Here is a 56,412-nt window from a genome sequence, read left to right on the forward strand (position 1 = left end):
TGTCGGTGTGATTGACCGGACGGAGATTGCAGAAGCGGTGATTGCAAACCACTACGCTTGAGCAGACCTCATCTCGGTTGCAAGCTTCAAGGGCTGCGCTGGTATTCAGCGCGGCCTTTTTTGTTCGTTGATGCTCCTCATTTCCAAATTCTGCTGTTAAACAAGGAAGCTAAGCAATAATGCGTGGTGCGCACTGTAAGGTCCTGCTGGGAGGTGGGCGGTTCGCACCTGAAGCTTCTTGGGAGGATATCATGACACTGGCATCGCTGCAGGTCCCGGTTGAACGCAACACAGACGGCATTGAAGCCGTGCTGCCACAGCTCAAGGAGCAGTTTGGCACCCGCTATCAGTCGTCGCATTCCATGCGCGAGCAGCATGGGCATACCACCACCTGGTTGCCAAACCAGTTGCCGGATGCAGTCATTTTTGCCCATTCCACGGAGGAAGTGTCGGCAATTGTGAAGCTATGTGCCGCGCATCGGGTGCCGATCATTCCCTTTGGTACCGGGTCCTCTCTGGAGGGGCATGTGAATGCGCCCGGTGGTGGCATCAGCATTGACCTTTCGCAGATGAACCAGGTTGTGGCGGTGCATCAGGAGGATCTTGATTGCGTGGTTCAAGCAGGTGTCACGCGCAAGCAGCTTAATGAATTCATTCGCGATACAGGCCTGTTCTTCCCCATCGATCCGGGGGCAGATGCCAGCCTCGGCGGCATGGCGGCAACCCGCGCCTCTGGCACCAACGCGGTGCGTTATGGCACCATGAAGGACATGGTGCTTGGTCTGACGGTGGTCATGCCAGATGGCACAATCGTCAAAACCGGCGGCCGCGCCAAGAAGTCCTCTGCCGGGTATGACCTGACCCGCTTGATGGTGGGTTCAGAAGGGACTTTGGGCATCATCACGGAGCTGACATTGCGCCTGTTTGGTGTGCCGGAGGCTGTGTCTGCTGCGATTTGCCATTACCCAGATGTGGAATCGGCCTGCAACACGGTAATCAGCGCGATCCAATGCGGCATTCCAGTCGCCCGCATCGAGTTGCTCGACACGCTGCAAGTGAAGGCCGTCAATGGCTACTCCAAGCTCTCGTTGAAGGAAGCGCCAACACTGCTGGTGGAGTTTCACGGCTCTGAGGAGGGCGTGAAGGAGCAGGTCGAGCTTTTTGGTTCGATCTCCGAAGAGTTTGGTGGGGGAGATTTTGAATGGGCGACGCGCCCGGAAGACCGCAGCAAGCTGTGGGCCGCCCGCCACGATGCCTATTGGGCAGGCCTTTCCTTGCGCCCGGGGGCACGGGGTCTTTCAACGGATGTGTGTGTTCCCATTTCGAAGCTGGCCGAGTGCGTGACTGCCACACAAGAGGACATTGAGGCCTGCGGGTTTACCGCGCCAATCGTCGGCCATGTGGGGGACGGGAACTTCCACGTTCTGGTGCTTGCTGATGACCAAAACCCAGAGGAAATCGCCAGTGTTGAAGCCTTCATTGAACGGTTGAACTACCGCGCCATCGACATGGGCGGCACCTGCACCGGAGAGCATGGTGTGGGACAAGGCAAGATGAAATACCTCGCTTATGAGCACGGTGCTGGCGTTGATGTGATGGGCAGCATCAAGCGCGCGCTTGATCCGTTCAACATCATGAACCCGGGGAAAATCGTGGCGATTGAGCCATAACCTAAACGTGATGGGGGAGAGGCGGCCAATTTCGGAGCCTCCCCCATTGCCAAGCCCCGTTGCCGGATGCACCATACTGCTGTAATCCACTCGTAATGCTTAGGATTTGGGCGGTCATCGCAAATGCCCGCGCTGATGTGTTGCGAAGCTAAGGAGCTGTACGTTGAACTCGGCCTTTATCACGATCGGCACAGCCTTAATCATTGCGCTCGTTGCTGCTCTGGTCGCGCCCATGTTTATTGACTGGTCGGCCTATCGCACGACTTTCGAAAGATATGGCGAGACCATCTTGGGCCATAACGTAGCGGTTTTGGGTGACGCAGACGTGAGTTTGCTCCCAACGCCGTCCATTGCCTTCACCGACGTTCGGGTGGGTGAGGTGGAAGATCCGCTGCTGGTGATCTCCCGTTTCTCGGGCAAGATCGAGCTGCCCGCGCTGTTGCGCGGTGAGATCCGTGTCCTGGACATGAAGCTTGAGGAGCCAAATTTGCGCGTTGCTCTCGACGAGCAGGGCAAGCTGGATCTGCTCAACGCAACGCCGCATGATTCTGTCATGGAGTTCATGGAACCGAGTTCCGTTGTGTTTGACAGCATCGAGATCGTAAACGGCTCCATTAGCCTTGTTGATGCCCGGTCCGGGGAAAGCTTCAGCGGTGTGAATGGCAACTTTCTTGCCAGCGCGCGCAGTCTGGAAGGTCCGTTCAAGCTGGACGGCGCAATCACGCTGGAAGGTGTGCCTTACACGGTCCGCATCGGAACCGGTCGCCGCGATGCAAGCAAGCACACCCGCGTAAAAGCCCAGATTTCCCCTGCGTCCTTTCCGGCGCAGTTCACGCTTGATGGCGAGGTCTGGCAGGAAGACGGGCGTCCGTTTTATGCAGGTACTGCGCTTGCACGCTCCATCCTGCCTGAAGACAGCGAGCGGATGGAATGGCAGTTTGAGGGGGACTATCAGTTCGACCCCAGCGCCTTGATCATTCCCGCCTACACATTGCGGCTTGGCCCTGAGGATCGCCCGGTCACGGCAGAGGGCGCGGCACGGTTCGACTACGCTGGCGATGGTGCCTTGGATGCCAGCGCGCGGTTCAAACAGATCGATCTGGATCGCTTGTTCGGCGGCGGCCCGCAAGAGCCTGTTTCTGTTGCCAGCTTCCCGGCCCAACTGACCAGTTTTCTGGAAGACCTGCCTCTTGCGGCCACCAGCACCACATTGAAGGCCGAAATGCCGAGTGTGGTCATGGGCGGAAGCGTTCTCACCGATGTGCGGGCGGAGGTCTCTTCCGGCCCCACGGGATGGGGCGTGAAGCAGCTTTCCGCGCGTTTGCCGGGGCGTAGCTCGCTGAGGTCCTCCGGCTACCTGGAGCTGCGCACCGCGCGTGAATACCGTGGTCAGGTGGAAATTGACTCCCTGCAACCGCAAAAGCTTGCCAGTTGGTGGCATGGGACGCCAGAGGTGGCGACCGCTCGGGTAGAGCCATTTGACCTTCGTAGTGATGTTGCCGTTGGGCCGGGACTGTTTTCCATGACGGATCTGCGCCTTGATGTGGATGGCGCTCAGACGGTGGGCACAGTCTCCTACAAGTGGCCCTCGGGACAGCCTGCCGAGCTGGTCGTGGACATTGACAGTGATCGACTGGATCTGGATCAGCTTGAGACGTTCGCGGCGGCGTTGAGCGGCGGGCAGGTGCGCAGTACCGGCCTGAACATGTCCCTGCGCCTTTATGCCGATGAGTTTGTTTCCAAGGGCGTAAAAGCCAAAAGCATGATCCTGCGGGCAGGTCTTGAGGACGACACCTTGGCAATAGACGAGCTGAAAATTCGCGATTTTGCCGGAGCCTATGTGGATGCAAGCGGCCGGGTTGAGCGCGTTTCTACAACGCCTTCAGGCTCCATTGACGGCACCCTGCGGGCGACATCCCTCATTGGGGCTGTCTCTGCCCTTGAGCGCATTGCACCGGAAAACAGGTTCGTTCAGCAACTGAAAAGGGCGGCTCCCGCGCTGGCTCCTGTTTCCCTGACCAGCAAGCTGGAAGCTTCGGCTGTTGACGGGCAAACGCAGATTTCTGCCAGTCTTTATGGTGATGTTGGCGTCAGCGAGTTTGACTTCAACGGCACCTTTGCGGGCCGAATGGATGAAATCAACAGCGGTGATGTGAGGGCTGAGCTGTTTCTGGGCGGGGCGGATGGAGTCACCTTGTTGCGCCAGCTGGGCATCGAGGCGCTTCCGCTTGATAACGTTCAGCAGGCCAGTGTTCAGCTGGCCATGGAAGGTGTGCCTCGCAGCAAGATGGACTTCGTGTTCACCGGTCAGTTGGGGGATGCTGAGCTCAAGAGCGAGGGAACCTTCAACGTGAAGCCAGATGGCTCACCGCACTGGGAAGCCAGCAGCACGTTGCGTACCGCAGACATCAGCCCCACGGCCTTGGTTCTGGGCTATTTGCTACCAAACCCGGACAGTGCCTTGCCAGTCGATGTGGAGGCCACCTTGTCCGGTGAGGGGCGCAAGTTTGAAATGACTTCGCTTTCCGGTGTTGTGGCTGATGCCAACTTTCAGGGAACCTTGAGCGGGGAGCTTTCGCAAAACTCCGGCCTCAAGGCCAGTGGCGCGTTGGCGGCGTCCTCTGTGGATTTGCGGGGCCTGTCTGAGCTGGTTCTTGGGTCTGGCGCTTGGACGGCGGACCTCGAAAGCCGAGAGAGTGTTTGGCCATCCTCAGCGCTGGGCGCTTCTCTTCTGAGCGGCATTGATCTGACGCTGGACCTGCGCAGCGACCGCGCCCATTTCAGTGAGGAAATGGTTGTGGACGCGGCTTCAGGCCAACTTCGTTTGCGTGATGATCTGCTCGCTATCGATCAAGGCGTTGGCCGCTATGCGGGCGGCAGTCTGACTGGTGCCCTGCAGTTGACGCGAGTAGGGGATCAGGCCTCTCTTGAGGGGCGTTTCCGCCTTGATGATGCGGTGTTGGAAGAGCTGATCTGGGCCCGTGATGGCCGGGCGGTCGCCACCGGTACGGTGCAGGCCATTGCAGAGTTTGAAGGGCTGGGGCGCACGGTTTCGGGTTTGGTTTCCGGTCTTGCGGGCGGGGGTACCTTTACCATCAAGTCCGGTGAGATCCGCGGTTTGAACCCGGATGCTTTTGACCTTGTGATCGAGGCGGCGGATAGGGGCCTTGAGCTGGACGAGACCAAGGTTCGGGATGTGTTTGCAAGCCATCTGGATCTTGGCAGTAGTCAGTTCGATCAGATCGATGGCACGCTTGCATTGTCTTCAGGCCGATTGCGGGCGCGCAACATCAGCGTGGATACTGCCGCTGCGACCATGTTCGGCTCGGCGCAGATCGACTTGCAAAAGTGGCAGGCGGAAGGGGATGTTTCCATCAAGGTAGCCGGTGACCAGTATGAGGTCAGTGGTGCTGATCCTCAGGTGGCAATTGTGTTTGAAGGTGACGTTGCCTCTCCATCCCGTCGCATCGATGTGACGCCGTTCCTGTCCTATCTTAACATTCGCGCCATTGAGCAAAACGTGCTGCGGATCGAGAAGGAGCAGGAGGCGATTGCCGAGCAGGAGCGGATGCTGCGTGAGCTGAAGCGCCAGCAGGAAGAAGCCGAGGTCCGCAAGCGTCAGGAAGCCGAGCAGGCGGCGCAACGCGCGGCCGAGGAAGAGGCACGCCGCGCTGCTGAACGGGAAGCACGCCGGGCCGCGCAGGAACAGGCTGCTCGAGAACGCGCCTACCGGGAGCGGTTGGAGCGCCAACGGCAGGAACGTGAGCAGGCTGAGCGCGAGCAAAGGGAGCGGGAAGATCGTATTCGTCGCCTCCTTCAGGAAAACAGCGCGCCAGCACCATCCTCACCCAGTGCGCAAGACCGCACAAATCAGCAGGGAGCGGACGCGGATTTTTTGAGCACAGTTCGCTCTGCCCTGTCACGAGGCCAGTCTGATACGCAAGACGGCGGTGTGAACAGCGATCAGGGTCTGCCAGCGCTTGCGCCGCCGAAGTTCATTGGCGGTGTCAACGAAGCGGCGGTCCCCGGTTCTGGCGTAACTGAGGGGCAAATTCTCGTGGCTCCAGGCAGCGACTTCTCCGTAGACGGGGCGGGTACCACGTTTGATGCCAGTGTGCCGCCGCCGCAGCCAAAGCGGGATAACCTTCCGCGGTTCCGTGAGCTGCCGGGCGGGCGTCTGATCGAGATCAACTAGCGGTTTTTAGAGCTTTGTAGTGGCGTAGCACAGCCAGCCTGACACAGCTGGAAAGCCCCGCGTCGGGATCGCGTGTGTCGTCGATTTCTGCCACAACGGCGGCGATCGATTTACCGCTGAGCGAGGCGAGTTCCTCAAGCCCTTCCCAGAAGTCTTCTTCAAGGGCAATGCTTGTGCGGTGCCCATGCAAGGTGATTGAGCGCTTGATCAAAGCCAAGGCTCACTCCTGATCTTCGTGTTTGTGGGAGGTGGGCTCGCGTTCAGCACCATCAAGAGCCTTGCGAAGGCGCGTGGCTTCGAACTGTGCGACAGTCTTCTCAGCCTTGCTGCGGCCAAAGAGCCGGCGATTTTCTTCTGCCTGCTTTTCCTTGGCCGCGCGTTTCTGGTGCTTGCGCGCTTGTCTCAGATTAACGATGTCTGCGCTCATGGTGCCTTACATCCCAAATCTTAGAGGAGCGCGCTGGCGCAATCAGGTCTTCTTGCGAAACGCATCCAGCGATACGACGGTGTTTCCTGCTTCTGCAGGTTTGTCGTCCTTGTCCGCTTCTGAGTTGCCTACTTCCGCAGTGTCCTGATCCTGCTCGGCTTCTGGCTGAGTAAACTTGCTGGAGTTCTCAAGGCGTTCGGCCCGCTCCAACTCGTTGTGCAGTTCTTCAACAGCGGCCAGATCTGCCTCGGCAATGCGGAATTCCTCAGGCAGTTCCTCAGCGGTCTTGCCGGGTTCGAACTCAAGCGCGAACTGGACAGACGGGTCAAAGAAGCCCTTGATTGCAGCGAACGGCACATACAGGCGCTCAGGCACGCCGCCAAATGACAGACCAACCTCGAACGCATGTTCTGTTACCTGAAGGTCCCAGAACTGATGTTGAAGGACAATGGTCATTTCCTTCGGGTAGCGTTCTTTGAGCCGCGTGGAAATCTTCACGCCAGGTGCCGTGGTCTCAAAGGCGATGTAGAAATGGTGCTCGCCGGGCAAACCTGCGCGATTCACTTCTGTCAGGATCTTGCGCACCGCGCCCCGAAGTGCGTCCTGAATGATTATGTCGTAGCGGATCAAGTCTTCTGCCATGTGTGGCACCGCTTACCCTTTGCGTTCTTATTCGGCCCAACTATAACGTAGAGGCAAAGAAAAGGCCTGTGGTTTTTTCCGCCCCGCGCTCATTTGCGCTGGATGTAACACACAGGCTCCAAAAATCCCAGTGGAGGCTTCTGTTGCCAGGTGCCCCCGAACCCCGCCTAGAGAGCTAAACCCCCAGGACTTAGCGGACTACCGGTACTGCATTACGCAGCAACAGCGTTGTCCATAGCGTAGTTGTCGTTTGCAACTATCAATATGGCCCGATATCGGTGGTACCATGCCGAGCAAAAGCACAGCCTTTACGCCCTCGTCGATCCTATTTCGCCCCCGCCGAAACCCGCAGATCGTCTGCGGGCTTGGGTGGAGGCGCCGGGTACCGCCCCCGGGTCCGATAGGTTTATTGCGCTGACCATTTATTGCCGTAGCCAGTAAACTGGCATGCGGAATATAGGAGCTAAGTGGGCTAAATGGAAGGGGAACCCTCAAGGATATGTCAAGCTGTTGACAATCGATGGGAATCGGCGCGCCTTCCTTTATAGTCTGGCAAAAGACAATTGGCGGGCCTGTGCGGTTTATAAAGCAGAGGCACATCCTGCCGACAAAAGGCCGCAGAAAGAAAGGGACGACCACGTGCAGCAATATCTGGATCTGATGCAAAGAATTCTGGCGGAGGGCGTCGACAAGGGGGACCGTACGGGCACAGGCACGCGGTCCATCTTCGGTCACCAGATGCGGTTTGACCTTTCCGAAGGCTTTCCGGTGGTCACAACCAAGAAGCTGCACCTGAAGTCCATTATCCATGAGCTGCTCTGGTTCCTGGCCGGCGACACCAACATCAAGTACCTCAAGGAAAACGGGGTGCGGATCTGGGATGATTGGGCGGACGAAAACGGCGACCTTGGGCCGGTATATGGCTACCAGTGGCGCTCGTGGCCTGCGCCGGACGGGCGCTCCATTGACCAGATCAACAGTCTTGTGGAGCAGATCAAGACCAATCCGGACAGCCGTCGCCACATTGTTTCAGCGTGGAACCCAGCGCTGGTGGACGACATGGCGCTGCCTCCGTGCCATACCATGTTCCAGTTTTACGTGGCGGAGGGGAAGTTGTCCTGCCAGCTCTATCAGCGCTCTGCCGACGTGTTTCTGGGTGTGCCGTTCAACATCGCGTCCTATGCGCTCTTGACCATGATGATGGCGCAGGTCTGCGATCTGGAGCCGGGCGACTTTGTGCATTCGTTCGGGGATGCCCATCTTTACTCCAATCATTTCGAGCAGGCCCAGCTGCAGCTTTCCCGCCAGCCGCGCCCCTTGCCGAAAATGGTCATCAACCCGGAAGTGAAGGACTTGTTTGCGTTCAAGTACGAGGACTTCAAGCTGGAGGGCTATGACCCTCATCCGCATATCAAGGCAACGGTTGCTGTTTGATCCTTGATCGCTCGCAAAGGTAGATTGTTACATGAAAGCCCTCATTACCGTTCCGGCGCGTATTGGCTCCACCCGGTTTCCGAAAAAGCCGCTCCACCTGATCAATGGCAAGAGCCTTTTGGAGCGTGTTGTGCAGATTGCTGCTGTTGCTGCCAAGCAGACCGGCGCCCAGTATGTGGTTGCCGTTGATCATGAAGAGGTTGCACGGCACTGTGATGATATTGGTGCGCCTTGGGTGATGACGGATCCCGACTTGCCATCCGGGACAGACCGCGCTTTGGCTGCGGCGACCGCCCATGGAGGTGACTGGGACTTCGTTTTGAACCTGCAGGGCGATGCACCGTTCACCCCGCCAGAGCATGTGGCGCTTTTGATTGAAGCGGCCAAGGTCAAGGCAGAGGCGGAGCTTTTCACACCCGTCATTCGTCTGGATTGGGAGGCGCTCGATCAGCTGCGCGAACATAAGAAGGACCACCCGTTCTCTGGTACCACGTGCCTCAGAAATGATGAGGGCCGGGCCTTTTGGTTCTCAAAGAACATCCTTCCCGCCATTCGGGGAGAGGAAAAGCTGCGCGCTGCAGATCGTTTTTCACCTGTGTTCCGCCATATCGGGCTTTATGGCTATCGCATTGATGCGCTTAGAAAGTTCTGCGCAGCTCCCGTAGGCACCTATGAAAAGTTAGAGGGCCTTGAGCAGTTGCGGTTCTTGGAAAACGGCATGCACGTTCATGCCGCTGAAGTTGCTGTACCCAAGCTCTCCATGTCTGGTGTGGATACGCCAGCTGATGCGGAGCTTGCAGAAAAGCTGATCGCACAACACGGTGATCCCTACGCCGAACTGGAGGCCCGTCTATGACCCGTATTTATGTGACCCGTCATGGCAATACCTTTGACAAGGGCGATGTGATTACCCGCGTTGGGGGGCGGACAGATTTGCCCCTTAGCACCTCCGGCCTGGCGCAGGCCGAGGCGTTGCGCGATCATTTCGAGCAGGATGGCATCAAATTTGACCGGGCGTTTTGTTCTCCGCTGAAACGCACCAAGAAAACTGCCGAAATCGCGCTTGCCAGCCAGTCTGCTGAGGTGGAGCTGAAAGTGCTGCCGTTTCTGGTGGAGATTGACTACGGGCCAGACGAGAACAAGCCTGAAGAAGAGGTCGTTGCGCGCATCGGCGAAGCGGCCTTGAAGGCGTGGGAGGAGGACGCAATCCCCCCGCAGGGCTGGCACGTTGAGCCCACGGCAGTCATCGGCCGCTGGGAAGAGTTTTTTGCCAACGCGAACAAGAAATACAAGGACGAAACCATTCTGCTGGTCACCAGCAATGGTATTGCCCGGTTTGCATTGAGCGCCGTTGATGGTGGAAAAGGCGATCACGCGCTCAAGCTGAAGACCGGTGCCTATGGCATTCTGGATGTGGCAGACGACGGCAAGGTTACTGTTGTGTCGTGGAACGTGCGTCCATGATGTGACCTCAAACCCGAAGCCAGGTAAGAGCCGCAGTAACAATAACGAGGAGGAGGTGTGCTCATGACCGCAATTGCCATGATATCTGCTGTTGCCGAAAACGGTGTTATCGGCGCAGACAATGATATGCCTTGGTCGATTTCGACTGACCTGAAGTTCTTTCGCAAGACCACCATGGGAAAGCCCGTGATCATGGGCCGACGGACTTTGCTTTCCATTGGCAAGCCGCTTCCGGGCCGAACCAACATCGTCGTTACCCGCGACGAAGGTTTTGCGTATGAAGGCGTCACCATTGCCCGCTCCGTGGACGAAGCCATCGATCTCGGCCTTCAGGTGGCACGCGAAAAGACCCTTGATGAAATCATGATTATTGGGGGTGGCCAGATCTATCTGGCAGCTATGCCGCAAGCAACGCGTCTTTACATAACCCGCGTTCATGCCAAGCCGGAGGGGGATACCCACTTTCCAGAGATTGCCGAGGATATGTGGGCGCTTAAAGAGCGGACGCCGTTTGAACGCGGTGAAAAAGATACCGCAAGCACCTCTCTTGAAATCTACGAGCGCCACGCGTCCTGACGCGGTGCCACTTCCTCCGTTTTTTCTTGCGGAACCGGACTTCTCATGTTTTCAAAATCAGAGTTTGCCGAAATTGATCTGAATTGGGCGCATTTTGACGCCTTGTCTGCAAGGGACGTTTACGACGCCCTTAAACTTCGGTGCCTTGTCTTCATCGTGGAGCAAGAGTGCCCCTATCCAGATATCGATGGTGAGGACCTTGCTGCCGTCCACCTGTTGGCTCGGCGCAAAAGCGACGGCAAGTTGGTTGCCTATCTTCGGGTCTTTGAACCAACACAAGTTGCGTCCTACTGGAAAATTGGCCGTGTTGTGGTCGATCCGTCGGCTCGGGGAAGTGGGCTTGCACGTCAGATCATGAGTTCTGCAATGGCTTACTGCAAAGATCACGGTGCAGGAAACGAGATACACTTACAGGCGCAAGTTTATCTGAGCGCTTTCTATGAGAGTTTTGGGTTTAGACCTGTGAGTTCTGAGTATCTCGAGGACGGTATTCCACATATCGATATGAAAAAATCATCGCTTGGTTAATTAACACAAGGCTGGGCCGTGGTTAGACCGACGCGCTGATAAACGCGCTCTCGAAAGATCATGAAAATACAACGGAACTTGGGGCCTTCGCACTTGTCTGGAGCTGCATTTGCACCTATCTGACAACATAAATGGAAGGCGCGATTGGGCACATCTTCCGATTGCTACCTTCTTTCAAGCTTTTTTGAGGAAAATGAGCGCACGGACCTGCTGTTTTTGCTTTGGGGAAACACATGAAAGTGTCGCTATCACGCCCCAAAATACAATTACAACCATAGCGAATGGTGAGACTATCAAAAAGACTATAAGGTGGTCTTAGAGGCGTGTGGTTTCATTGAAAGGGCGGCGTAAGTCCCCTATAAATCAATGAAAGTCATAGCAAGCGCAGCACATTAGGTTAATCGGCCGGATCTCCGGCTAAGTATGTACAAAAGGAACTCTAAATGCCTTGGAGCAATCAAACTGGCGGAGGCTGGAAGGGCGGCGGTAACAACGGCGGCCCATGGGGTAATTCCGGCGGCGGCGGTGGCGGCGGCGGCCCTTGGGGCGGCGGTCCACAGCGCGGCGGCGGCGGTGGGGGTGGAAATCCACCTGATTTCGAGGAAATCCTCAAGCGCGGCCAGGATCACCTGAAAAACGTCCTGCCAGGAAATGGCGGTGGAATGGGCTTCAAGGGCATTTTGCTGGCCATTATTGCTGCGCTGGTTATCTGGTTGGCGACCGGCATTTACCGCGTAAACACTGGCGAAGTGGGTGTTGAGCTCGTTTTTGGTCAGGTGGTTGGTCAAACCGCGCCAGGCTTGAACTATAACTGGCCATATCCAGTTGGCGAAGTTTACAAGCCGGATGTTCTGCGCGTTCGCGAAACCACTGTGGGTATGGAAGAGCTGGTGCGCGGCACCACGATCTCCAACCGTGACGTCGCTGAGGAAAGCTTGATGCTGACTGGCGATGAAAACATCGTCGATGTCGACTTCAAGATTCAGTGGGTCATCCAGAATACGCCGACGGGTGTATCTGACTTCCTGTTCAACATTCAGGACCCAGAAGCTACCGTGAAAGCCGTTGCTGAATCTGCAATGCGTGAAGTTGTGGGTAGTTCCCGTATTGACTCGATCCTTACCGAAAACCGCGCCCCTATTCAGCAGGGCGTGCAGGACTTGATGCAAGCCACCCTAGACAATTACGGGGCTGGTATTCAGGTTCGTGACGTTCAGATGCAGAAGGTCGACCCTCCTGCGCAGGTAATTGAGGCTTTCCGTGACGTTCAGGCTGCGCGCGCCGATCAGGAGCGTATCCAGAACGAGGCGCAGGCCTACGCAAACCGCATTGTTCCAGAAGCACGTGGTGAAGCGGCTCGTATTACTGAAGCTGCTCAAGCTTACCGTGATCAGACCATCGCTCAGGCAGAAGGTCAGGCACAGCGGTTTACCAAGGTTTACGAAGAGTACACCAAGGCACCAGACGTGACCCGTCAGCGTCTCTATCTGGAGACCATGGAAGAGGTCCTGAGCAAGAACCAGAAGATCATCATCGACGGTGAAGGTTCTTCAAGCGGTGTGTTGCCATACTTGCCGCTGGATCAGTTGAACCGTCGTACTGGCGCAACCGGAGGTAATAACTAATGAAAAGCGGTATTCTTGGTATCGTAATAGCCGTTGTCGCGCTGGTCCTCTATTGGTCCGTGTACATCGTGAATCCAGCCCAGCAGGCTCTGGTTCTGCAGTTTGGTGAGGTTCGCGGTCAGGCGACTGAACCAGGTCTCAAGTTCAAATGGCCATGGGAAAACGTTGTTTACATCGATAAGCGTATTCTTGACCTGAACATGCCGGTTCTTGAAGCGATTGCTTCTGACAAGAAGCGTCTTCTGGTCGATGCGTTTGCGCGCTATCGCATCAGTGATCCGATCAAGTTCTACCAGTCGGTGAATAACGTGGAAGAAGGTTCCCGTCGTCTGGCGACATTCCTTCAGTCTTCACTGCGTCAGGAACTCGCGAAAGCAAGCTTGAACCAGATCGTTCGCGATGAGCGTGCCGAACTGATGGAAAAGACCCGTCAGGACGTGGACCTTCGCGCGGATAACATCGGTATCGATGTGGTGGATGTGAAGATCCGTCGCGCGGATCTGCCGGAAGCCAACTCTCAGGCAATCTTCCGCCGTATGCAGACGGAACGTGAGCGTGAAGCGACCGAAATCCGTGCGCAGGGTGAAGAGCAGGCACGCCGTATTCGCTCCCGCGCGGATCGCGATGCGACCGTCATCGTGGCGAACGCACAGCGTGATGCTGACATCGTGCGTGGTGATGGTGATGCGCGCCGGAACGAGATCTTTGCTCAAGCCTACAACAAGGATCGTGACTTCTTCGAGTTTTATCGTTCCATGCAGGCTTACAGATCCTCCATGAACGGTGGCAACACCTCCCTGGTGCTGTCTCCAGACTCAGAGTTCTTCCGGTTCTTCCAGAACTCTAGCGGTTCCGCATCGGCTCCGGCAACGTCCGCCGCAGCGACAGCCACAGGTACGGCTTCCGCACAATGAGTGATCTGATTGTGGCGTTGGGTCTGGTCCTGGTGATCGAAGGGATCGTCTATGCTCTGGCCCCAACCCACATGAAGGACATCTTCCTGAAGATGCAGGAAGTTCCTGAGCAAACACTGAGGATTGGAGGGCTGGTTGCGATCGCTATCGGATTTGTTGTTGTCTGGTTTGTCCGTTCCGGCGGATAGGGAGCAACACAAGCTTTTGGGATTGGGCTGGCACTACTGGAAATTTTCATAAAAGTGATCACTTGCCCGCGCTTTGTTAACCAAGGCGCGGGCAAATTGCATTTCAGAGCGTGTAAATTAGAATGCACTGGTGCAGTTTGAGGAGTAGGCCGATGGCCCGTGTGTTTCGCCGGAGCAGTCCGGGACGATTTTTCAAAGCCCTAACCGTTGCAGCCGCACTGACCGTGGCCATGGTGACCGCGCCGGTGTCCCATGCACAGGGACCGGCCTCGGTTGCAGATCTGGCTGAAAACCTTGCAGATGCGGTGGTCAACATCTCGACCGCGCAGAATGTGAGTGGTCAACGGGCATTGCCATTGCCGCAGGTTCCGGAAGGCTCGCCCTTTCAGGAGTTTTTCGAAGAGTTTTTTAATAACCAGCAGCCAGACGCTGACCGGCCGCGCCGGGTGCAGTCCCTTGGGTCAGGTTTTGTCATTGACGGCATTGAAGGCATCATCGTTACCAACAATCACGTGATTGAAGGGGCTGACGAGATTACCGTCAACTTCAATGATGGCACGAAGCTCAGCGCTGATCTGATTGGTACAGACGAAAAGACGGACCTAGCTGTTCTGAAAGTGACGCCGCACAAGGAGCTTGATGCGGTCAACTTTGGCAGCTCTGATAATCTTCGCGTCGGCGATTGGGTGATGGCGATTGGCAACCCTTTCGGCCTTGGCGGTACGGTGACCGTAGGCATCGTTTCCGCGCGCAATCGTGACATAAACGCCGGCCCTTATGACAATTTCATTCAAACCGACGCAAGTATCAACAGAGGCAACTCAGGTGGTCCGCTGTTCAACATGGATGGTCAGGTTGTCGGCATAAATACGGCAATTTTCTCCCCGTCAGGTGGTTCTATCGGCATTGGCTTTGCCATTCCAGCGGACACGGCTACACGCGTTATTGGCCAGCTCAGAGAGTTTGGTGAGACACGTCGCGGTTGGCTTGGCGTCCGTATTCAGGAAGTAACTGATGAAATTGCTGAGGGCTTGGGCATGGACCGGGCGCGCGGGGCGTTGGTTGCTGGCGTGACTGAAGACGGACCTGCGAACCTATCTGGTATCGAGCCCGGTGATGTTATCCTCTCTTTCAATGGTCGTCCGGTTCCCGAAATGCGGGACCTACCGCGCATGGTGGCAAACACGACTATTGGAGCCACTGTGCCAGTGATCATTCTGCGCCGGGGCGAAGAAGTTGCAATGGATGTCACCCTTGGCAAACTGGAGGAAATGGCCAGCATCGCACAAGCTGAAGCAGTTGAGGATGGCGATGAGGTGCCGCAAGACAAGGCTGTGGTTCTTGGATTGACACTTGCCACCATCAATGAAGAGCTGCGGGAGCAGTTCACATTGAGCGCGGAGGTAAAGGGCGTTGTGGTCGTGAACGTGGAAGCGGGCAGCGCTGCAGAGGACAAGCGGATTCGCCCGGGCGATGTGCTGGTCGAGGTGGCGCAAGAGCCTGTGAACAGCCCGGCCGATGTTCAGGCCGAAGTGCAGAAACTGCGCGATGAAGATCGACGTTCAGCCTTGCTGTTATTATCGAACGGGGCGGGTGAACTTCGCTTTGTGGCGGTCCGTATCGACGCCAACTAGTTCCCCACAAACCTTGTGAAAAAGCCGCCCAGTGGGCGGCTTTTTTGCTAGTCGGTTACAAACTCTTCCGCCTTGTAACCCTGAATGTAGAGCAGGGCGGTCAAGTCCGAGTGGTCTATGCGCATGTCAGCTTGTGCTGCTACTGCGGGCTTTGCATAGAATGCCGCGCCGATGCCAGCGCGCTCCAGCATGGCGAGGTCGTTGGCACCATCGCCCACCGCGATCACATCATCGGGCTCGATCTTCTTCTCGCTTAGCAGCTCGTTCAGGCGGTCCAGCTTGGCCTGCTTGCCGAGGATTGGCATTTGCACTGTGCCGGTAAGCTTTCCGGCTTCCTCAAGAAGGGTGTTGGCGCGGTTTTCGTCAAAGCCAATTTTCTCGGCGATCTTGGAGGTGAAGACTGTGAACCCGCCTGAAACCAGGGCGGCATACCCAAGGTTTGCTTTCATGGTCTGGACCAGCGTCCGTCCCCCGGGCGTCAAGGTAATGCGCTCGGCTATGACCTTGTCCACGACGGAGCTGTCGAGCCCTTTGAGCAGGGCAACGCGTTCCTGCAGGGCGGGTTCAAACTCGATTTCTCCCCGCATGGCCCGTTCCGTAATAGCGGCGATCGTGTCCTTCAGGCCCAGCTCCGCAGCCAGTTCGTCAATGCACTCCTGACCGATCATGGTTGAATCCATGTCAGCAATAAGCAGGCGTTTTCGTCGGTTGGTCGCAGGCTGAACGAACAAATCCACCGGCGTTTCACCAAGGGCTGAGCGCAGTGTATCTGTTGCCTCTGAGACCGAAAGGGCTTGCGTTGTGAAGATATCCGCTGCAATACCCGGGTTGAGCCATTCATGACGCGTCTCGCCCGGCACAAGGGCGGCGAGTTTTTCAATCAGCGCGTCATCTACTGCAGGATTTGCTGGACTGGATATGAGCGTAACAACAAAGGACATAAGCAGCTCTCAAAATTTGGGGACCGACGGGAAACAGGAAAAGCCCGTAGCAGTGTTGATAGCGGGCCCCACCGCCAGCGGCAAGACGGCATTGTCCATTGACCTCGCAAAAGAACTCAACGGTTTGATCGTAAATGCAGATTCCATGCAGATTTACCGAGATCTGGAGATCTTGAGCGCGCGCCCGTCGCGGGAAGAAGTGGCGGAAGCGCCGCATCATCTATTCGGGTATGTTCCTCTAGATGAACCGTATAGCGTTATGCGCTGGCATGAGGATTTTAAAAAGGTCTTCAATGCAGCACGGGCAGAAAACCGTCCAGTGATCGTGGTGGGCGGCACTGGATTGTACTTCAAGGCATTGACTGAAGGCTTCTCTCTTATGCCCGATATCCCTGAAGACATTCGGGGAAAGTGGCGGGCTTTGGGCGAGGCGAGTGATGGCGCCGCCCTTCATGGCATCCTTCAAGAGAGGGACAGTGTGATGGCGGAGCGTTTGCGCCCTTCTGATCGCCAGCGTGTTGTGCGTGCGCTAGAGGTGCTGGAAGGAACGGGAAAGTCGCTAAGCTATTGGCAGCAAAGCAGGTCTGAGCCTTTGGTTCCTACGGGGCGGGCCATCTGTGTGGTGCTGGATCCTGATCGCGCTGCCCTGCATGAGCGCATTCATCGCCGGTTTGACATGATGGTCGAACAAGGAGCGATTGGGGAGGCCACCACAATTGCCGAAATGCAGTTGGATCCGGGGCTGACCAGTTTGAGAGCCATTGGCTTGTCGCAGTTGGCAGCGGCGTCTGAGGGGGAGCTGTCTCTTGAGGAGGCTATTGAAAAAGCCAAAACCGAAACAAGGCGATACGCTAAGCGTCAGACCACCTTCTTTCGCGGGCAGCTCAGCGGTTGGGAAAGGCTCGATCCGCTGGATGAGGACGCGGTGCGCGCGTTCCGAAATAGGACGGTTTCGGCATTTTCTTGACCGGAGAATGTGGCGATTGGGGCAGGGTTTAGAGAGTCAAGAAAAAAACTTTACGATTACTGTCAAAATTAGCGAATATTCTTGGTGACAGACGCGAATAAGTTGAGTAAATAATGCCCTCTCTTCTGAGGGTTATGTGGCCTAACCCGTTGATATTGCAGTATATTGTAAGCTTTTGAGCTAAGAGTTACAGATGCGGCGGAGCTGAAGCTCCAGATATTGGGCTGGCGTTGTTTAAGAACTGCGCCGGCCCAATTCGTTTGAGCCTGCCACGCCACCTTACCTTAAAGTAATCATAGTCTCGGCCATATTTCATCGCATTCGGAAAGTACCTCTTACGCCGTCGCCGGGGCACCTTCTGCATCCCCCCCAACGCCTCGGTGATGCACCAGTAGAGACTGCCACAGAAGCGGTCCAACTGAAGCCAAAGGAGGCATGCACATGGTGAGTATGAACAGTCTCGAAACCAAACGGTTGAGAGCTCGGACTTTCGCCAAGCAGGATCTAACTGAACTTCAGGAATTACATCGAGATCCGGAAGTTAACCGGTATCTCTTCCCTAAAGGACCATGGGATAGCGAAACTTGTAGGGTGAAGCTGTCTGAGTTCATGAATCAGCAAAAGAAATACGGTTTCGGCATCTGGCGCCTTGAGACACATGGCGGGCAGTTTGTCGGTTGGGCAGGTTTTGCGCTCTTCGAAGAAACCGCAGAAGTGGAGCTTCAATACGCCTTCAGACAGCCCCTGTGGGGCATTGGGCTTGGCACCGAGGTGACTCAGGCTCTGACAGAATGGTTTTTTGAAAACACCTATTTTACGCATCTCATTGCCCGGGTGCACCCGGACAACCTTCCGGTCAAGCTCGTCTTGATGCGCGAAGGCCTTCACTTCCGCGAGACGCGGACAGTGGCGGGAGAGCCGCAAGAAATCTATCAGGTCCTTAGTCCGGCCTGCCAGAGATTGGCGCTGTCAGCTTAACCCCCGCCTGACAGTCGAAAAAATAAAACCCCGCCGTTGGTTTGGCGGGGTTTCGTGTTTTAGCAGACTCGGAATGGTCCTTGGTTGTTGACTAGCTGGCAATGGCATCGTCGACATTGACAATACGCTGTGAGCGGATGGCCAGTTTGTTGAGGGCCGATACATAGGCACGAGCTGAGGCAACCAGTGTGTCGGTATCTGCGCCCTTGCCAGTTGCGATCTTTCCGCTGTCCTCAAGGCGCACTGACACCTCTGCCTGCGCGTCGGTACCTTCAGTCACTGCATTCACCTGATAGAGCTGCAGAGTGGCCTCGTGCGGCCAGATCGCCTTGATGGCGTTGAAGGTGGCATCTACAGGGCCATCCCCCGTGGCTTCGCGGGTTTCATGGCGCCCGTCGATGTCCATGGTCAGAATGGCCTTCTGTGGGCCTCCTGTGCCTGCAATCACCGTCAATGCAATCACCTTCACGGTCTCGCCCTGAATGGTGATTTCATCCTCGACCAACGCTTCAATGTCTTCGTCGTAGACGTTCTTCTTGCGGTCAGCCAGCTCCTTGAAGCGGCGGAACGCCTCCTGGAAGGCATTGTCGCCCAAGTCATAGCCCAGTTCCACCAGCTTGTCCTTAAAGGCATGGCGGCCAGAGTGTTTGCCCATCACCAGCGAGGTTGCGCGAACACCCACGTCTTCAGGACGCATGATTTCGTAGGTCTCTGCGTTCTTCAGCATGCCGTCCTGATGAATGCCGCTTTCGTGCGCAAAGGCGTTCTTGCCAACGATGGCTTTGTTGTACTGAACCGGGAAGGAGGAGACGGCGGAAACCAGCTTGGAAGCGCGGGTCAGATAGACAGGGTCTACCTTGCTGGCATATGGCAGAATGTCGTTTCGAGTGCGCACTGCCATGACAATTTCTTCCAGCGCCGCATTGCCTGCACGTTCACCCAGTCCGTTGATCGTACACTCGATCTGACGAGCACCGCCCGTAACACCGGCCAGCGAGTTGGCAACAGCCAGTCCCAAATCGTTGTGACAATGAACGGAGAAGACGGCTTTGTCTGAGTTCGGCACGTTGGCACGGATCTGTTCGAACATCTCCCGATATTCTTGCGGTACGGCGTAGCCCACGGTGTCTGGCAAGTTGATGGTGGTGGCACCTGCCGCAATTGCAGCTTCCACGCAGCGGCTCAGATACTCGATCGGAGTGCGTGTTGCATCCATTGCTGACCATTCCACGTCATCAATCAGGTTGCGAGCCTGCGCAACGGTGCGTTGAATGATCTCCAGCACTTCGTCTTCAGTTTTGTTCATCTGATGCTGCAAATGAATCGGCGACGTAGAGACGAAGGTGTGAATGCGGCCGCGTTCGGCATTGCGAACGGCCTCACCAGCTCGATCGATATCGGCGGAGATAGCCCGCGCCAGACCCGCAATCACAGCGTTTTTGGAGCGTCTTGCAATTTCCGATACGGCTTCAAAGTCGCCGTTGGACGCAATCGGGAAACCTGCTTCGATGATGTCGACACCCATGGTGTCCAGCAGTTCGGCGACCTGCAGCTTCTCTTCCAAGGTCATGGAAGCGCCCGGCGACTGCTCGCCATCACGCAGGGTTGTATCGAAAATTACCACTTGGTCGTTAGATGCAGCTGACATTCCGTGTGTCCTTCACTCAGCCCCTTTAAGGGTGCCCTCTGGTGGTCCTGCCTGTTTTGATTGAGTTTTGCGCGTCAGGGGACCGAAAAATTGATCTTCTTGTGGTGACATGTTCCCCTAAGTGCCCGCCCAGATACGGGGCTGCCGACGCTCAGGGGCATCTAAGTAGAAGAAGATCCATAGCTAGAAGGCCGGCGCGGAGGTTCGCGTCGTTGGTAGCAATCAGATTGTCGCGTGTTGCGATCATCTCTGGTCGTGTGCCTTCTAATTTGGTTGCGCCTTGGCGGCGCAGGTCATTACTGCCTGATGGTCTTGCCAGCTTGGTGACAACACTTAAAACAGTGGTAGCTGATCCTGCGCCCTGTGACAAGATGAAGCTTTGATGGCTTTAAAGTGAGTTTTGCTCAAGAGAACTCCCAACCAAGCTCATGGGTTGTGTTTTTTACCTAAAAGAACAGCTCACCCCGCCCGGTCAGAACCGCTTGTCCGCCAATACGTTGCGCTCTGATTTGCCCGTTCTCCACGTCGATCTCCAGGTCAATGTGAGAGGGGCGGTTCATGAAGAAACCCTGCTCGACTGTGAGTTGGTGGGTGCCATCCAACGGCTCATCGAAAGCCTGAATAACGCCGCCAAAAGCTGCGACAGCCGATCCGGTTGCCGCATCTTCCCAAACCGATGTGTCGTTGATGAACATACGCGCTTGAAAGGAAGAATCAGCTCCTTGCGTTTCGCGGCAGTAGACGTAAATCGCATTGTGGTCTGGGGAGCCGAAGGCGTCTTTCCAGAGTGCCCTGTTCGGCTTAACGGTGCTCAGCACAGCCAGATCGCGCACCGGAACGAATGCATAGTGAACACCTGCGCTCATGGTGGAGGGGCGATGGTTTTCAAATCCGATTTCGGTTGTATCTATGCCAAGGCAGCTGGCGATCAGATCTGTCTCGCCAATCGGTAAGGAAGGGGCCGGGAGCTTGGGCACATCGAACTCTGCAAAGCCAGCAGCGCCCTGTTTAAGCACGACGCCGCAGCGCAAGAGCCCGATTTCTTCTTCCAATACCACGACGGCATCCTGCTCCGGGGCGTCGGTGCCAAACCGTTCTGTCGCCAACAGAACAGCGGTTCCAACGGTCGGGTGGCCAGCAAACGGCAGTTCACCGAAGGGTGTGAAAATGCGCAGCTTGGCCGAGTGGGCGGGATTGGCCGGTGGCAGCACGAACACTGTTTCGGAGAGATTGAACTCCTTGGCAATGGCCTGCATCTGCTGATCACCAAGGTCCTCGCTGTCCAGAACAACGGCCAACTGGTTTCCCTGCAAAGGCGTGTTCGTGAAGACGTCCAGAAGTGCGTAGCGACGTTTCATGGAAATTTTCTCCAAGGACTCAAAGGTTTCGCTCAAGGCTCGGCTAACAGGTTAAGCAGGACAGGGACCTTTTTGCCAGTGCTGATTTAGTTGGAACCGTTAGAAAGCAACTTGGCAACGATGCTGACTGCGTAGGGAGGGATATCATGCGGGGCAAGGTCTGGCATTGATCGCACGATGATGACATCGTCCAGCTCTGGAAACTCAAGGGCTTTATTGTGTGCAAGGATTGCCGAGCGCATCTCTTGGGCGGACATGGGAACGAAGTATTCCTGGGCGACACACACCCGTGGTCCGTCTTCGATCAGAAACAGACGGCCTGTTTCTGCGCGGTCTGGATGTATGCCGGTTTCCTCCAGCATCTCACGCCGGATGGAACCGAGCACATCAATCGTGCCATCGGTCTTGATGTCTTGTTCATCCAAGTTGCCACCGGGAAAATACACCTGACCACCTGTGGAGGTGTGCGACGCCATTTGGCCAAGTATCACAGTGCCATCTGCGGCGCGCAGAGTGGCGCACCCAAACATGTTCTTCACGTTGATGTCCGGGTACCCCCAATCCCGCCACGCCATGAAACTGGCATACTGGCAGCGGGAGAGAACTGCAGAAAGGACACCGTTTTCCGCCTTGAGATTGACAGCCTTGAGAACTGTACCGTTCCACGATTTGGGCTTTGCGGCGATAAGTTTCTGCCAGTGCGCGGCGATCTCCGCTTTATGGGCTGCTTCAAAGCCCCATGGCTTGTCATTGAGCTTTAGATCAAGAGCTTCGAGCGCCACTACCTGCGGCGTCACTGGCCGCTCCATGAAGTGAAGCTCGCCGCCGTTTTTGAAGGCACTTTGGGCCGTGCGCGTGGTGAGGAAACCGCGGGCGGCGTAAAACCCGACTGCATTGGGGTCTGATTTCAGTTTGATTGTTTTGGCGCGTGCCATTTTGGCGTCTTCAAGGATCACCTCAAAAAGCCATGAGCCGATACCCTGTCGCTTCAAGTCCGGTTCCACGAAGAGGTGATCCAGAGTGTAGTCACCATTCTCTTCCAGTTTCCCGGTTGCAAAACCAAGGATCTGTTCGCCTCTTTTGGCGATGAACGCCCTGCCATCCGCGGTGTCTTCTATGCCGATGGCCCAGTTCGCGCGGAAAAGCGCCATGTCTTCAGTCTCATAGCCCCACGATGCTTTCGAGCGATGCATGAGCGCTGTGAGGCGATCGGTGTCTGCAGCGGTTGCTCTTTGAATATGGGGATGCATGAGACCTCAGCGTCCGATAGAATTTCTCGACATGGCTTTGACTATAATTAACGCATGGACCAGATATTAAGTGGCAGCGTTCGTCGTCCCCTGAAAAGAGCTGTGGTGAACAATATAAGGCACCTAAAACGGTCACATTTGCCCGAAAAGGAGAGGCCTTCAAGAATTACAGGGACGCAGTTTTCATGTTGGCTAACCGTGCTTCGCTAGATTGCTCAATGAGTTGGCCGCATGTTACGGTAATGTTCGATACTCCGGCAGCTACGGCTGGTTAGGCACTAGAGCCCATGCGTTTGGCTTTGAAACTCGTATCTGCAGTTTTGTTTCCCACGGCGGTGATTGCGGCTAAAGCCTCAGCTTCCGAGGCAGATGTTCCTTTGGCTGAGCCCAAGGCTTTTGAGCAGCCAGCCCCGGCGGAGTTGGGTGTAAGGCTTCAGATGCTGGGCCAAGAGCTGCAGGAGAAGACCGGGATTGCGCTGTCAGAGAACGCACGGATCTTCCGCCTGCAAAGCGAAGCGGAGGCTGGCAACGCGGAAGCGGTGTTCCAGTTGGGGCTTGCCTATGAAACAGGACGAGGTGTCGATCAGGATTACATCAAGGCCTATGCGCTCTACAAGCAGGCGCGGGATATGGGCATAACCGCAGCATTGACCAATCTCGCAGGCATTTTGAAATCCGGTCCAGCCTCCATGCAGGATCTGGAACTGGCTCATGAGCTGTTTCAAGAGGCGGCAAACCTTGGTGACTATTGGGCGCAGAACAATCTGGGCCTGATGTACCTTAACGGCGAGGGCGTGGAGAAAAATCCAGAGCTGGCCCTTCGCTGGATCACCGAAGCGCACAATGCAGGCCTTGCTCAGGCAACGGCCAATCTTGCGGGGTTTTATCGGCAGGGGCTTGGCACAAAGCCAGACCACGAGAAGGCCCGGTTTCTTTATGAGGAAGCCGCGCGGCGCGGCGCTGCAGAAGCGCATTTGCCTCTTGGTGAGATGTATGAGTTCGGTGAGGGCGGGCCTGCTGACCTGCAACAAGCCATTCAGCACTACCAAATGGCGGCAGATGCAGGGGATGCGCTAGGCTTGCACTATGTGGGCACGCTCTATGAAGAAGGAGCGGGCCTGCCGCAAAACCTGAACATGGCTGCCCGCTACTACCGCCGTGCAGCGGATCGCGGTTTGGCGCAGTCACAGTATACCCTCGGACGGCTTTACCTTAATGGCGCTGGTGTTGACCAAGACCCCGAGGAGGCAATCAAACTCTATCAGGCGGCGGCTGATCAAGGGTTCGGTCAAGCGCTCAATGATCTGGGTGTGCTTTATGAGACCGGGCAGTTCGTGCCGCAAGACACAGCACGGGCGATTGCCTACTATGAGGCTGCGAGCGAGACCTTTCCGTTCGCACTGACCAATCTCGGCCTTGCTTACATCAGCGGTGCAGGTGTGAAGCAGGATGTTGATCGGGCGCTGAGGTATTTCGAGCAAGCTGCAGAGCGTGGTGAGCCGCAAGGCGAGGTGTTCCTTGGGAAGATCTACCTAGAAGGGTTCGCCGTTCAGCAAGATGGCGAGAAGGCAATCTCCTACCTCAAGTCGGCGGCTTTGAAGGGCGATCCCGAGGCGTTTCATCTGCTTGCCTGGTGCTATGAGACCGGTACCTTCCTCAACAAAGACCTAGAAAAGGCCCTGGAGCTATACAAGCTGGCAGCGGATGCGGGTTTCCCGGCCGCCTTTGAGGCCGTTGAGCGCTTGAGCCAGTAGACCATGGCTTGGGGCCGTTTGAGCAGCTCGTCATTATGCGTTCCTTGCCCTCTGTCCCATCGCTATCAACCCGCCTTGTCCAAGGGCACTGGTGTAACCATGGGGAACCAGAAGTCGAAAGTGTCCAGCATGTCGAGCAGGGCTTTCAATGGGGCGGGGTCGCCCTGAATTTGGAGGGTTCCGTCTTCAATTGCCTTCTCGAATGTGGTTTCACCCAGAAGGACGTTGTTCAGGTCGCTTCGGTTCAGGGTGATCGTGGCTGCAGCATCTGGTGCGTGGTGGCCTTCGATGTGATTGAGAGTGGCATTCTGTAGCTCCAGCACGTAAGTCTGGTTGGTGTCTGCAAAGACCCAGTTGAGCTTGAACTCCTTGGCTCCGGCCTTCTTGTAGTTCAGCCGCATGGCCACATAGTCGAACAACAGGTCCAGATCCATGGCGCGGACGGTATCCGGACTGGCGGTGGTGGGTGCCGGGAGTTCTTTTACGCCGATTCGCAGTTCCTGTGCTCCGGTAAGGTAAAAATTGCGCCAAGGTCCGGATTCAGCCTGATAGCCCATTTGCTCCAGCGCGTCTGCCTGAAGGTTCTTGGCCTCTTGATTGTCTGGTTCTGCGAAGACCAGGTGGTTCACGACCTCCGCCACCCAGCGATAGTCACCCTCCTCATAGCTTTCGCGGGCTTTTTGGAGCAGGGCATCTGGGCCCCCCATGAACTCCACATAGCGCTTTGCCGCGTCTCTTTCGGTGTGTTTGTGCAAGCTGGCCGGGTTGCCATCAAACCAGCCCAGATAGTGCACGTATGTGGATTTTATGTTGTGATTGCTGGTTCCATAGTATCCGCGCGCGGACCAGTTGTTCCTCAGTCCGCTAGGCATCTCGATCATCTCTGCGATCTCGGTCTTGTGGAAGCCGTGATTCAAGAGGCGGAGCGGTTGGTCGTTGATGAAGCGGTACAAATTGCGTTGTCCACGCAGGTGCTCCAGGACGCGATCATTCCCTTTGAGGGGCCAGTGGTGCGGGGCAAACAGCACCTCAACCCGGTTGCCGTACTCATAAATGGTTTCATTGATGTACTTTGACCAAGCGAGAGGATCGCGGATCTTGGCACCGCGCAGGGAATAGGTGTTGTGCAGTGTATGGACGGCATCTTCTGCAGTGCAAAGCGCCCTGAGTTGGGAAATGTAGAAGAACATTTCTGAGGGCGCTTCCGAGTTTGGTGCCATAAGAAAACGGAGGGTCAGGCCATCAATCTGTCTGGTTTCACCTGTCTTGGTGATGACATCAGTCGGCGGAATAAGCGTTATGGTGCCGGTGGACGTGGTCGGGCCAAGGCCTGCGCCCACTTGACCCTGTGGGCCATACGGCAAGAGATTTCCATACATGTAACTGGCACGGCGGCTCATGGCATTTCCCGCCATGACGTTTTCGGCGATGGCGTGCTCCAGGAAACCTTCCGGGGCGTAGATCTTCACGGTGCCATTGGTCACGTCCGCTTCGTCAACAACGCCGCGCACCCCGCCATAGTGGTCCACGTGGCTGTGGGTGTAGATGACAGCGATCACCGGTTTGCGTGGCCGGTGTTCATAGTAGAAATCCAGGGCATATCTGGCCGTCTCCTGCGAAATCAGCGGATCGACAACGATAATGCCGGTGTCTCCTTCAATGAAAGTGATGTTGGAAAGGTCTGCAGCGCGGACCTGATAAATGCGGTTTGAGACTTGGAAAAGGCCGCTGATTGTAACCAGTTGAGATTGTCGCCATAAGCTTGGGTTCACGGTGTCCGGTGCGACCGACCCTTGCATGATGAAATCAAATTTTTGGAGGTCGTATACCACCTCTCCATTCGCGTTCTTCACCACGCCATTGTTAGGTAGTGGCGCTATGAAGCCTTCCCTTGCCTCCGAAAAACTTCTCGTATCGTTGAACGGCAGGGTTTGAAGCAGGCGTTCATAGTACTCACGGGTTTCTGGGGAAGGTGCGTTGGGCTGCGCGGGTGCAGTAGAGACGGAGAGTGGCAGCGCCAAGCAGAGCAACAGGGCATGAGAAAAACGGCGCATGAGGTTTGAGCCTCCATTTGTTTTTCTCGAAAGCTAGACGGCGGGGGGGAAGAGTCAATCAAGAGCTTAGTTGAAATGGCGAGTGCAGTTAATGAAAGCATAGCCGCAGACCAGGTTATCTTTCCTCATAGGCCTGTGGGGTCTTCAGGTCGAGCCGACGTTCAGGATCTGCGATGTCTTTGAAACCGAACTGACGATAGAGACCCTGGGCGTCGTCAGTGATGAGGGAGAGGCGCCTCAGATCCTTAAGGTCGGGGTGCGAAACGACGGCTTCAATCAGCTTTTTCGAAATGCCCTGGCCCCGATGCGCTGGCAGCACGAAGACATCTGCCAGATAACCAAAGGTGGCGTAGTCGGTGATCACACGAGCAAACCCTACTTGTTCGCCGCCAGATGCATAGGCTCCGAAACACAGGGAGTTTTCAATGGATCTGGCTACAATTGCCTGTGGTATGCCTTTGGCCCAGTAGGAAACCTCGGAGAGGAAGTGGTGAATGCAATAAAGGTCCAGACGGGACTTGTCCGAAGAGATCTCATACATGGATGGCTGCTCAGGGCTTGGTTGGCGAGATTTTTAACTTGTAGGCGGTGAGCATTGCTCAGTTCCATGGCAAGCTCAAGTGTTCAGATTGCCTGCAAGGGGCACTGAACCAAAAACAGCCCGGCAAAAGCCGAGCTGTTTCTGAAACTGAGAGTTTGTTGCAAAGATTAGTTCTTGGCTTTGTCCACCAGCTTGCCAGCAGAGATCCAAGGCATCATTTCGCGGAGCTTGGCGCCAACTTCTTCAATTGGGTGCTCGTCGTTCAGGCGGCGGGTTGCCTTGAACTTGGCAGCGCCTGCCTTGTATTCCTGAATCCACTGAGAGGTGAAGGTGCCGTTCTGGATTTCTTCAAGAACGCGCTTCATCTCAGCCTTGGTTTCTGACGTGATGATGCGTGGACCGGTCTGATACTCACCCCATTCTGCAGTGTTGGAGATGGAGTAGTTCATGTTGGCGATGCCGCCTTCGTAGATCAGGTCAACGATCAGCTTCACTTCATGCAGACACTCGAAATAGGCCATTTCTGGCGCGTAACCTGCTTCGGTAAGGGTCTCAAAGCCCGCACGGATCAGCTCGACCAGACCACCGCACAGAACTGCCTGCTCACCGAACAGGTCGGTTTCACACTCTTCACGGAAGGTGGTTTCGATGATGCCTGAGCGGCCGCCACCAACGCCTGAGGCGTAGGCCAGACCGAGATCCTTGGCGTTGCCAGTCGCGTCCTGATGAACAGCGATGAGGCACGGCACACCGCCGCCCTTGACGTATTCGCCGCGTACCGTGTGGCCTGGACCCTTTGGTGCAACCATCAGAACGTCAACGGAGGACTTTGGCTCGATCAGACCGAAGTGAACATTCAGGCCGTGGGCGAAGGCAATCGCTGCGCCATCGCGGATGTTGCCCGCAATTTCTTCCTTGTAGATGTCGGCCTGCAGCTCATCTGGGGTCGCCATCATCATCAAGTCGGCTTCTTTTGCGGCCTCTGCAACGGTCTTGCAGGTGAAGCCATCTGCTTCAGCCTTCAGGCGCGTGGTAGAGCCTTCGCGCAGAGCGATCACGATGCCCTGTACGCCGCTGTCCTTGAGGTTCATGGCGTGAGCACGGCCCTGAGAACCGTAGCCAATGATGGCAACTTTTTTGGCTTTGAGCAGGTTGATGTCTGCATCACGATCGTAATAGACGCGCATGGTTTTCCCCTTCTGGTTGGCAAGGCCGTTTCTGGCCTGCCGTTTATTCGGTTGAAGCTGCATAGAGCTTCATGAAGTCGTCTACAGCCTGTTTTCCGGCTGCGGCGTAGTCTTGTTCTGCTTTCTTGAGCTGGTCGCCCAGAAGCAGACGAACATGTAAATCCTTCAGCACAAGGCCGTAGAGCACATCGTAGGCACTGCCAGCATCACTCTGTTTCAGGTACCCTTGCGCCATGGCTTCTTTAAGGAGGAGGGTGGTCTGGGCGCCGATGCGTCCCCGTCCTCTCTTGAGCAGTAGTTGGCCAAGCGTGGCATCTCCGCGGCTGGCTTGCCCAATGGCCAGACGATTGAGCGCCAATGAGACGTCGCTCGAAATCACCTGAAGCAAGTTTTCTGCGAACTGATAGAGCTCGCGAATGAGTGTTTCCCGCGAAAACGGGCCGTTAAGAGCCTCCGGGGCGCGCACTTTGCTGGCTTGGCGCGCCACAATGGCTGTGAGCAATCCGTCCCGATCACCGAACCACTTGTAAAGGCTCTCCTTCGAACAACCTGCAGCGCGGGCAATGGCGGCGGTTGTCAGGGCCTTCTCACCACCTTCTACAAGCAGCTGCAAAGCACAATCCAGCACGGCCTTTTGGCGATCGGTAAACGCCTCTGGGGTCAGATTTGTATCCTGATCACTCAAAATTTCAGGTCCAGACTGTGTTGGTTCACGGGGGTGTTGACCTTGAAGCACCGAGACATGGACCAGCCAAATCGCTTTGCTCAAAATCAGTACCGTACGGTACGGTTCTTGGTATATACCCGCACCCGTTGGTGGTCAAGCGGAAACTTCATGAGGAGGTTCATCATGGTGGCCGGATCAGTGGCAGCTCCAGCAGTGTTTGAAATTTTCTCAAATCGGTTAGCGTGCTGATTTGATGGGAAATTGGTATTAATTTCAATGCACTAGTAAATCTCGGGTAAGTTGGATTTTGGTTCTATTGCCGTATGTGTGTTGAGCAATTCATGGTCTTTTCGCCAACATTTTGGAGGGACTATGTCAATATTTGAATACAAGGGCCAGGACGCGACGGCACTGGTTGGAGATGCATTGGATCTCATGAGCTATAGCTATCATGGACTCTCGGATGCTCTGGGTGTTGCCTATCAGCAAACCGGGTTCTCGCTGGCGACTGCGTGGAAGGCGCTGTTCTTGGAAGGCGAAGATGCTGGTCTCCTGACAGGAGAGAGCGAGCAAGCAGCACGAGACAAGATCGAGAGCAAGGGGTGGACGGTTCTGACCCCTGAGGCGCTTGGCTTTGATGGTGCGACGATTGACCGGAATGGCACGTTTCAGGGAGAGACGTTCAAGTTCAAGAATGCGCAGGCGGACGTTCTGGCCAAGTACGATGACGCAGGCAATGTCATTCAGGTTGGCCTGGCGTTTCGCGGGACAACGGGGACCATCGACAATATTGTGACGGATACGATTGGGGATGTGATCGATTACCTCGAGTTCCTCAAGAGTGAGCCGCATTATGTCGAAGAGGCTTTTGGTGGCCTGCTTGCCTCGCTGAAGAGCTTTATGGAAGCCAATGGTCTGGAGGCTGAGGACCTCGTTGTGACAGGACATTCGCTTGGCGGCGGTGCTGTCACCAACATGGCGGAGCAGAGCGACGGGTTTCTAGACGGTTTCTTTGTTGGAGCCAATTATCTCGGCTTTGCCTCCCACTATGCGCCGGAAGATGGCAGTTCGGTGCTTGATAGCGGCGCGGAGATTTTCAGTATTGATATAGAAAACGATCCTGTCCCCTCCGTGATTTCTGAGAGGGGTGTCGATATCACTGGCAATGATACGGACTACGAATATGACACCAGCAACATTGTGCTGTTCAACGATCTCTACGACACGCCGCTGTATTGGGATGGCGGAAACATCTTGAACCTCACCACGTGGTCGGCGCATCTGCCGTTCGCCTACGAGACGGTCGTGGAGGCTTTGCAGGCTTCTCAGTTCAGCGGAGAGATGGATCGCGACAGCCTGGTGATCATCTCTGGCCTCTCGGAGCGGCGGAAAGGCGACACGTGGGTTGAGGACATCAGTATTCCATTGGACACCACGGGGCACTATGGCGATAGCGCCTACATTCTCGGGTCGGCGACAGATGATCTTCTTAGAGGAAACAGATCGGACGACACTCTGGAAGGTTTTTCGGGTGACGACTTCCTGAAAGGTGAGGGCGGTAATGACCGCTTACTGGGCGGCGATGGGAACGACCGGCTGGAAGGCGGGAACGGCAATGACGTTCTGTTTGATGGCGCGGGCACGGATGTGCTGATCGGCGGCAATGGCGCCGATACCTTCGTTTTCGCAAAGGATGGTGCAACGGATGTGATTGAGTTCTTCAATGCGTCTGAGGACGTCATTGATCTCAGCGATGCAGGGATCACTTCTCTATCCGAGGTGGAGCTTATCCAGGGTTCTCTTTGGGATGCGGTCACCGTTCGATATGGGGCCGAGGAAATCAAGGTATCTGGAACCTTGCTGATGGCGTCGCAGTTCAGCGATGGCAACTTCCTGTTTGCATAATAGCTCAAGCCTTCTCAACGGAACCTGCGGCGCGGATGCGCCGCAGGTGTGCACCGGTTCTACTTCGGCTCGTTCATGAGGCCCTTCAACAGGGCAAAGCAGGCCAACAAGAGCAGGATGGCGAAGGGGAAGCCCGTTGAGACGGCCATGGCTTGAAGCGCCCCAAGGCCCCCACCCAACAGCAGCGTAATGGCTACCAAACCTTCAAATATGCACCAGAATACCCGCTGGGAGACGGGGGCGTTCACCTTGCCGCCTGCTGTAATGGTGTCGATGACCAGCGAGCCTGAGTCCGAAGAGGTCACGAAGAACACGATCACCAGCACGATGCCGATGAAAGATGTGATCTGAACCAGCGGCAGCTCAGCAAGCATGGTGAACAGCTTGAGTTCCAGTGGTGCGTCCTTAACTGCGAGATAGCCGTCATTCAGGATCTGAGAAAGGGCTGTGCCGCCAAATGCTGTCATCCATAGCACGCAGACCGTGGATGGGATGAGGAGCACGCAGACCACAAACTCTCGAACCGTGCGCCCCCGGCTGACGCGCGCAATGAACATGCCGACGAAAGGTGACCAGCTAATCCACCAAGCCCAGTAGAACGCAGTCCAGCCTTGGCGGAAATTGTCATCCTCTCGGCCAAAGGGGTTGGAAAGGCTCGGTAGATACTCGATGTATGCGGCCAAGTTCTTGAAGAACCCTGTCGCAAGTACCAGTGTCGGCCCGACGAAGATGACGAAGAACATGAGCAACGCTGCAAGCAACATGTTCATCTCGGAAAGGCGCTTTACGCCGCCATCAAGGCCGGCCAGGACCGAGATCAAAGCAACTGCTGTGATCGCAACGATCAAGGTGATCTTCGAGGTGTCTGTTACCGGAATGCCAAACAGGAACTCCAGTCCCGCGTTGGCTTGCTCTGCGCCAAAGCCCAACGAGGTTGCAAGTCCGAACAAAGTGGCGAAAACCGCAAGGATATCAATAATATGCCCCGGCCAACCCCAAACGCGTTCTCCCAGTAGTGGGTAGAAAATGGACCGCATGGTTAGCGGAAGCCCCTTGTTGAAGCTGAAAATTGCCAAAGACAAAGCAACGATCGCGTAGATCGCCCAAGGATGAAGGCCCCAGTGAAAAATGGTGGCCGCCATTCCAAGGCGGATCGCTTCCTCGTTTGTGACTGCAGCGCCCAGAGGGGCCCAATCTGTTCGCACACCACCTTCAACAACGGTGCCACCGATGGAGGACGCGTAGTGCGATATGGGCTCTGATACACCAAAGAACATCAACCCAATACCCATGCCGGCTGCAAACAGCATGGCAAACCAACCGGTGTAGCCGTAGTCAGGGGTTGCCTCTTTCCCTCCGATACGGACATTGCCGAGAGGCGTGATGACCAAGGCAAAACATAAAATGACGAATACGTTGGCGGCGCTCAGAAAGAACCAATCAAATGTGGAGGTCAGGTAAGTTCGCAGGTCATTGAAAAGGGGCTCTACGCTTGTTCTGAGCGTCAGTGTGATCACAACAAAGGTTGCAATGGTCATGCCAGAGATCAGGAAGACAGGGTTGTGAACATCCAAGCCCAGAGGGCCGACCTGTGCGGTAATGTTGTCCTGGCCAACCTCGTATTCCGTATCGATGATGTCTGCGGCACCTTCCGGTTCCGGAATTGCCAGCTCTTCGGGTTGTTCTGACATAGCTTGCCTCCGTATTATCTGATGACCATGACCGAGATGTTGGCTCTGGATGCGACGGTGCCGCCATGGGATGCCCAAAACCGGTCTGCGAAGGTTGGGACATGGGATGCGATGACAATCAGGTCAGCGCCCAACTTCACTGAGGCCTCCACCAATGTTTCGTTGAGGTCTGTCGCGGGGTCGTGGCTTGCGAAAGTTCTTGGCTCTGTTTCGATCCCATGCAGGTCCGCTTGCTTGGCGGCGAACGCCTCCAGTTTGTGCTGAAACTCTGCGGGGTTGTGGGCCACAGCTGTGGGTGTGGCTTCTGTCACACCAACGTAGAGCACCTTCGCGTTGTAGGTCTTTGCCAGCTTTCCTGAAACATCGAGTGCTTTGTCAAGAATTTCTTGATGTGCAAGGTCAACAGGAACCATAATTTTTTTGAACATGATACCTCCCGAGATCCAATTTATTTCAAAAAACAAGCGCAGTACTTAAAGGAGTAGTCTGTCACTGTCTGAAATTATAGCACGTATCTAGGGAATGTGATCCGTTCCGAGTATATTATTATAAAATAATTTGCAGTTGGAGGCCATTACATCAATGAATCTATAAAGTTATCTCTGCGTCAGAAAATGAAAAAGCCGAGGCTGGGCCTCGGCTCTTACTGCAATCTTGCTTTGTGATGATTTGTTATAATCAATCAATTTCCTTCAGGGCGCGCCGGAAGCGGTTGACGCTCTCTTTGAAGCCGTAGATCAGGGAATCTGCAACAAAGCCATGGCCAATAGACATCTCGGTGATGTAGGGCGCGCGGGCAATGAGGGCAGGGATGTTGTCAACGGTAAGGTCATGGCCAGCGTTGACATCAAGGCCCAGATCGCGGGCTGCTTCTGCCGTTGCAATCACCTTGTCGAGTTCAGCTTCTGCCGCCACCTTGTCGCCGTAACAGGCACCATAAGGGCCCGTGTAAATTTCAATGCGCTCGGTGCCGACTTCCTTGGCAAGAGCCGGTTGGGATGGATCGGGGTCCACAAACAAAGAGGTGCGAACGCCCCAGCTCTTGGCCTTGGAGATCACGTCCTTCAACAGCTCAGCGTTTGCCTCAAAATCCCAGCCATGGTCTGAGGTGGTCTGGGTAGGGTCATCAGGAACATAAAGAACCTGCGCGGGGCGGTTCTTTTCGACCAGATCCAGGAACTCAGCGGATGGATAGCCTTCCAGGCACAGCTCTGCACTGGGAAAACTGGTGCGGATCAACTGAGTGATGTTTTCAACGTCTGTCTTACGGATGTGACGTTCGTCCGGGCGTGGATGAACGGTGATGCCCTTTGCGCCGGAAGTCAGCGCAATCCTTGCCATGTCTGTTACGCTTGGCCATGGAACATCGCGGCGGTTGCGCAGCACCGCCACAGCATTGACATTTACGGAAAGGCGGCTCGGAGTGCTCATTGGATTACCTGTTGTTTTTAGACAAAAAAGGCGACCGAGACGGACCGCGGTCGCCGAATCTGTTTTCCGGTGCAGGATCCTAATTCTAATAGGCCTGACTAGATAGTCCTTCTGGTCCTCTATTTAGGGCTGCAACGCCAGTCCGGGAAACTTCTACTAGGCCAAGTGGTCGCATGATGTCGATGAATTGTTCGATCTTGCTGCTCCGGCCTGTGATCTCAAAAACGAAGTGCTCGGTAGTGGCATCAATCACCGTCGCCTTGAAGGCTTCACTAAGGCGCAGGGCCTCCAGCCGCTTTTCACCAGAGCCAGTCACTTTCACGAGCGCGAGTTCTCGTTCCAGCGGCTTGTCCTGTTTGAAGCGACGTGCTGCAACTGTCAGGTCTCGCACACGGTGAACGGGAACAAGCCGGTCAAGCTGATGGCGTATTTGCTCGATGATCTGCGGTGTACCTGTTGTCACGATGGTAACGCGAGACAGGTGACGTTCGTGCTCGGTTTCTGACACGCTGAGCGAGTCGATATTGTAGCCGCGACCGGAAAACAGGCCAATGACACGGGCGAGTACGCCCGGTTCGTTGTCCACGATAACGGACAGAGTATGGGTTTCTTGTGTGTCGCTGACTTCAGCTAGGAAGTAGGCCGATAGGGCGTCTGGATTTTGTGCGTTCATGGTTCTCTCCCCCATCCCTCACACGAGGGCCTTTCCTTCTTTGCCGATGGCATTGGCGACCGCTTCATCCGTTGCTTCATCAGGAAGCAGCATCTCGTTGTGTGCTTTGCCTGATGGTATCATCGGGAAGCAGTTTGCCAGTTGAGCGACGCAGCAATCAAACAAGACAGGGCCTGGCGTTGCAATCATTTCTGCAATGGCATCATCAAGTTCATCCGGTTTGGTGACGCGGAAGCCCTTGCCGCCGTACGCCTCTGCCAGCTTGACGAAGTCTGGCAGGCTGTCGGTGTAGGAGTGTGAAAGACGGTTGCCGTGGAGCAGCTGCTGCCACTGGCGCACCATGCCCATGTAGCTGTTGTTCAGGATAAAGGTCTTTGGCGACAAACCATGCTGAACTGCTGTCGACATTTCTTGAATGTTCATCAGGATGGAGGCGTCGCCAGCAACGTTGATACAGGTCGCGTTCGGGTGCGCTACCTGGGCACCAATGGCAGCAGGGAGGCCGTAGCCCATGGTTCCAAAGCCGCCTGAGGTAAGCCAGCGGTTTGGCTCCTCAAAGTCGATGAACTGAGCCGCCCACATCTGGTGCTGACCCACTTCCGTTGAGATGTATACGTCCTTGCCCTTGATGGCCTCGTTCAGGCGCTGCAAGGCGTATTGCGGCATGATCACCTCTTCGCTTGGGCGATAGGCCAGCGATTTGCGCGCGCGCCACTTGTCGATCTGTTGCTTCCAGATCTTTACCTCGCTGCGCGGGGTGAAGCTGGATGAGCGCCAGATGCGCACCATGTCTTCCAGAACGTGTGCCACATCACCGACAATGGGAATATCAACGTGAACGATTTTGTTGATGGAAGACGGATCAACGTCGATATGGACTTTCTTGGAGTTCGGTGAAAACGCATCAAGGCGCCCGGTGATACGGTCATCAAAGCGGGCACCGATGCAGATCATGACGTCACAGCCGTGCATGGCCATGTTGGCTTCGTAGGTGCCGTGCATGCCCAGCATGCCAAGCCACTCGGGGCCTGAGGCGGGATAGGCACCCAACCCCATCAAGGTGGAGGTTACAGGAAAACAGGTCAAATCAACAAACTCGCGCAGCAGCTGGCTTGCTGCCGGGCCAGAGTTGATGACGCCGCCGCCCGTATAAAGGACAGGGCGCTGGGCTGTAGCCAGCAACTCGACTGCCGCTCGGATTGCGGTCATGTCGCCTTTTGTTGGTGGATTGTAGCTCTTGTGCTGAACGTGGGTGGACTTGGGGCCTTCGTATGTGCCGGTGGCAAACTGAACATCCTTTGGAATGTCAACCACAACCGGGCCAGGACGACCGGTTGTGGCGACATAAAAGGCTTCATGAATGATGCGAGGCAGATCCTCGATCTTCTTTACCAGCCAGTTGTGTTTGGTACAGGGGCGGGTGATGCCGACGGTGTCGCATTCTTGAAAGGCGTCGGAGCCAACCAGATTGGTTGGAACCTGACCGGTGATGCAGACAAGGGGGATGGAATCGAGCATTGCATCGGTGAGGGCGGTGACCATGTTGGTGGCGCCAGGCCCCGAGGTCACCAGCGCGACGCCTGGTTTGCCAGTGCTTCGCGCATATCCTTCTGCTGCATGTCCGGCGCCCTGCTCATGCCGTACAAGGATATGTGCAATGTCGTCTTGTTGAATGAGTTCGTCGTAGATCGGAAGCACTGCGCCGCCCGGATAACCGAAAACGTGCTTAACTTCCTGATCCCGCAAGGCTTGGAGAACCATCTCCGCGCCAGTCATCTCCCGTTCCATTGCCTTCGTCCTTGTCTGCGCCCTCTTTGGGGTGTTCCCGACTGGGTCTTGATTTAGCCAATAAAAAAGGAGCCCTTAAGGCTCCTGCGCGCGTCTAACCGTTCCGAGTGACCTAACTCACTCCGGCGACGCGCTTTCCCACCACGATAAGAAGAATAGATGCGAGCTTCATTTTTATTGAAGGCCGGAGCCTATCTCCTCAATCTGGTAGTGGTCGGGCGTCACCCGTTACAATGCGTAGGTGAACACTACTGTGTGGTTCTAAAAAACGTCAAGCTTTTTTATCGAAAATTGCGCCAAGGGTGGGGCTATGTTTTCTGAGATTTCGTCAGTGTTATTTGAGGCCAGCTAAACATGGCTCAAAGCCTAGGGTTGCTCAGGAGTTCTTGGGCGATGGTCATATGTTTCGCTTGAGGTATATCTGCCAGCTGCGTCTCGTGAAAATGCTTAGTTATCATAGTGTTGAGGCCAGTTCCCCACAGACGTTTGAAACTTTTATGAAAGAAGGGTTGCGCTTTCAAATTAGCACCGATATATACCCGCCATCGCTTCGGCGCTGTTGGGTGTATAGCTCAGTTGGTAGAGCAGCTGACTCTTAATCAGCCGGTCCTGGGTTCGAATCCCCGTGCACCCACCATCACTTCTTCCCTGAAGTGTTTTGCGTCGATAGCCCTTTCGGATACACTGCCGAGAACAGTGGGTGTATAGCTCAGTTGGTAGAGCAGCTGACTCTTAATCAGCCGGTCCTGGGTTCGAATCCCCGTGCACCCACCACTTTCTTCCCCGAAAATATGTAGAACATGATCAGCGTCGAGCATTTGGTGTTTTGACCTCGTATCGTCCTGTAAAGGCCTTTGAGCTGGATACTCTCCATGACTGGTGTCAGGGCGACGGAGCTGGCATTTGGTGTGGAGGCGTTCACATCAGGGCGCATTTCGCGTTTTTTAGACTCATTATTTTGCCCTTTGAGCTCCTTTAATTGTTAAGGGGCGCTCAAGTTGGTTGTAGTGCCGCTCGCCCATCACCTCCAAGTTGTTCACATTTATTAATGCAACCTCAGATTGTCTTTGCGTAGTTATGGATCTGGCCGTTGCCGGTCTAATTGCTTGCTCTGCAACCGAAATTTCTTCCTAACATTCGCAGAATGCCTTTAGGTTGTATATTGTCTTTTTATACAACCTATCAGAATTGGGTGTTTACCTGCAGTCTTTCGCAGTTAATTCTGTAATTTGCTAAAGTATAAATTTTGAAATCTGAAGTATAAATCATGATTTCACGAATTAAGACATGCCTCGTCTAAGTTTATATCTTTCAGAATGGGGTGTTTTTATGTCTTTATATTCCAAAAAGTCGTCTCTGCCGACAGAAGAGGGCAGGGGAATGGACTATTTGTGGGCATGTTGGGTGGATTGTAAGCCTCTTCTCAAAGGTCGCGCCCTGAGGTTGACCAACGGAGATCATGATGCCGCAGAAGAGTTGTTGTCAGCAACGATTTTAAAAGCTGCGAACCACTTCAGCGGCAGGCCAGTAGAGCTTCGTGACCCGAAAGCCTTCTTCATGTTCGCTCTGAAGAACGAGTTCATCAGCCAGTATCGAAAGAAGCGCCACGAGTTCAAGCATCGCGATACCGAGTTGGATGTTCATGAGGACCGGGTTGCTCAGGGAGATTGGGAGGCGCGTGGCCAGGAAAAGGAGCTGGTGACGCGCGAAGAGCTTACCCGTTTGCAAGGTGCTCTTACAGACCTGCCGCCAATCTATCGGGAGATTTTCTCGATGAAGTTTGTAGAGGAGCGGTCGTATCCCGAAATCTCAGAGGTCTTGGAGATCTCACAAGCTCTAGCTCGAAAACGGGTTCAGTTTTTGCGGCAGAAGTTGAGGGTAATTGTCGCGGATTAAACCGGAAGTCGTGGGCGCGGCTTCACAGGCCAGTGAGGACCGCGTCCAACTGAATGGTTAACAATTCCAACAGCGAGGAACAACAGATGGCAGATGAAACCGTAAACCCGCAAATAACCGATGCGGTGACGCAGACCAATGTGAAGGTCGTAGCAGAGTCGCCATCTCAAGCGATTGCAAGTCTTTATCAGGTGGTTAGCCATGCCACTGGTTTGTCTGTACAGAACGCGACGCACAGTCAGCAGGCAATGAACCAGATAACTGCGGCGGTCATCTCCAAGGGTGTTCAGCTGATCATGGACATCAAAGGTTGACACAGCAACCTGAGGGTGGGGCGCAAGGATGCAGAGCGCAGAGTGGAGTCTGGGGCATAACTCTTTCCTCAACGCGGCGGAAAGGCGAAAGCAACTCATTGCCGGGTTGATGAACAATGATGCAGGTGGGCATTCCATGCAGAACGGGGCTGGCGATGCTGGTGCTGAAAAGCCCAGTGCGGAAGATCTGATTACCGAGATAGAAGAGCGCGCAAAGACCAACGGAATCTACTTGCCGGATGGTTTCTTGAAAAAACCTGAGGCAGTGCGTTTGGGTTCCGAAAGTCGTGCCAACGCAAATGGCGTAAATGGTGCATCTGCCTTGAACAGTGGCGGCAGTCACAAATCTCCTAGGCTCGCGTCTAATCCAGCAGTACCGGAGAGCTTGCAGGTTAATGGCGCTGACAACGAGCCATCTGACGAAACTACTCCGAAGAGTAATGATGATGAAGCTTCGAGCTCACCTGCGCAGGCTGGAGGTCAAGGCGGTGGTGGAGGCGATGGAGGCAATGGAGGTGACGGCGACGGTTCATCACCGAAAGATGCGAAGGAAGACCCTATGCCAGGCAATGCGCTAACGACGACTTCAGCGCCGGACACATCCAAGCTCAACCAGCAGGTCGTTCAGGCCGTTCAGTTCACAAACTATGAGAACGCAAACTATCTGCCGGAGATGATTTCGGCTCCTGCTGAGGTGATGGCGACGCAGACCGCAGGCCATGCAACGCAGAATGCAGAAAGCTACATGAACGGCATCATGCAGATTGCCGTAGCCGCCCAGGCCGTTGTTGCCGCCAAGATTGCCGAGAACCCGGCAGAAGCTTCAGTGGATGCTGAAGCTTTGACTCAGCTGCAAGCCATGGTGACTGCCGCGATCACTGCGTTTGGCGATGCAAGCACCACTGCTGGCACCGCAGCCAAGACAATCATTACGGATACCAAGGTGAGTAGCTAAAGCCCGGTTGGATGGAGTGGACAGTCATGGCGGACCAAACAAGTCAGGAAAACGCAACGCAAGGTGCGCCAGGCCAAACGCCACCTTCAGGCAGTGCTGCCGAGAACAAGCTGTTTTCAGATGCGTTCATGACGGCCCTCAAGGCGGGCGTTAAGCTTTCAAAAAAGGAGCAGCTTCTCTTGTTTGTGATGCTGCAATACCTGCGCAAGCAGAGAGGCAACTAGCGCTGTCCTGCCAACTCAATTGGAGAAAGCCCATGGAGAGAGACATCAACTACATCCGAGAGGAGTTGGACGAGGTGACGCTGACGCACCTGCGCCGCTGGATTGTTCTTCTTGAGGAGGCGCAAGGCAAGGAGCGCCCCTGTGAAATCCAGCACAACTCCCTGCCGGGATACCTGGCCTATCTCAATAGTGCCCGAAATGCGCTCTGCCGTGCCGAGGTTCTCGCCGGCTCCACGTTTGAGGAGACAGCAAGTGTCCGTGTGGAAGTGGATGAACGCGTCATGGATGAAGAGTTGATCACTGAAGAGGGTGAGATCGACGTCCATGAAGAGATTGTGGAAGAGTTTATCGAAAAGGAGAGGGTCTATGAGCGGTCAGGACGATCCCGCGAGTGCGGTCGGGCAAGGGGAGAGCGCGGCCGGAGCTGATAACTCATCAGCCCAGCAGGCAAGTCAAACGCAACCCAATGAAGCGCCCGTGGATCGGGTTGCTGCGGCCCAGAAGCAGGTAGAACAGGCGCTACAGAATTTTCAGGCGCTCAAGCAGTCAGTTCCCAATCTGAAGCAGGTCGTCGCTGAGATGAAGCAGCAGCAGGTGGATGTTGAGCAGGCAAGCCAACACATCAGTTCAAGCGCCCAGGCGGTCATGCAAGAGGTAGATAGTGCGGTGAAGCAGATGAATGCGACCGTGCAGGGCGAGGTAAACTCTATGCTTCACGGATTGCCGCAGGAGCCAAGTGCTCAGCCGGCCTCATCGCCGCAGGAGCAAAGCGGCTCAGCCTCTACGCCGCCACCTCAGACAAAGCAAGCGCAAGCTCAACCTGCTGCGACTGCGCAAGCCACCCAGACGATGGCAACCCAGCACCCGCAAACAGCGATTGCAAGTCAGGTGGCTGATGCGATGCGGCAGATTATCCGAAATGAGGTGCAGCAGGCTGTCTCGGAACAGATCGCCCCTCTGGCGGCAGAGATCAGTAAAATTGTCTCAAGCTCTCGGTCTCGTTAAGTATTAGAGGTGTTTTCAGGGTCTGAATTTGGTTTCACAAGAAAAAGAAAATTGCGTCTTAGTAGCTGTACACAATTTGTACTGAATTCTCACAGGAGACAGATTTATGGCAGATCCAACTACTGTAAGCCCAATGGTTACAGATGCAGTAACACAGTCGAACGTGAAGGTTATTGCAGAAGCGCCAGCAATGGCCATGGGCAGTATCTTTCAGACCATGTCGCACTCAACCGGCATCTTGTTTGAGAATGCGGTGTCGGCTGCACAGCAGCAGACCACTCTGTCTCAAGCCGCGTCTAACCAGGGTGTCATGCAGATCTACTCAATGGACACCATGGCGGGTGCCGGTGCCACTGAGAAGGTGGCACAGAGCGGTGAAGCTGACAACCTGACCACGCTACTGACCGTACTGCAGTCTTTTACCTAATACCTGACATTCGGGCTTTAGAGCTCATCTATCTGGCCTCGGCAATCAGTCTCTAGTTGTGTTTCAATGCCGTAACTGCCGGGTGCCACCCTTGATTATCACTGAGGAGACCTAAGAAATGGCAGATCCAACAACCGTGAACCCGATGATCACCGACGCTGTGACACAGTCCAACGTCAAGGTGGTCGGTGAAGCCCCTGCAATGGCCATGGGCAGCTTGTTCCAGAGCATGGCACACTCAACCGGTATCCTGTTTGAGAACGCGGTGTCGGCTGCACAGCAGCAGAACACCCTTTCTCAAGCTGCAACCAACCAGGGTGTTATGCAGATCTATTCCATGGATACCATGGCGGGTGCAGGCGCAACCGAGAAAGTGGCTCAAAGCGGTACCGCAGACAATCTGACAACCATGCTGACCGTTCTGCAGGCACTGGGCAACACTGGCCGATAAGCTTGCATCGTGAGAACTTGGAAAGTGCTGTCATTGTCGGCAGCACTTTTCTTTTGGTCGGAGCTCTTCACATCTGGGTGTTTTTCGGTATATAGCGCGCTAGTCATTAACCCGAATAATTCAAAAGCTCTGCATGCCCCAAGTTCTTGTCGTCGCCCTTTATAAATTTGTTCCCTTTGAAGACTTCGAAAGTCACAGGGAGCCCCTTCTGGAGTTCTGCAAAGCGCGGGATATTCGCGGCAGCTTGCTGATTGCCAAAGAGGGCATGAACGGAACTGTGGCAGGCGAGGAGAAACACGTTCGGGACCTTTTGGACCATATAAAAAGCGATCCACGCTTTGCCGATTTGACGCACAAAGAGTCTTGGGCTGAGCGTATTCCTTTCCGCCGTATGAAGGTCCGCTTGAAGAAAGAGATCGTCAATATGGGCCTCCCGACGATCGATCCACGGCAAACGGTGGGCACCTATGTGAAACCGGAGGATTGGAACGCGCTGATCAGTGATCCGGATGTTGTCGTTATTGATACCCGGAATGATTACGAAGTGGCGATGGGTACATTCGAGCGTGCCATTGATCCGGAAACGGAAACCTTCAAAGAGTTTCCGCAGTGGGTCAAAGAACATGGCGAGCTGAAGCAAGCCAAGAAAGTAGCGATGTTCTGCACCGGCGGTATACGCTGCGAAAAGGCGACAGCCCTCATGCTGGAAGAGGGGTATGACGAGGTTTACCACCTGGAAGGTGGCATTCTGAACTATCTGGAAAAAGTGCCTGAGGAACAAAGCCTCTGGAAGGGAGAGTGCTTTGTATTTGATGACCGCGTTTCAGTTGATCATGCCTTGAAACCGGTTTGGGGCAAGAACGTGCCGGAAAAGACACGCAAGATCCTTGCTGATTACATGATCAACGACGACGATTGAAGGCAAAGCTCTCTCGAGTGTCCTCAAGAGAGCTATTTTATTATCCGAAACGGTGGCTTGGAACACCCTTTGCCCCCGGGGTCATTACAAAGACGCTGCCGGAGAGTGGGTATTTGGTCATGAGTTCCGGATCGCTGTGCGGTTTGAGCGTTGTGACCACCAGATGATCCAGATCGGGGCCCGCAAAGCAGGGCATTGTGGGGCGCGGTGCTGGCATGCCGATGGACATGATCAGGTTGCCGCCTGGTGAAAAGCAATTCACGTTGCCTGCTGAAACACCAGCGCTCCAGTAGTTGCCGTCGGCATCGATGGTCCCTCCATCCGGGCGTCCCAGCGTGTTGTCCAATTGGAGATACTGTGTGCGGTTGCTCAAGGCTCCCGTTGTCGGGTCAAAATCATAACGATCAACGCGGCCTGTGCTTGAGTCTGAATGGAACATCTGACTTCCATCTGGGGACCACGCCAGACCATTGGAAACATGGATTTCCTCGGCAATCTTGCGAACGGTTCCCTCCGGCGCCACGCGGTAGAGTGCTGCAATTGGCTTGCGCGGCGAACGGTCATCCATTGTTCCAACCCAGAACGCACCATCAGGGCCAACTTTGCCGTCGTTCAGTCGGGTGCGGTCGTCGTTGGCTTCGATTTGGACGAGTACTTCTCGCGCACCGGTTTCCTTGTCGAACAAAAGGATTTCGTCGTGATGGGCCACAATCAGGCCTCCATCCTTGCACAGGCCAAAAGAGCCAACTGTCTTTTCGAAGACCCAGCTGCGTAGCGCCTGTGTTTCCCAGTCAAAAGCCCAAATCGCATGGCCGAGAATGTCGCAGAATAGCAGTGTGTTGGTTTGATCGTCCCAAACCGCGCCTTCGGCAAGGTCAAAACGGGGTGGGGTAAGACTTGTAATGGGGTCGACCAAGGTTGTGTGCTCCTGACGGCGTTGGATTGGAGAAGCCTTTATACGGCGTTCCCCTTGTGCGGTCGAGGCGAGGGACGCCATCGAGGCTGAATTGGCCGTAACCTTGACGCTTTTTCCTTGTTTTTCAAAGCGAAATAGGAAAAGCTGTACCTTGTTTGATGGACCGAATGGCGAACGACGACCGCATCTTGGCCACGCCCGGTAGACGTGTGAGGTGCTGGCGGTGTATACGCTCGAAGTCAGCGGGATCTTCGGCTGCAATCCGCAGCAGATAGTCCGCATCACCGCCCATCAAGTGGCACTCAATGATCTCTGGAGAGGCTGCGACGGACCGCTCGAAGGCCTGCAGCGCATCCTCTGACTGGGAGGCCAGTGAGATCTCTACGAAGACGCTCATACTGCGGCCAATCTTCTCCGGATTGAGGATGGCCACGTAACGATCAATGATACCCGCGGCTTCGAGTGCCCGAACCCGTCGCAGGCATGCAGACGCAGATAGGCTCACCTTTGATGCCAGATCCGAGTTGGGTATCCGGCCATCTGCCTGAAGATGTTTCAGGATTTGCATATCGATTTTATCGATTTTCACTTTTTGCGATGCTTTCGAATTATGTTCGAAGAATCCTCTATTCATTGCAATAATGACGCGATTTATTTGTGATGTCAGTAGATATTTGCAAGCACCTTCGCCTGATACATCTCTACTTTTTTCGTGGAACCACATATTTCATCGCCGCATAGGGAGACAAAAATGCGTGTAGGTGTGCCCAAGGAGATCAAGAACCACGAGTATCGTGTGGGGTTGACCCCAGACAATGTCCGCGAGGTTGTCGCGCACGGTCACTCTGTCCTCATGGAAACAGGCGCGGGACTTGGCATTAGTGCTTCGGACGAGGAGTATCTTGCTGCTGGTGCCGAGATTGCAGCTACTGCGAAGGATGTCTTTGATAAATCCGAAATGATCGTGAAGGTCAAAGAACCGCAAGCGGTAGAACGCGCCATGTTGCGTCCAGATCACATCCTCTTTACCTACCTGCATTTGGCTCCCGACCCAGAACAAACCGCTGACCTTGTGAAGTCAGGTGCTGTTTGCATTGCTTACGAAACCGTACGCGACACACATGGCCGTCTCCCTCTTCTGGCACCAATGTCTCAGGTTGCAGGTCGTTTGGCTGTGCAGGCCGGTGCGGCTGCCCTTCAGAAGGCCAATGGTGGCCTGGGCGTGTTGCTTGGCGGTGTTCCGGGTGTGGCTCCTGCCAAGGTCGTGGTGATTGGTGGCGGCGTGGTTGGCGCACACTCCATTGCAATGGCCTTGGGTCTTGGGGCGGATGTGACGGTTCTGGACAGAGACGTAAATGTATTGAGCGCGCTTTCCGCACAGTTCGGACCGGCGCTGAAGACTGTCTTCTCCACTCGTGCAAGCCTCGAACAGAACGTACTGGCGGCGGACTTGGTGATTGGTGCGGTATTGGTTGCTGGTGCGGCTGCGCCAAAGCTGGTAACCGCCGAACACGTTAAGAAGATGAAGGCAGGGTCTGTTCTGGTTGATGTGGCGATCGATCAGGGCGGCTGCTTTGAAACCTCTCACGCGACGACCCACGCGGATCCGACCTACATTGTCGATGATGTGGTTCACTATTGCGTGGCGAACATGCCGGGCGCAGTTCCGCGCACTTCCACTGAGGCGCTCAACAACGCAACGCTGCCGTATGTTCTAGGCCTTGCTGACCTGGGCTATGAGAAGGCTCTGAAAACCATTCCGGGTTTCTTGCCGGGTCTCAATGTCTACAAGGGCAAGGTCACGGTTGAGGAAGTTGCCGAAAATCTTGGCTACGAGTACGTTGCCCCCGAAGTTGCCCTCGGCTAGAGAATAACGACATTAGGCAGCAGCGGCACACGTGTCGCTGCTGTGCACTTTCGGCAAATGCGCAAGTTGCCTAGCAGTTGTAGTAGTAGGCGTTGCCATTTCTATCGTAGCCGACACACCGTCTCGGTGTTGTTGCAGCGCCGATAATACTGCCTGCCAAACCGCCAATAACGGCGCCTCCGACTGCTGAACCAACATCACCTGTTGCGGCACCAATTGCTGCACCGGTTGCGGCACCCAAGCCGCCACCCACCAAGGCTCTGTCAGTTCTGTTGTATTCACTACAAGCCGAGAGGCCCGCGAACAGGGCCAGCACTAGAGCGAGTTTCTTCATTGTTGTTCTCCTTCGCCCACCCCGCAGGGATGTGATATTACCCTAGCGTCACTTTTGGGTTTCGTAAATTGCGAAGGTCGCCCGGAAGTTGATGATGGTTAAGCGAAGGCTTTTGTTTTCTGAGAGATCAAACAAAAAAGGCCCCGCGAGTGCGGGGCCTTTTCAAAAATTCAAGGTTCAGCTGGGCCTGTTATGGGCAGGCGACTGCATATGGGCGTCCATTCTGATCGTATGCCGTGCAGTTCTTTGGAGCAGTCTGGTTGCCGATGATGCCGCCAGCGACGCCACCAATGGCCGCACCAGTCAGAGTTGAGCCCGTGCTGCCACCGGCTACCGCGCCAACAGCTGCACCGGTTGCTGCGCCAATACCAGCACCTGCCAGTGTGCGGTCACCCTGACTGGATGTATTGCAGCCCGCCAGAGCGAGCAAAGCTACGCTTACAAGAACGATTTTCTTCATGTCAAATTCTCCTCAAGCTGCCAGTGCCAGTCACTTCTATGTTCGGAAGGAATACCCGCAGCAAAACTCTACCTAGATTTCATATAAGCAGGATCGTGTTAAAAGTGTGGTCACTTTTGAGGTTTGCTTAGACTATGAACAAAACCGAGCAAACCACGGGTAGATCCGTCTTTATCTGCTGCCTCTACGGGCTTTTCTATCATTGGTAGAAGCTGAGTAGCAAGTTCCTTGCCCAACTCAACGCCCCACTGGTCGAACGAGTTGATGTTCCAAATGACGCCTTCAACGAAGACACGATGCTCGTAAAGCGCGATCAGGCGGCCGAAGGCGAAGGGGGTAAGCTGGTCATATAGAATGGTGGTGGATGGGCGGTTGCCCGGGAATACCTTCTGTGGTGCAAGCTTTTCGATCTGCTCGGCCGTTGCACCGGTCGCCTTCATCTTCTCCTGTACAGCTTCGAGAGAGCGTCCACGGAGCAAGGCTTCACTTTGAGCGAGGCAGTTTGCCAAGAGCAGGTTGTGGTGGTTCTGAAGTTCCGGCTCATGGCTGTTGACTGCCGCGATGAACTCGCACGGGATGGTGCTCGTGCCTTGGTGAATGAGCTGATAGAAAGCGTGCTGGCCGTTCGTGCCCGGTTCGCCCCAGACAATCGGGCCGGTTTGCGTTGCAACTGCGGTGCCGTCCTTGGTGACCTGTTTGCCATTGGATTCCATATCCAGCTGCTGCAAATAGGCGGGGAAACGAGACAAGCGTTGGTCGTATGGCAAGATCGCGCGAGTTGCATATCCCAAGCCGTTGCGATGCCATATGCCGATGAGCCCCATAAGCACGGGCAGGTTGTTTTCCAGCGGGGTGGTGCGGAAGTGTTCGTCCATTGCATGAGCACCGCCCAGGAACTCGCCAAATGCGTCTGGACCAATTGCAATCATGAGCGGCAGGCCAATGGCAGACCAGATGGAGTAGCGGCCGCCGACCCAGTCCCAGAAGCCAAACACGCGTTCTTCATCAATACCAAAGGCGCTCACTTTGTCGAGCGCCGTTGATACGGCTGCAAACTGATGAGCCACCGCTTCTTCACCGCAGGCTTCCACCAGCCATTTACGCGCGGTTGCAGCGTTCGTCATGGTTTCAATGGTGGTAAAGGTCTTGCTGGCAACGATGACTAACGTGGTTGCAGGGTCCAGTACCTTTAACGTGTCATGAATGTGGGCACCGTCAACGTTGGAAACGAAATGTGTGCGTGGACCGTCATGGTAGGGGGCCAAAGCCAGCGTTGCCATCACCGGGCCCAGGTCAGAGCCGCCAATGCCAATGTTCACGACATCAGTGAAAGGGTTTCCGTTGGCGGCGGCAATCTCACCAGAGCGGATTCCTTCTGCGAACTCACCCATGCGGACCAGAACGTCGGATACATCTGGCATAACATCCTTGCCATCCACCATGATCTGTCGATCCGACTGGTTACGCAAAGCAGCATGCAGAACGGCCCGGTTTTCCGTGGTGTTGATCTTTTCACCTGAGAACATGGCGTCGCGCACGCCTTCTAGATTGGCAGCGCGGGCGAGTTCGAGAAGCAGCTCAAGCGTTTCCTCAGTCATTTTGACTTTGGAGAAGTCGATCAGCAGATCCTCAGAGTTTCTGGAGAACTTGTCGAAACGGGTCGCGTCCTTCTCGAACAGGTCCGTTAGCGCTGTTGTTTCAAGAGCTTTTGCATGCTCGGAAATCTTGGTCCAGATGTTTGCAAGTGCGGACATTTTGCATCTCCAGTGGTGCCATTTGGTTGGGCCTGGTCGCCTCTTTTGTGAGGCTGGTGCTGGCATCGGTCTTGGGATCCGATGAAGAGTGAACCGTTTGAGCGGTCCAAGTCAATTAGCTGAGGCGTGCCAATAGTTCGGCACTCCTCGGGTCGTGTTGGTACCTAAGGGCAATAGCCCCTTCATCGGAGGGGCTATTGCCGCGGTTGCTTAAAGGCTAGCGGCTTCGCGTGCGCGGGTTTCAATACCGTCCCAGTCTTCGGCTTCAATGGAGGCTGCATCAGCAATCCAAGAACCGCCTACACAAAGAATGTTTGGCAGCTTGAGGAAGTCTGGTGCCGTAGCCAGTCCAATGCCGCCGGTCGGGCAGAACTTCGCCTGTGGCAGCGGAGAGGACATGCTCTTGAGGAAAGGTGCGCCGCCAGCAGGAACGGCAGGGAAGAACTTAAGACGCTGGTAGCCCGCTTCCAGAAGGGTCATCACTTCCGAAACGGTGGAAACGCCGGGCAACAGCGGAACGTCAAAGTTGCTCGCGGCGTCGAGCAAATTCTTGGTGAAGCCAGGGGAGACGACAAATGTGGAGCCAGCTTTTACAGCGGCTTCATACTGCGCATGCTCCAGCACAGTTCCTGCGCCGACCATCGCACCTTCAACTTCTTCTGCAACAGCCTTGATGCAGTCAAGCGCATTTACTGTGCGGAGTGTGATTTCGATGCTCGGCAGACCACCCTTTACCAAAGCGCGGGCCATTCCGACGGCCTTTTTGGGATCGTTTACAACCAGCACAGGGATTACTGGGGCAGCTGTCATCACTGCTTCTACGCGCTCGATGTTCTGAGACATATCTTTTTCTCCATTAGGCTGAATGCGGGGTCCAACCTTGATTGCAACTTGGATTTGACGTCTTGAGAGGTCTGGCGGTGCCGGGACAAAAGTGGCGCATCAAAGCTGCCGATGCAAAAAAGAAGTGGGGCTTCTCATGCTCGGCGCACCGTTGGCAGGGTTGAGGAACCACTACTTGGGTGCGGATTTGCGCCGTGTAAAAGATGGAGAGGCGCACTCCATCATTTCATTCCGTCAGAGCCAGGGTCTCTTCAATCGATTTAAATCATTCAACCGCAGACGTATAGTTCTGAGAGATACCTATATATACGGGTGCCTTTAGGGCATATGGCCGGGCCGCGCGTACGCGTGCCCAGCCATGTTTTCAGTCTTCATGCCATGTGCGGCCATCGCGCTCGATCAGCGCGATAGATGCGGAGGGACCCCATGTGCCCGAAGTGTAGCCCTTGGGGGCTTCCTTGTCGTTTGACCAATGCTCGAGGATCGGATCAATCCATTTCCATGCAGCCTCTACTTCATCGCGGCGCATGAACAGTGTTTGATTGCCTCGGATCATGTCAAAGATCAGGCGCTCATAGGCGTCCACATTTCGAACCTTGAACGCTTCGGCGAACGTCATGTCCAATGGCACCTTGCGAAGGCGCATGCCACCAGGTCCAGGATCCTTGATCATCAGCTGCATCTTCACGCCCTCATCAGGCTGCAGGCGAATGATGAGCTGGTTTGCAGAGATGGTGCCGGCTTCCTCCAGGAAAATGGAGTGCGGCAGGTCCTTGAACTGAATGACAATTTCAGACAGTCGTGAGGCCAAGCGTTTTCCGGTGCGCATATAAAACGGCACACCCGCCCAACGCCAGTTTGCGATTTCCACCTTTGCGGCAACGAAGGTTTCTGTTTGAGAATCCGGGCTGCCGACCTCTTCCAGATAACCTTGGACTGCTCCTCCGGCAGAAGCGCCGGGCCGATATTGACCGCGCACTGTGTTACGCCGCACGCGCTCCTCATCCATCGGCACAAGAGCTTTGAGCACCTTCAGCTTTTCATCTCGAACGCTGTCAGCAGCCATGGACTCGGGAGGTTCCATTGCCACCAGACACAGCAGTTGGAGGAGGTGGTTCTGCACCATGTCGCGCAACGCGCCAGCGGTGTCGTAGTAGCCCGCACGTTTTTCAACGCCCAGCGTTTCCGCGACGGTGATCTGAACATGGTCGATATGTGCGGAGTTCCAGAGCGGTTCGAACATGACGTTGGCAAAGCGCAGCGCCATGAGATTCTGAACCGTTTCCTTGCCCAAGTAGTGGTCGATACGAAAGATCTGATGTTCCTTGAACACAGATCCAACGGTTTCGTTCACAGCATGGGCGGATTCGCCATCGCGACCAATTGGCTTTTCAATCGTAACGCGGGTTTCATCCGTGACCAGATTGTGCTCACCAATGGCTGAGCAGATCGGTCCAAACAGGGAGGGGGCTACGGAAAGGTAGAATGCGCGGTCTATATTCTCGCGGCCTTTGAGTGTTTCCTCAAGACTTTCCCATCCTGTGTTTTCTTCAACGTTGACGCTCAAATATGTGATGCGCTTCAAAAAGCGCTCCATGGACATGTTGCACAGGTTCGAAACTTGTGCGGCCACGGACTTGTGAGCCCAGTCACGATAGTTTTCCGCTGACAAATCCCGGCGCGAAACAGCAATAATGCGGGAGTCGTCATGTAGTTGCCCATCCAACTCACGGTAATACAGGGCTGGCAGCAGTTTGCGGTGCGCCAAATCCCCGGTCCCACCAAAGACGATGAGATCAAAGGGCGCAAGCTGCGTCATGCGAACTGGCATCGGCAAACCTCTTTCATTTCATTCTCGGAATCGCGGGCTTCTTGCGAGCCTGTTCATTTCCAGATGGCGAAGGAGCGCCTCTCCTTCGGCCGTTGTGCCCGTTCTAACCCTTGGTGTTAGGAGCTTCGGGTTCTTGTTAGGCGAGATTGAGCAAAATGCAAGCCTAAATGACCATTGACAGGTGACAGGCGATTGAATTCGTTTGCGTTCCGCTGCGCGTTCTGTTCACCCATTTGGCGGCTCTGTTGAAACGAATGGTTTAAGTAATCCTGCGAATGCGTTTAGACTGAGGAAACAGATTTGGAACACCCCATTTTGCTTGCGCTGCCGCTGCTTTTGGGAAACTGCAGAACTCCCCACGAATGACGAGGCCAAAATGAACAGCACTTCTCCCGATACTGTTGACCTGACGTCCCGAATTGCCTCAGGCAAAGGCGCGCAAGCTGCGGATCTGGTCTTAAAAAACATTGGGCTTTTTAGCGTGATCGATGGCAGCGTTACCAACACGGATATCGCAATCACCGATGGTATTATTGTGGGGACGCACGATACCTATGAGGGACGACAGGAGATCGACTGCACCGGCAAGATCGCCGTGCCGGGTTTTATCGATACGCACCTGCACATAGAATCGTCGTTGGTCACACCCTTGGAGTTTGACCGGTGCGTACTACCCCATGGCGTGACGACCGTAATTTGTGATCCGCATGAGATTGCAAATGTACATGGTGCCAAAGGCATTCAGTTTTTCCTCGATAGTGCCTTGAAGAGTATCATGGACATTCGCGTCAACTTGCCGTCGTGTGTGCCCGCAACAGCTTTTGAGACGTCCGGTGCTCAGCTCGAAATCGAAGATCTGTTGCCTTTCAAGGATCACCCAAAGGTTATTGGCCTTGCGGAATTCATGAATTTTCCAGGTGTGTTGAATACAGATGAAAAGGCATTGGCCAAGTTGGACGCATTTCAGAGCGGCCATATCGATGGTCATGCTCCTTTGGTTACCGGCAAGGCCTTGAATGGTTACCTTTCTGCAGGCATCCGTACGGACCATGAGGCAACAAGCGCACAAGAAGCACGGGAGAAATTGTCCAAGGGAATGACCATACTCATTCGTGAGGGGTCAGTTTCCAAGGATCTGGATGCACTGGCGCCTGTGCTTGGTCCAGACACCTCCAGTTTCATGTGTCTTTGCACCGATGACCGCAATCCCCTCGACATTGCAGAGGAGGGACATCTGGACAGCATGATCCGCCGATTGATTGCACACGGCATACCAGCAAAAGATGTATATCGCGCAGCGAGTTGGTCTGCCGCCATGACTTTCGGACTGAAAGATCGCGGTTTGCTTGCGCCGGGTTGGAGAGCGGATATCGTCTTGCTCGATGATCTCGAGGGGTGTGATGTGGCGACCGTTATTGCTGGTGGGCGCGTTGTAAGAGACGCGGTTTTTGCAGCGCGCGAAAGTGTTTCCTTCGGCCACCTGAAAAACAGCGTTCACGCTCCAGAAACCTCGCCATCAAGTTTTGAAGTCGAATGGAAGTCTGACTTGCCTGTCATTGGCGTGAAGGCAGGCTTGATCTTGACCGAGCATGTGCGGGCAGAGTTGCCGAGTGTGGATGGCAAAGCCGTTTGCGACCTCTCTCAAGACATTGTGAAGGTGGCGGTGGTGGAACGCCATGGCAAGAACGGCAACATCGGTTGCGGTTTTGTATCCGGGTTCGGGCTTCAACGCGGGGCAATCGCGTCTTCAGTTGGTCACGACAGCCACAACATCTGTGTTGTTGGCGTGGATGAGGCGGACATGGCGGTGGCGGTAAACCGCCTGAGGGACATACAGGGTGGTTTTGCCGTGGTCGACGATGGCAAAGTGGTTGCCGAGTTAGCGTTGCCGATTGCGGGCTTGATGAGCGATCAGCCGTTCGAAGATGTGCGTCATGCACTTGAGCACTTGCGGGAGAGGGCGTTCGCTTTGGGCTGCACCCTGCCAGAGCCGTTCCTCCAAGTCGCATTTCTGCCTCTTCCCGTTATCCCACATCTGAAGATAACGGATTTCGGTATTTTCGATGTGGACCGGTTTGCTCTCGCTTAACCCTAAAACCTCAACGTTTGACCAAGGACATGCGTTCGCACCTTGAAACCTGCGCTGATAATGGAAAAATAGTAAAACTACGACCAAGGCTGAGTTGACGTTTTCGTAAACGTCGCTCAGTCTTTGATCGTGTGTTTTTTACTTGGGAGCGCCCGCCGGTGGTAGTGGAGGCTGTCTGAATGGCAGATGCCGCCATGGCGATAATGACGACGCGGTGATAGGCCCGTCGCGACGTGCGCTCTTTGTCACCTATAGGGGGGATCTCAGAATGACGAATGCCGCAGAGTGGGTTGCCAACTTTAAGCCACGCCCGTTAGGCGACTATTTCGATGACGCTTTGCGGCAATACCCCAACAAGCCTGCCACAGACTTCATGGGAAAGGGCCTGACCTATCGCCAACTGGGCGACGAGGTGGCCAAGGCCGCCGCAGGCCTTCAGCGCATGGGTTTCAAGAAAGGCGACAAGATTGGCATCTGCCTTCCCAATACGCCGTACTACACGATCTTTTATTATGCGATCTTGAAAATCGGTGCCACCGTTGTGAACTTCAATCCGCTCTATGTGGAGCGTGAGATTGCGTTCCAGGCGCGGGACGCTGGTATCAGCACAATGATTACGCTGGACCTGAAGGTTGTTTACGACCGTGTGGAAGCGGTGCGGAACGAAGGTGCGATTTCCCGCATCATCGTGTGTCCAATGGCCGACCTGCTGCCGCAGCCAAAGAAGCTGCTCTTCACACTGCTGAAGGGTGGGGACCGCGCCAACATTCCTGCTGACGATGCGCATGTGTTCTACAAGTCTGTCACGGCGAACGACGGCAAGTTTACACCTGCTGAAATCGACCCAAATGAAGACATCGCAATTTTGCAGTATACCGGCGGCACAACCGGCGTACCGAAGGGCGCGATGCTAACCCACGCTAACCTATCTGCAAACATGGAGCAGATGAGGGATCACTTTGTGGGGGCTCAGCCCGGTGAGGAAAGCAGCCTTTGTGTTATCCCGTTCTTCCATGTGTTCGCGATGACCGTTTCCCAAAACCTGTCGATCCTTATCGGCGCGGAGATGGTCATGATGCCGCGGTTCGAGATGAAGATGCTGCTCGATACGATCAAGCGGAAGAAGCCCACACTGTTTGCGGGCGTTCCGACGATCTACACGGCGATCAATAACTCCGAACTGACCAAGAACTACGATCTGTCTTCGATCCGTATCTGTATGTCGGGTGGTGCGCCGCTTCCGGTTGAAGTCAAGCAGCAGTTTGAAAGCCTGACTGGTTGCGTCCTGGTGGAGGGCTACGGCCTGACAGAATCTTCGCCTGTTGCCTGTGGTAACCCAATCGACCGCCCGGGCAAAGCTGGTTCAATTGGTGTTCCGGTTGGCGGAACGCAGGTTCAGTTCCGTAGCCTTGATGATCCGAAGCAGGAAGTCCCAAAGGGCGAGCGCGGCGAGCTGTGTCTTATCGGTCCTCAGATCATGAAGGGCTACTGGAACCGTCCGGATGAAACAGAGAAGACACTGGAAGACGGCAAAGTCCTGCACACGGGTGATGTTGGTTACGAGGATGAAGACGGTTTCGTGTTCCTTGTAGACCGTATCAAGGACCTGATCCTCTGTTCCGGTTACAATGTTTATCCGCGTGTGATCGAGGAGGCCATGTACTTGCATCCAGCGGTGGCTGAGGTGATCGTAATTGCGATCCCTGACGACTATCGTGGGCAGGCACCCAAGGCGTTTGTGAAGCTGAAGGACGGTCAAACAGCCACAGACGTGGAGCTGAAAACTTTCCTCAGAGATCACATCTCCAAGATCGAAATGCCCTCAGTCATTGAGTTCCGCGATGAACTGCCGAAAACACTGGTTGGCAAGCTCTCCAAGAAGGAACTGGTGGAAGAGGAAGCAAAGAAGCGCGAGATGGCAAACGCCTAGGCTTGTCGAGGGTGACGCTTGTAATTACAGGAGGGGAGCTTGCGGGCTCCCCTTTTTCGTTCAGGTTACCTTGTCGGCGACAGGTTGCTGGACGCGGCGCCCACGAACACTCTCGCGGTGCATTGTATAAAGCGAGGCGGAGATAATAATTGCTGCCCCAATATAGGTGGTCATTTCCGGCCAGACGCCGAAGAAGATAACGCTGATCACTGTGGCGTAGACGATGCGGGTATAGTCAAACGGTGCTATCACCGTCGCTTCACCTGCTCGAAGCGCACGAATGTTGCTCATCTGCGCGGCCCAGCTTACCGCGCCCAGAGCAGCAAGCAGCATGCATTCGGTAAGGTTTGGTGTCTGCCAGAAGTAGATACAGAAGGGCAACATTATGAGCCCGACAAGTACCGCCTGATAGGTGAGGATCGTGATCGGCTGATCCACCTGTGAGACCTTGCGCACAATGATGGCTACAAGCGCGGCACAGGCCGAAGCCAGAACGGCCATGAGGCTGTAGATGTTGAGACCAGCTTCTCCGGTCGGTTGCACAATGATGAGAACACCAACGAACCCGATGATGGTTGCGGCCCAGCGGTGCACACCAACGACTTCTTTCAAAAGCACAATAGCAAACAGTGTCATGAAAAATGTGCGCGCAAAGCCGAGCACTGTGCTATCTGCCAAGGGCAGTTCAATCACGGCGCTAAAGCCGAAGAACATGGCGCAAGATGCCAAAATGGTTCTGGCACCGTGGAGGAGCGGAGCCTTGGTCTTCAAGGAGCCCGGTAGGCCGCTAAAAATCGCTGGCGCGGAAATCAGGGCCATGATGCCTTGGCGGATTGTAAGCACCTGTGTGACATGAAGGCGCTCGCCGAGCGCTTTGACGAGCGCAGCCATTATCGCAAACAGCAGGGTTGCAACAAGCGCCCAGAAGATGCCCTTCAAGTTTCCCGGTAATGCGTTCCAGCGATGGTAAAGTCGTTTTTGAAGCGCGCTACTGGTGATGTTTGTGAACCCGTCCTGCGGGTTTTCGTCAAGCATTTGGGAACCTGGAGGTATTGAGTTGTGAAGTGCGCGAGGAGGGTTCAGGCGTGTCAGTTGGGCAGGCACATCGCTTCATACGCGCTTTGAGATCCTGATACCTAGCGGCTTTTTCAGTGCCGCGTCAAATGCCCAAGGTGTTTGGAGCGGGTTACGCCTATGGGCTGTCTTGCTGTCGTCTGCGCTCTATGTCTAGCATGCGCGTGATTTCCGATGGGGAAGGTGGCCTTTCCTATCGCTGCCGTTTTGAGCGGACACAAACGTTGTGAGAGGCTTGCTATGAATACCATGATGACCCAGAAGTTCGGTATTGGTGCTCCTGTTCGCCGGAAAGAAGATACATGCTTCCTGACAGGGAAGGGCCGCTACACGGACGATATCAAAGCTTCGGGTCAGGTGTTTGGCTTTATGCTGCGGTCTCCCGTCGCCTTTGCGCGTTTTAAGATCGAGGACATTGAAGAGGCGCGTGGGCTTGAAGGTGTGCATCTCATCTTGACGGCTGCAGATCTTGACGGTGTGAACCTCATGCCATGTGAAGCGGTGTTGAAGCAGATTGATGGCACCAAGCATCCTGTGCCGCCGCGCGAAGTCTTGTGTTCCTCAATGGTCCGCCATGTGGGGGATGCTATCGCCTTCATCGTGGCGGACACTGCAGAGATTGCGAAGACGGCGGCGGAGCTGATCCAGATTGACTATGAAGACCTGCCTCCAGCCATTGGCAGCAAGAGGGCCCTGCAGGCGGATACGCCCCTGGTTTGGCCCGAGTTCGGTACCAATACCGCTTTCGTGATCGGTCAAGGTGATGAGCAAAAAACAGAGGCCGCGTTTGAAAAGGCAGCGCACGTTACCTCGATCGAGGTGGTAAACAACCGTCTCGTGGCCAACTACATGGAAACAAGAAGTTGCATTGGGGAATATAGCCCTGAGGATGCCAGCTATACTCTGACGACCGGTACGCAGGGCGTTCATGATATGCGGGACATCATCGCTGATGACATCTTGCATATCGATCGCGCCAAGTTGAGGGTGATA

At 55.0% G+C, this 56,412-nt stretch carries 53 protein-coding genes, 2 tRNA genes and 1 other RNA gene (2 of these 56 only partly in view); 31 read left to right on the forward strand and 25 right to left on the reverse strand.

The window, feature by feature from the left end:
* The 3 genes from Q3Y58_RS10800 to Q3Y58_RS10810 all read left to right on the forward strand — a co-directional run.
* On the forward strand, positions 1-61 hold the 3' end of the coding sequence (locus Q3Y58_RS10800) for a chloride channel protein (protein ID WP_319622224.1). Its footprint begins 1,754 nt before the window's first position; 61 of the gene's 1,815 nt are visible here — the last part of the coding sequence; its start codon lies beyond the left edge, outside the window; the stop codon is at positions 59-61.
* Positions 62-251: 190 nt separating this feature from the next.
* Positions 252-1,670, forward strand: a complete 1,419-nt coding sequence (locus Q3Y58_RS10805) for an FAD-binding oxidoreductase (protein WP_319622225.1) — start codon at positions 252-254, stop codon at positions 1,668-1,670.
* A gap of 163 nt (positions 1,671-1,833) precedes the next feature.
* On the forward strand, positions 1,834-5,865 hold the full coding sequence (locus tag Q3Y58_RS10810; RefSeq protein WP_319622226.1) for an AsmA family protein: 4,032 nt from the start codon (positions 1,834-1,836) through the stop codon (positions 5,863-5,865).
* Here Q3Y58_RS10810 and Q3Y58_RS10815 read toward each other — a convergent pair.
* The 4 genes from Q3Y58_RS10815 to ssrA form a co-directional block, all read right to left on the reverse strand.
* Positions 5,858-6,082 carry a ribbon-helix-helix domain-containing protein gene (locus Q3Y58_RS10815; RefSeq protein ID WP_274218505.1) on the reverse strand — a complete coding sequence of 75 codons (225 nt, stop codon included), beginning with the start codon at positions 6,080-6,082 and terminating at the stop codon, positions 5,858-5,860. The two genes, Q3Y58_RS10810 and Q3Y58_RS10815, sit on opposite strands and share 8 nt — an antisense overlap.
* A 3-nt stretch (positions 6,083-6,085) precedes the next feature.
* Positions 6,086-6,292 carry a DUF4169 family protein gene (locus Q3Y58_RS10820; RefSeq protein WP_319622227.1) on the reverse strand — a complete coding sequence of 69 codons (207 nt, stop codon included), beginning with the start codon at positions 6,290-6,292 and terminating at the stop codon, positions 6,086-6,088.
* Positions 6,293-6,334: 42 nt separating this feature from the next.
* Positions 6,335-6,934, reverse strand: coding sequence for an SspB family protein (locus tag Q3Y58_RS10825; RefSeq protein ID WP_319622228.1), 600 nt, complete (start codon positions 6,932-6,934; stop codon positions 6,335-6,337).
* A 129-nt stretch (positions 6,935-7,063) separates the two neighbouring features.
* Positions 7,064-7,420: a transfer-messenger RNA gene (gene ssrA, locus Q3Y58_RS10830) on the reverse strand.
* 153 nt (positions 7,421-7,573) lie between these two features.
* Between ssrA and Q3Y58_RS10835 the strand changes: the two genes are divergently transcribed.
* The 9 genes from Q3Y58_RS10835 to Q3Y58_RS10875 all read left to right on the forward strand — a co-directional run bounded on the left by Q3Y58_RS10835 (position 7,574) and on the right by Q3Y58_RS10875 (position 15,297).
* Complete coding sequence (locus Q3Y58_RS10835; RefSeq protein WP_319622229.1) at positions 7,574-8,368, forward strand: thymidylate synthase; 795 nt, start codon at positions 7,574-7,576, stop codon at positions 8,366-8,368.
* A 31-nt stretch (positions 8,369-8,399) separates the two neighbouring features.
* Positions 8,400-9,224: a 3-deoxy-manno-octulosonate cytidylyltransferase family protein gene (locus Q3Y58_RS10840; RefSeq protein ID WP_319622230.1), complete on the forward strand. Its 825-nt coding sequence runs from the start codon at positions 8,400-8,402 to the stop codon at positions 9,222-9,224.
* Positions 9,221-9,832 carry a histidine phosphatase family protein gene (locus Q3Y58_RS10845; protein ID WP_319622231.1) on the forward strand — a complete coding sequence of 204 codons (612 nt, stop codon included), beginning with the start codon at positions 9,221-9,223 and terminating at the stop codon, positions 9,830-9,832. Before Q3Y58_RS10840 ends, Q3Y58_RS10845 begins: the two co-directional genes overlap by 4 nt.
* Before the next feature lie 63 nt (positions 9,833-9,895).
* On the forward strand, positions 9,896-10,408 hold the full coding sequence (locus tag Q3Y58_RS10850) for a dihydrofolate reductase (RefSeq protein ID WP_319622232.1): 513 nt from the start codon (positions 9,896-9,898) through the stop codon (positions 10,406-10,408).
* 45 nt (positions 10,409-10,453) lie between these two features.
* Positions 10,454-10,936 (forward strand): GNAT family N-acetyltransferase, encoded by a 483-nt coding sequence (locus Q3Y58_RS10855; protein WP_319622233.1) that lies wholly within the window; start codon positions 10,454-10,456, stop codon positions 10,934-10,936.
* A gap of 443 nt (positions 10,937-11,379) precedes the next feature.
* Positions 11,380-12,561, forward strand: coding sequence for an FtsH protease activity modulator HflK (hflK, locus tag Q3Y58_RS10860; protein ID WP_274218513.1), 1,182 nt, complete (start codon positions 11,380-11,382; stop codon positions 12,559-12,561).
* Positions 12,561-13,475, forward strand: coding sequence for a protease modulator HflC (gene hflC, locus Q3Y58_RS10865; protein WP_274218514.1), 915 nt, complete (start codon positions 12,561-12,563; stop codon positions 13,473-13,475). Before hflK ends, hflC begins: the two co-directional genes overlap by 1 nt.
* On the forward strand, positions 13,472-13,663 hold the full coding sequence (locus tag Q3Y58_RS10870) for a DUF2065 domain-containing protein (protein ID WP_274218515.1): 192 nt from the start codon (positions 13,472-13,474) through the stop codon (positions 13,661-13,663). The genes hflC and Q3Y58_RS10870 overlap by 4 nt, the downstream gene beginning before the upstream one ends.
* A gap of 152 nt (positions 13,664-13,815) precedes the next feature.
* Positions 13,816-15,297 (forward strand): Do family serine endopeptidase, encoded by a 1,482-nt coding sequence (locus tag Q3Y58_RS10875; protein WP_319622234.1) that lies wholly within the window; start codon positions 13,816-13,818, stop codon positions 15,295-15,297.
* Positions 15,298-15,344: 47 nt separating this feature from the next.
* Here Q3Y58_RS10875 and serB read toward each other — a convergent pair whose 3' ends face one another.
* Positions 15,345-16,238 (reverse strand): phosphoserine phosphatase SerB, encoded by an 894-nt coding sequence (gene serB, locus Q3Y58_RS10880; RefSeq protein WP_319622235.1) that lies wholly within the window; start codon positions 16,236-16,238, stop codon positions 15,345-15,347.
* Between serB and miaA the strand changes: the two genes are divergently transcribed.
* Positions 16,216-17,205 carry a tRNA (adenosine(37)-N6)-dimethylallyltransferase MiaA gene (miaA, locus tag Q3Y58_RS10885; RefSeq protein ID WP_319622236.1) on the forward strand — a complete coding sequence of 330 codons (990 nt, stop codon included), beginning with the start codon at positions 16,216-16,218 and terminating at the stop codon, positions 17,203-17,205. The genes serB and miaA overlap by 23 nt on opposite strands.
* Positions 17,206-17,655: 450 nt before the next feature.
* Positions 17,656-18,183 (forward strand): GNAT family N-acetyltransferase, encoded by a 528-nt coding sequence (locus tag Q3Y58_RS10890; protein WP_319622323.1) that lies wholly within the window; start codon positions 17,656-17,658, stop codon positions 18,181-18,183.
* A 91-nt stretch (positions 18,184-18,274) separates the two neighbouring features.
* Here the strand turns inward: Q3Y58_RS10890 and Q3Y58_RS10895 are convergent, their stop codons facing one another.
* From Q3Y58_RS10895 to Q3Y58_RS10905, 3 genes are all read right to left on the reverse strand, one after another.
* The gene (locus tag Q3Y58_RS10895; RefSeq protein ID WP_319622237.1) at positions 18,275-19,831 is read right to left on the reverse strand and encodes a 2-isopropylmalate synthase; all 1,557 of its coding nucleotides are present in this window, start codon (positions 19,829-19,831) and stop codon (positions 18,275-18,277) included.
* Between the two features lie 446 nt (positions 19,832-20,277).
* Positions 20,278-21,189: a PhzF family phenazine biosynthesis protein gene (locus Q3Y58_RS10900; RefSeq protein ID WP_319622238.1), complete on the reverse strand. Its 912-nt coding sequence runs from the start codon at positions 21,187-21,189 to the stop codon at positions 20,278-20,280.
* Positions 21,190-21,275: 86 nt separating this feature from the next.
* The gene (locus Q3Y58_RS10905) at positions 21,276-22,439 is read right to left on the reverse strand and encodes a GNAT family N-acetyltransferase (RefSeq protein WP_319622239.1); all 1,164 of its coding nucleotides are present in this window, start codon (positions 22,437-22,439) and stop codon (positions 21,276-21,278) included.
* Between the two features lie 287 nt (positions 22,440-22,726).
* On the opposite strand from Q3Y58_RS10905, the gene Q3Y58_RS10910 reads away from it, so the two are divergent.
* On the forward strand, positions 22,727-24,193 hold the full coding sequence (locus Q3Y58_RS10910) for a tetratricopeptide repeat protein (protein WP_274218523.1): 1,467 nt from the start codon (positions 22,727-22,729) through the stop codon (positions 24,191-24,193).
* Between the two features lie 65 nt (positions 24,194-24,258).
* Here the strand turns inward: Q3Y58_RS10910 and Q3Y58_RS10915 are convergent, their stop codons facing one another.
* The 4 genes from Q3Y58_RS10915 to Q3Y58_RS10930 form a co-directional block, all read right to left on the reverse strand.
* Positions 24,259-26,247: an alkyl/aryl-sulfatase gene (locus Q3Y58_RS10915; RefSeq protein WP_319622240.1), complete on the reverse strand. Its 1,989-nt coding sequence runs from the start codon at positions 26,245-26,247 to the stop codon at positions 24,259-24,261.
* A gap of 115 nt (positions 26,248-26,362) precedes the next feature.
* On the reverse strand, positions 26,363-26,788 hold the full coding sequence (locus Q3Y58_RS10920) for a GNAT family N-acetyltransferase (RefSeq protein ID WP_319622241.1): 426 nt from the start codon (positions 26,786-26,788) through the stop codon (positions 26,363-26,365).
* Positions 26,789-26,955: 167 nt separating this feature from the next.
* Positions 26,956-28,038: a ketol-acid reductoisomerase gene (ilvC, locus tag Q3Y58_RS10925; protein WP_337994500.1), complete on the reverse strand. Its 1,083-nt coding sequence runs from the start codon at positions 28,036-28,038 to the stop codon at positions 26,956-26,958.
* Positions 28,019-28,660 (reverse strand): TetR/AcrR family transcriptional regulator, encoded by a 642-nt coding sequence (locus tag Q3Y58_RS10930; protein WP_319622242.1) that lies wholly within the window; start codon positions 28,658-28,660, stop codon positions 28,019-28,021. Before Q3Y58_RS10930 ends, ilvC begins: the two co-directional genes overlap by 20 nt.
* Before the next feature lie 354 nt (positions 28,661-29,014).
* On the opposite strand from Q3Y58_RS10930, the gene Q3Y58_RS10935 reads away from it, so the two are divergent.
* Positions 29,015-30,547, forward strand: coding sequence for a triacylglycerol lipase (locus tag Q3Y58_RS10935; RefSeq protein ID WP_319622243.1), 1,533 nt, complete (start codon positions 29,015-29,017; stop codon positions 30,545-30,547).
* Positions 30,548-30,606: 59 nt separating this feature from the next.
* Here the strand turns inward: Q3Y58_RS10935 and Q3Y58_RS10940 are convergent, their stop codons facing one another.
* From Q3Y58_RS10940 to Q3Y58_RS10960, 5 genes are all read right to left on the reverse strand, one after another.
* Positions 30,607-32,238: a BCCT family transporter gene (locus Q3Y58_RS10940; protein WP_319622244.1), complete on the reverse strand. Its 1,632-nt coding sequence runs from the start codon at positions 32,236-32,238 to the stop codon at positions 30,607-30,609.
* Between the two features lie 14 nt (positions 32,239-32,252).
* Complete coding sequence (locus Q3Y58_RS10945) at positions 32,253-32,666, reverse strand: universal stress protein (RefSeq protein WP_319622245.1); 414 nt, start codon at positions 32,664-32,666, stop codon at positions 32,253-32,255.
* A 250-nt stretch (positions 32,667-32,916) separates the two neighbouring features.
* Entirely contained in the window at positions 32,917-33,669 is a 753-nt protein-coding gene (locus Q3Y58_RS10950; protein WP_319622246.1) for a pyridoxine 5'-phosphate synthase, read from the reverse strand.
* A gap of 85 nt (positions 33,670-33,754) precedes the next feature.
* The gene (gene ilvN, locus Q3Y58_RS10955; RefSeq protein ID WP_274218532.1) at positions 33,755-34,342 is read right to left on the reverse strand and encodes an acetolactate synthase small subunit; all 588 of its coding nucleotides are present in this window, start codon (positions 34,340-34,342) and stop codon (positions 33,755-33,757) included.
* An 18-nt stretch (positions 34,343-34,360) separates the two neighbouring features.
* Positions 34,361-36,130: an acetolactate synthase 3 large subunit gene (locus tag Q3Y58_RS10960; protein WP_319622247.1), complete on the reverse strand. Its 1,770-nt coding sequence runs from the start codon at positions 36,128-36,130 to the stop codon at positions 34,361-34,363.
* Between the two features lie 561 nt (positions 36,131-36,691).
* Between Q3Y58_RS10960 and Q3Y58_RS10965 the strand changes: the two genes are divergently transcribed.
* The 11 genes from Q3Y58_RS10965 (at position 36,692) to trhO (ending at position 42,321) form a co-directional block, all read left to right on the forward strand.
* Positions 36,692-36,767 (forward strand) — tRNA-Lys (locus Q3Y58_RS10965).
* A gap of 61 nt (positions 36,768-36,828) precedes the next feature.
* Positions 36,829-36,904, forward strand: a tRNA-Lys gene (locus Q3Y58_RS10970).
* Between the two features lie 606 nt (positions 36,905-37,510).
* Positions 37,511-38,026 carry an RNA polymerase sigma factor gene (locus tag Q3Y58_RS10975; RefSeq protein ID WP_274218534.1) on the forward strand — a complete coding sequence of 172 codons (516 nt, stop codon included), beginning with the start codon at positions 37,511-37,513 and terminating at the stop codon, positions 38,024-38,026.
* An 86-nt stretch (positions 38,027-38,112) separates the two neighbouring features.
* Positions 38,113-38,340 carry a RebB family R body protein gene (locus tag Q3Y58_RS10980; protein WP_274218535.1) on the forward strand — a complete coding sequence of 76 codons (228 nt, stop codon included), beginning with the start codon at positions 38,113-38,115 and terminating at the stop codon, positions 38,338-38,340.
* Positions 38,341-38,368: 28 nt separating this feature from the next.
* On the forward strand, positions 38,369-39,295 hold the full coding sequence (locus Q3Y58_RS10985; RefSeq protein WP_319622248.1) for a hypothetical protein: 927 nt from the start codon (positions 38,369-38,371) through the stop codon (positions 39,293-39,295).
* Between the two features lie 26 nt (positions 39,296-39,321).
* Complete coding sequence (locus tag Q3Y58_RS10990) at positions 39,322-39,519, forward strand: hypothetical protein (protein WP_319622249.1); 198 nt, start codon at positions 39,322-39,324, stop codon at positions 39,517-39,519.
* A gap of 32 nt (positions 39,520-39,551) precedes the next feature.
* Positions 39,552-39,947 carry a hypothetical protein gene (locus Q3Y58_RS10995; RefSeq protein WP_274218538.1) on the forward strand — a complete coding sequence of 132 codons (396 nt, stop codon included), beginning with the start codon at positions 39,552-39,554 and terminating at the stop codon, positions 39,945-39,947.
* Positions 39,886-40,524 (forward strand): hypothetical protein, encoded by a 639-nt coding sequence (locus tag Q3Y58_RS11000; RefSeq protein ID WP_319622250.1) that lies wholly within the window; start codon positions 39,886-39,888, stop codon positions 40,522-40,524. Before Q3Y58_RS10995 ends, Q3Y58_RS11000 begins: the two co-directional genes overlap by 62 nt.
* A 106-nt stretch (positions 40,525-40,630) precedes the next feature.
* Positions 40,631-40,951, forward strand: a complete 321-nt coding sequence (locus Q3Y58_RS11005; RefSeq protein ID WP_274218540.1) for a RebB family R body protein — start codon at positions 40,631-40,633, stop codon at positions 40,949-40,951.
* Positions 40,952-41,069: 118 nt separating this feature from the next.
* A complete protein-coding gene (locus Q3Y58_RS11010; RefSeq protein ID WP_274218541.1) occupies positions 41,070-41,402 on the forward strand; it encodes a RebB family R body protein in 333 nt (110 codons plus the stop codon).
* 133 nt (positions 41,403-41,535) lie between these two features.
* Positions 41,536-42,321, forward strand: coding sequence for an oxygen-dependent tRNA uridine(34) hydroxylase TrhO (gene trhO, locus Q3Y58_RS11015; RefSeq protein WP_319622251.1), 786 nt, complete (start codon positions 41,536-41,538; stop codon positions 42,319-42,321).
* A 40-nt stretch (positions 42,322-42,361) separates the two neighbouring features.
* Here trhO and Q3Y58_RS11020 read toward each other — a convergent pair whose 3' ends face one another.
* On the reverse strand, positions 42,362-43,237 hold the full coding sequence (locus tag Q3Y58_RS11020; RefSeq protein ID WP_319622252.1) for an SMP-30/gluconolactonase/LRE family protein: 876 nt from the start codon (positions 43,235-43,237) through the stop codon (positions 42,362-42,364).
* A 124-nt stretch (positions 43,238-43,361) separates the two neighbouring features.
* A complete protein-coding gene (locus Q3Y58_RS11025) occupies positions 43,362-43,826 on the reverse strand; it encodes an Lrp/AsnC family transcriptional regulator (RefSeq protein ID WP_319622253.1) in 465 nt (154 codons plus the stop codon).
* Between the two features lie 162 nt (positions 43,827-43,988).
* On the opposite strand from Q3Y58_RS11025, the gene ald reads away from it, so the two are divergent.
* Positions 43,989-45,104 (forward strand): alanine dehydrogenase, encoded by a 1,116-nt coding sequence (gene ald / locus Q3Y58_RS11030; RefSeq protein WP_319622254.1) that lies wholly within the window; start codon positions 43,989-43,991, stop codon positions 45,102-45,104.
* 70 nt (positions 45,105-45,174) lie between these two features.
* Here the strand turns inward: ald and Q3Y58_RS11035 are convergent, their stop codons facing one another.
* The 5 genes from Q3Y58_RS11035 to zwf form a co-directional block, all read right to left on the reverse strand.
* Positions 45,175-45,438: a glycine zipper domain-containing protein gene (locus Q3Y58_RS11035; RefSeq protein ID WP_319622255.1), complete on the reverse strand. Its 264-nt coding sequence runs from the start codon at positions 45,436-45,438 to the stop codon at positions 45,175-45,177.
* A 190-nt stretch (positions 45,439-45,628) separates the two neighbouring features.
* Complete coding sequence (locus Q3Y58_RS11040; RefSeq protein ID WP_274218547.1) at positions 45,629-45,898, reverse strand: YMGG-like glycine zipper-containing protein; 270 nt, start codon at positions 45,896-45,898, stop codon at positions 45,629-45,631.
* A gap of 110 nt (positions 45,899-46,008) precedes the next feature.
* Positions 46,009-47,652: a glucose-6-phosphate isomerase gene (gene pgi, locus Q3Y58_RS11045; RefSeq protein ID WP_319622256.1), complete on the reverse strand. Its 1,644-nt coding sequence runs from the start codon at positions 47,650-47,652 to the stop codon at positions 46,009-46,011.
* Positions 47,653-47,862: 210 nt separating this feature from the next.
* Entirely contained in the window at positions 47,863-48,495 is a 633-nt protein-coding gene (gene eda, locus Q3Y58_RS11050; RefSeq protein ID WP_319622257.1) for a bifunctional 4-hydroxy-2-oxoglutarate aldolase/2-dehydro-3-deoxy-phosphogluconate aldolase, read from the reverse strand.
* Positions 48,496-48,859: 364 nt separating this feature from the next.
* Positions 48,860-50,326, reverse strand: a complete 1,467-nt coding sequence (gene zwf / locus Q3Y58_RS11055) for a glucose-6-phosphate dehydrogenase (protein WP_319622258.1) — start codon at positions 50,324-50,326, stop codon at positions 48,860-48,862.
* Positions 50,327-50,702: 376 nt separating this feature from the next.
* Between zwf and ade the strand changes: the two genes are divergently transcribed.
* Both ade and Q3Y58_RS11065 read left to right on the forward strand, forming a co-directional pair.
* Positions 50,703-52,415, forward strand: coding sequence for an adenine deaminase (gene ade / locus Q3Y58_RS11060; RefSeq protein WP_319622259.1), 1,713 nt, complete (start codon positions 50,703-50,705; stop codon positions 52,413-52,415).
* Positions 52,416-52,683: 268 nt separating this feature from the next.
* Positions 52,684-54,345, forward strand: coding sequence for a long-chain-fatty-acid--CoA ligase (locus Q3Y58_RS11065; RefSeq protein WP_274218552.1), 1,662 nt, complete (start codon positions 52,684-52,686; stop codon positions 54,343-54,345).
* A gap of 60 nt (positions 54,346-54,405) precedes the next feature.
* On the opposite strand, the gene Q3Y58_RS11070 is transcribed toward Q3Y58_RS11065, so the two are convergent.
* Entirely contained in the window at positions 54,406-55,380 is a 975-nt protein-coding gene (locus tag Q3Y58_RS11070) for a DMT family transporter (RefSeq protein WP_319622260.1), read from the reverse strand.
* A 279-nt stretch (positions 55,381-55,659) separates the two neighbouring features.
* On the opposite strand from Q3Y58_RS11070, the gene Q3Y58_RS11075 reads away from it, so the two are divergent.
* On the forward strand, positions 55,660-56,412 hold the beginning of the coding sequence (locus Q3Y58_RS11075) for a xanthine dehydrogenase family protein molybdopterin-binding subunit (RefSeq protein WP_319622261.1). The gene runs 1,551 nt beyond the window's last position; 753 of the gene's 2,304 nt are visible here — the first part of the coding sequence; its start codon is at positions 55,660-55,662; the stop codon falls past the right edge of the window.

The sequence above is a fragment of the Nesiotobacter zosterae genome, from assembly GCF_033843645.1.
Lineage (GTDB): Bacteria > Pseudomonadota > Alphaproteobacteria > Rhizobiales > Stappiaceae > Pseudovibrio > Pseudovibrio zosterae.

What these genes read in the sequence shown, in the direction of transcription:
- Q3Y58_RS10805 (WP_319622225.1), top strand. Translation starts at nt 252, where the DNA reads ATGACACTGGCATCGCTGCAGGTCCCGGTTGAACGCAACACAGACGGC.
- Q3Y58_RS10820 (WP_319622227.1), bottom strand. Translation starts at nt 6,292, where the DNA reads ATGAGCGCAGACATCGTTAATCTGAGACAAGCGCGCAAGCACCAGAAA.
- Q3Y58_RS10825 (WP_319622228.1), bottom strand. Translation starts at nt 6,934, where the DNA reads ATGGCAGAAGACTTGATCCGCTACGACATAATCATTCAGGACGCACTT.
- Q3Y58_RS10840 (WP_319622230.1), top strand. Translation starts at nt 8,400, where the DNA reads ATGAAAGCCCTCATTACCGTTCCGGCGCGTATTGGCTCCACCCGGTTT.
- Q3Y58_RS10845 (WP_319622231.1), top strand. Translation starts at nt 9,221, where the DNA reads ATGACCCGTATTTATGTGACCCGTCATGGCAATACCTTTGACAAGGGC.
- Q3Y58_RS10850 (WP_319622232.1), top strand. Translation starts at nt 9,896, where the DNA reads ATGACCGCAATTGCCATGATATCTGCTGTTGCCGAAAACGGTGTTATC.
- Q3Y58_RS10855 (WP_319622233.1), top strand. Translation starts at nt 10,454, where the DNA reads ATGTTTTCAAAATCAGAGTTTGCCGAAATTGATCTGAATTGGGCGCAT.
- hflK (WP_274218513.1), top strand. Translation starts at nt 11,380, where the DNA reads ATGCCTTGGAGCAATCAAACTGGCGGAGGCTGGAAGGGCGGCGGTAAC.
- hflC (WP_274218514.1), top strand. Translation starts at nt 12,561, where the DNA reads ATGAAAAGCGGTATTCTTGGTATCGTAATAGCCGTTGTCGCGCTGGTC.
- Q3Y58_RS10870 (WP_274218515.1), top strand. Translation starts at nt 13,472, where the DNA reads ATGAGTGATCTGATTGTGGCGTTGGGTCTGGTCCTGGTGATCGAAGGG.
- Q3Y58_RS10875 (WP_319622234.1), top strand. Translation starts at nt 13,816, where the DNA reads ATGGCCCGTGTGTTTCGCCGGAGCAGTCCGGGACGATTTTTCAAAGCC.
- miaA (WP_319622236.1), top strand. Translation starts at nt 16,216, where the DNA reads ATGAGCGTAACAACAAAGGACATAAGCAGCTCTCAAAATTTGGGGACC.
- serB (WP_319622235.1), bottom strand. Translation starts at nt 16,238, where the DNA reads ATGTCCTTTGTTGTTACGCTCATATCCAGTCCAGCAAATCCTGCAGTA.
- Q3Y58_RS10890 (WP_319622323.1), top strand. Translation starts at nt 17,656, where the DNA reads ATGAACAGTCTCGAAACCAAACGGTTGAGAGCTCGGACTTTCGCCAAG.
- Q3Y58_RS10895 (WP_319622237.1), bottom strand. Translation starts at nt 19,831, where the DNA reads ATGTCAGCTGCATCTAACGACCAAGTGGTAATTTTCGATACAACCCTG.
- Q3Y58_RS10900 (WP_319622238.1), bottom strand. Translation starts at nt 21,189, where the DNA reads ATGAAACGTCGCTACGCACTTCTGGACGTCTTCACGAACACGCCTTTG.
- Q3Y58_RS10905 (WP_319622239.1), bottom strand. Translation starts at nt 22,439, where the DNA reads ATGCATCCCCATATTCAAAGAGCAACCGCTGCAGACACCGATCGCCTC.
- Q3Y58_RS10910 (WP_274218523.1), top strand. Translation starts at nt 22,727, where the DNA reads ATGCGTTTGGCTTTGAAACTCGTATCTGCAGTTTTGTTTCCCACGGCG.
- Q3Y58_RS10915 (WP_319622240.1), bottom strand. Translation starts at nt 26,247, where the DNA reads ATGCGCCGTTTTTCTCATGCCCTGTTGCTCTGCTTGGCGCTGCCACTC.
- Q3Y58_RS10920 (WP_319622241.1), bottom strand. Translation starts at nt 26,788, where the DNA reads ATGTATGAGATCTCTTCGGACAAGTCCCGTCTGGACCTTTATTGCATT.
- ilvC (WP_337994500.1), bottom strand. Translation starts at nt 28,038, where the DNA reads ATGCAGCTTCAACCGAATAAACGGCAGGCCAGAAACGGCCTTGCCAAC.
- Q3Y58_RS10935 (WP_319622243.1), top strand. Translation starts at nt 29,015, where the DNA reads ATGTCAATATTTGAATACAAGGGCCAGGACGCGACGGCACTGGTTGGA.
- Q3Y58_RS10940 (WP_319622244.1), bottom strand. Translation starts at nt 32,238, where the DNA reads ATGTCAGAACAACCCGAAGAGCTGGCAATTCCGGAACCGGAAGGTGCC.
- Q3Y58_RS10945 (WP_319622245.1), bottom strand. Translation starts at nt 32,666, where the DNA reads ATGTTCAAAAAAATTATGGTTCCTGTTGACCTTGCACATCAAGAAATT.
- Q3Y58_RS10950 (WP_319622246.1), bottom strand. Translation starts at nt 33,669, where the DNA reads ATGAGCACTCCGAGCCGCCTTTCCGTAAATGTCAATGCTGTGGCGGTG.
- ilvN (WP_274218532.1), bottom strand. Translation starts at nt 34,342, where the DNA reads ATGAACGCACAAAATCCAGACGCCCTATCGGCCTACTTCCTAGCTGAA.
- Q3Y58_RS10960 (WP_319622247.1), bottom strand. Translation starts at nt 36,130, where the DNA reads ATGGAACGGGAGATGACTGGCGCGGAGATGGTTCTCCAAGCCTTGCGG.
- Q3Y58_RS10975 (WP_274218534.1), top strand. Translation starts at nt 37,511, where the DNA reads ATGGACTATTTGTGGGCATGTTGGGTGGATTGTAAGCCTCTTCTCAAA.
- Q3Y58_RS10980 (WP_274218535.1), top strand. Translation starts at nt 38,113, where the DNA reads ATGGCAGATGAAACCGTAAACCCGCAAATAACCGATGCGGTGACGCAG.
- Q3Y58_RS10985 (WP_319622248.1), top strand. Translation starts at nt 38,369, where the DNA reads ATGCAGAGCGCAGAGTGGAGTCTGGGGCATAACTCTTTCCTCAACGCG.
- Q3Y58_RS10990 (WP_319622249.1), top strand. Translation starts at nt 39,322, where the DNA reads ATGGCGGACCAAACAAGTCAGGAAAACGCAACGCAAGGTGCGCCAGGC.
- Q3Y58_RS10995 (WP_274218538.1), top strand. Translation starts at nt 39,552, where the DNA reads ATGGAGAGAGACATCAACTACATCCGAGAGGAGTTGGACGAGGTGACG.
- Q3Y58_RS11000 (WP_319622250.1), top strand. Translation starts at nt 39,886, where the DNA reads ATGAGCGGTCAGGACGATCCCGCGAGTGCGGTCGGGCAAGGGGAGAGC.
- Q3Y58_RS11005 (WP_274218540.1), top strand. Translation starts at nt 40,631, where the DNA reads ATGGCAGATCCAACTACTGTAAGCCCAATGGTTACAGATGCAGTAACA.
- Q3Y58_RS11010 (WP_274218541.1), top strand. Translation starts at nt 41,070, where the DNA reads ATGGCAGATCCAACAACCGTGAACCCGATGATCACCGACGCTGTGACA.
- trhO (WP_319622251.1), top strand. Translation starts at nt 41,536, where the DNA reads ATGCCCCAAGTTCTTGTCGTCGCCCTTTATAAATTTGTTCCCTTTGAA.
- ald (WP_319622254.1), top strand. Translation starts at nt 43,989, where the DNA reads ATGCGTGTAGGTGTGCCCAAGGAGATCAAGAACCACGAGTATCGTGTG.
- Q3Y58_RS11035 (WP_319622255.1), bottom strand. Translation starts at nt 45,438, where the DNA reads ATGAAGAAACTCGCTCTAGTGCTGGCCCTGTTCGCGGGCCTCTCGGCT.
- Q3Y58_RS11040 (WP_274218547.1), bottom strand. Translation starts at nt 45,898, where the DNA reads ATGAAGAAAATCGTTCTTGTAAGCGTAGCTTTGCTCGCTCTGGCGGGC.
- pgi (WP_319622256.1), bottom strand. Translation starts at nt 47,652, where the DNA reads ATGTCCGCACTTGCAAACATCTGGACCAAGATTTCCGAGCATGCAAAA.
- eda (WP_319622257.1), bottom strand. Translation starts at nt 48,495, where the DNA reads ATGTCTCAGAACATCGAGCGCGTAGAAGCAGTGATGACAGCTGCCCCA.
- zwf (WP_319622258.1), bottom strand. Translation starts at nt 50,326, where the DNA reads ATGCCAGTTCGCATGACGCAGCTTGCGCCCTTTGATCTCATCGTCTTT.
- ade (WP_319622259.1), top strand. Translation starts at nt 50,703, where the DNA reads ATGAACAGCACTTCTCCCGATACTGTTGACCTGACGTCCCGAATTGCC.
- Q3Y58_RS11065 (WP_274218552.1), top strand. Translation starts at nt 52,684, where the DNA reads ATGACGAATGCCGCAGAGTGGGTTGCCAACTTTAAGCCACGCCCGTTA.
- Q3Y58_RS11070 (WP_319622260.1), bottom strand. Translation starts at nt 55,380, where the DNA reads ATGCTTGACGAAAACCCGCAGGACGGGTTCACAAACATCACCAGTAGC.